The 57671-nt window shown below is 67.5% G+C and carries 49 protein-coding genes (2 of these 49 running past the window's edge); 31 read left to right on the top strand and 18 right to left on the bottom strand.

Translation table 11 applies throughout. The features are described from left to right. The 6 genes from LH400_RS08375 to LH400_RS26320 form a co-directional block, all read left to right on the top strand. On the top strand, positions 1-713 hold the 3' portion of the coding sequence (locus LH400_RS08375; RefSeq protein WP_229152247.1) for a glycosyltransferase family 2 protein. 70 nt of this gene lie to the left of the window's left edge; only the last 713 of its 783 coding nucleotides appear in the window; the start codon falls outside the window, past its left edge; its stop codon occupies positions 711-713. Next, positions 710-1060 (top strand): lipid-A-disaccharide synthase N-terminal domain-containing protein, encoded by a 351-nt coding sequence (locus tag LH400_RS08370; protein WP_229152215.1) that lies wholly within the window; start codon positions 710-712, stop codon positions 1058-1060. Before LH400_RS08375 ends, LH400_RS08370 begins: the two co-directional genes overlap by 4 nt. A gap of 157 nt (positions 1061-1217) precedes the next feature. Continuing rightward, positions 1218-1520 carry a YggT family protein gene (locus LH400_RS08365; protein ID WP_229152214.1) on the top strand — a complete coding sequence of 101 codons (303 nt, stop codon included), beginning with the start codon at positions 1218-1220 and terminating at the stop codon, positions 1518-1520. A gap of 6 nt (positions 1521-1526) precedes the next feature. Further along, complete coding sequence (locus tag LH400_RS08360; RefSeq protein WP_229152213.1) at positions 1527-1856, top strand: DUF167 domain-containing protein; 330 nt, start codon at positions 1527-1529, stop codon at positions 1854-1856. Between the two features lie 636 nt (positions 1857-2492). Next, on the top strand, positions 2493-5369 hold the full coding sequence (locus LH400_RS08355; protein ID WP_370638356.1) for a class I SAM-dependent DNA methyltransferase: 2877 nt from the start codon (positions 2493-2495) through the stop codon (positions 5367-5369). 53 nt (positions 5370-5422) lie between these two features. Continuing rightward, positions 5423-5899: a hypothetical protein gene (locus LH400_RS26320; protein ID WP_370638355.1), complete on the top strand. Its 477-nt coding sequence runs from the start codon at positions 5423-5425 to the stop codon at positions 5897-5899. Between the two features lie 965 nt (positions 5900-6864). Here LH400_RS26320 and LH400_RS08350 read toward each other — a convergent pair. Beyond that, positions 6865-7815: a TAXI family TRAP transporter solute-binding subunit gene (locus LH400_RS08350; protein ID WP_229152212.1), complete on the bottom strand. Its 951-nt coding sequence runs from the start codon at positions 7813-7815 to the stop codon at positions 6865-6867. Between the two features lie 239 nt (positions 7816-8054). Here LH400_RS08350 and LH400_RS08345 point away from each other — a divergent pair, with 239 nt between their 5' ends. The 4 genes from LH400_RS08345 to LH400_RS08330 all read left to right on the top strand — a co-directional run bounded on the left by LH400_RS08345 (position 8055) and on the right by LH400_RS08330 (position 12859). Beyond that, positions 8055-8204 carry a hypothetical protein gene (locus tag LH400_RS08345; RefSeq protein ID WP_229152211.1) on the top strand — a complete coding sequence of 50 codons (150 nt, stop codon included), beginning with the start codon at positions 8055-8057 and terminating at the stop codon, positions 8202-8204. 96 nt (positions 8205-8300) lie between these two features. Then, the gene (locus LH400_RS08340; protein WP_229152210.1) at positions 8301-10472 is read left to right on the top strand and encodes a malate synthase G; all 2172 of its coding nucleotides are present in this window, start codon (positions 8301-8303) and stop codon (positions 10470-10472) included. A gap of 350 nt (positions 10473-10822) precedes the next feature. Next, positions 10823-11296, top strand: a complete 474-nt coding sequence (locus LH400_RS08335) for a MarR family winged helix-turn-helix transcriptional regulator (RefSeq protein WP_229152209.1) — start codon at positions 10823-10825, stop codon at positions 11294-11296. Positions 11297-11596: 300 nt separating this feature from the next. Beyond that, positions 11597-12859, top strand: a complete 1263-nt coding sequence (locus LH400_RS08330; RefSeq protein ID WP_370638358.1) for a multidrug effflux MFS transporter — start codon at positions 11597-11599, stop codon at positions 12857-12859. Positions 12860-12905: 46 nt separating this feature from the next. Here LH400_RS08330 and LH400_RS08325 read toward each other — a convergent pair whose 3' ends face one another. The 3 genes from LH400_RS08325 to LH400_RS08315 form a co-directional block, all read right to left on the bottom strand. Continuing rightward, on the bottom strand, positions 12906-13493 hold the full coding sequence (locus LH400_RS08325; protein WP_229152208.1) for a protein-S-isoprenylcysteine O-methyltransferase: 588 nt from the start codon (positions 13491-13493) through the stop codon (positions 12906-12908). Further along, on the bottom strand, positions 13490-14767 hold the full coding sequence (locus LH400_RS08320; protein WP_229152207.1) for a hypothetical protein: 1278 nt from the start codon (positions 14765-14767) through the stop codon (positions 13490-13492). Before LH400_RS08320 ends, LH400_RS08325 begins: the two co-directional genes overlap by 4 nt. A 293-nt stretch (positions 14768-15060) precedes the next feature. Continuing rightward, a complete protein-coding gene (locus LH400_RS08315) occupies positions 15061-16068 on the bottom strand; it encodes an LLM class flavin-dependent oxidoreductase (RefSeq protein WP_229152206.1) in 1008 nt (335 codons plus the stop codon). 334 nt (positions 16069-16402) lie between these two features. Here LH400_RS08315 and LH400_RS08310 point away from each other — a divergent pair, with 334 nt between their 5' ends. Further along, positions 16403-16882, top strand: a complete 480-nt coding sequence (locus tag LH400_RS08310) for a hypothetical protein (RefSeq protein WP_229152205.1) — start codon at positions 16403-16405, stop codon at positions 16880-16882. Positions 16883-17031: 149 nt separating this feature from the next. After that, complete coding sequence (locus tag LH400_RS08305) at positions 17032-17931, top strand: DUF1206 domain-containing protein (protein WP_229152204.1); 900 nt, start codon at positions 17032-17034, stop codon at positions 17929-17931. Positions 17932-18022: 91 nt separating this feature from the next. Here the strand turns inward: LH400_RS08305 and LH400_RS08300 are convergent, their stop codons facing one another. The 3 genes from LH400_RS08300 to LH400_RS08290 all read right to left on the bottom strand — a co-directional run bounded on the left by LH400_RS08300 (position 18023) and on the right by LH400_RS08290 (position 21460). Next, complete coding sequence (locus LH400_RS08300; protein ID WP_229152203.1) at positions 18023-18652, bottom strand: hypothetical protein; 630 nt, start codon at positions 18650-18652, stop codon at positions 18023-18025. 272 nt (positions 18653-18924) lie between these two features. Then, a complete protein-coding gene (locus tag LH400_RS08295; RefSeq protein WP_229152202.1) occupies positions 18925-20112 on the bottom strand; it encodes an endonuclease/exonuclease/phosphatase family protein in 1188 nt (395 codons plus the stop codon). A 133-nt stretch (positions 20113-20245) separates the two neighbouring features. Beyond that, the gene (locus LH400_RS08290; RefSeq protein WP_229152201.1) at positions 20246-21460 is read right to left on the bottom strand and encodes an argininosuccinate synthase; all 1215 of its coding nucleotides are present in this window, start codon (positions 21458-21460) and stop codon (positions 20246-20248) included. A 333-nt stretch (positions 21461-21793) separates the two neighbouring features. Here LH400_RS08290 and LH400_RS08285 point away from each other — a divergent pair, with 333 nt between their 5' ends. Continuing rightward, positions 21794-23233, top strand: coding sequence for a VWA domain-containing protein (locus tag LH400_RS08285; RefSeq protein WP_229152200.1), 1440 nt, complete (start codon positions 21794-21796; stop codon positions 23231-23233). 341 nt (positions 23234-23574) lie between these two features. After that, on the top strand, positions 23575-24219 hold the full coding sequence (locus LH400_RS08280; RefSeq protein WP_229152199.1) for a LysE family translocator: 645 nt from the start codon (positions 23575-23577) through the stop codon (positions 24217-24219). Positions 24220-24332: 113 nt separating this feature from the next. On the opposite strand, the gene LH400_RS08275 is transcribed toward LH400_RS08280, so the two are convergent. After that, positions 24333-25022, bottom strand: a complete 690-nt coding sequence (locus tag LH400_RS08275) for an HAD family hydrolase (RefSeq protein WP_229152198.1) — start codon at positions 25020-25022, stop codon at positions 24333-24335. A gap of 176 nt (positions 25023-25198) precedes the next feature. On the opposite strand from LH400_RS08275, the gene LH400_RS08270 reads away from it, so the two are divergent. Next, a complete protein-coding gene (locus tag LH400_RS08270) occupies positions 25199-26344 on the top strand; it encodes a site-specific DNA-methyltransferase (RefSeq protein ID WP_304502360.1) in 1146 nt (381 codons plus the stop codon). A 14-nt stretch (positions 26345-26358) separates the two neighbouring features. Here the strand turns inward: LH400_RS08270 and LH400_RS08265 are convergent, their stop codons facing one another. Continuing rightward, positions 26359-26991, bottom strand: coding sequence for an HAD family hydrolase (locus LH400_RS08265; protein WP_229152197.1), 633 nt, complete (start codon positions 26989-26991; stop codon positions 26359-26361). A gap of 20 nt (positions 26992-27011) precedes the next feature. Further along, complete coding sequence (gene mutY / locus LH400_RS08260; protein WP_229152196.1) at positions 27012-28094, bottom strand: A/G-specific adenine glycosylase; 1083 nt, start codon at positions 28092-28094, stop codon at positions 27012-27014. On the opposite strand from mutY, the gene LH400_RS08255 reads away from it, so the two are divergent. From LH400_RS08255 to ppdK, 4 genes are all read left to right on the top strand, one after another. Further along, the gene (locus LH400_RS08255) at positions 28087-29454 is read left to right on the top strand and encodes an O-antigen ligase family protein (protein WP_229152195.1); all 1368 of its coding nucleotides are present in this window, start codon (positions 28087-28089) and stop codon (positions 29452-29454) included. The genes mutY and LH400_RS08255 overlap by 8 nt on opposite strands. Then, complete coding sequence (locus LH400_RS08250; RefSeq protein ID WP_370638354.1) at positions 29420-29980, top strand: DUF721 domain-containing protein; 561 nt, start codon at positions 29420-29422, stop codon at positions 29978-29980. The genes LH400_RS08255 and LH400_RS08250 overlap by 35 nt, the downstream gene beginning before the upstream one ends. Before the next feature lie 110 nt (positions 29981-30090). Then, positions 30091-30891 carry a DsbA family protein gene (locus LH400_RS08245; RefSeq protein WP_229152194.1) on the top strand — a complete coding sequence of 267 codons (801 nt, stop codon included), beginning with the start codon at positions 30091-30093 and terminating at the stop codon, positions 30889-30891. 186 nt (positions 30892-31077) lie between these two features. Next, entirely contained in the window at positions 31078-33756 is a 2679-nt protein-coding gene (gene ppdK / locus LH400_RS08240; protein ID WP_229152193.1) for a pyruvate, phosphate dikinase, read from the top strand. Between the two features lie 120 nt (positions 33757-33876). Here ppdK and LH400_RS08235 read toward each other — a convergent pair whose 3' ends face one another. Together LH400_RS08235 and LH400_RS08230 are read right to left on the bottom strand one after the other, a co-directional pair. Further along, the gene (locus LH400_RS08235; protein WP_229152192.1) at positions 33877-35661 is read right to left on the bottom strand and encodes an SLC13 family permease; all 1785 of its coding nucleotides are present in this window, start codon (positions 35659-35661) and stop codon (positions 33877-33879) included. Positions 35662-35793: 132 nt separating this feature from the next. Continuing rightward, positions 35794-36282: a chemotaxis protein CheW gene (locus LH400_RS08230; RefSeq protein ID WP_229152191.1), complete on the bottom strand. Its 489-nt coding sequence runs from the start codon at positions 36280-36282 to the stop codon at positions 35794-35796. 349 nt (positions 36283-36631) lie between these two features. On the opposite strand from LH400_RS08230, the gene LH400_RS08225 reads away from it, so the two are divergent. The 8 genes from LH400_RS08225 to LH400_RS08190 all read left to right on the top strand — a co-directional run bounded on the left by LH400_RS08225 (position 36632) and on the right by LH400_RS08190 (position 47702). Continuing rightward, a complete protein-coding gene (locus LH400_RS08225; protein ID WP_229152190.1) occupies positions 36632-37807 on the top strand; it encodes a GNAT family N-acetyltransferase/peptidase C39 family protein in 1176 nt (391 codons plus the stop codon). A gap of 10 nt (positions 37808-37817) precedes the next feature. Then, a complete protein-coding gene (locus tag LH400_RS08220; protein WP_229152189.1) occupies positions 37818-39272 on the top strand; it encodes a RimK family ATP-grasp domain-containing protein in 1455 nt (484 codons plus the stop codon). A 320-nt stretch (positions 39273-39592) separates the two neighbouring features. After that, positions 39593-41713 (top strand): catalase, encoded by a 2121-nt coding sequence (locus LH400_RS08215; RefSeq protein WP_229152188.1) that lies wholly within the window; start codon positions 39593-39595, stop codon positions 41711-41713. A gap of 186 nt (positions 41714-41899) precedes the next feature. Next, positions 41900-42391: a MarR family winged helix-turn-helix transcriptional regulator gene (locus tag LH400_RS08210; RefSeq protein WP_229152187.1), complete on the top strand. Its 492-nt coding sequence runs from the start codon at positions 41900-41902 to the stop codon at positions 42389-42391. Further along, positions 42388-44466, top strand: coding sequence for an FUSC family protein (locus tag LH400_RS08205; protein WP_229152186.1), 2079 nt, complete (start codon positions 42388-42390; stop codon positions 44464-44466). Before LH400_RS08210 ends, LH400_RS08205 begins: the two co-directional genes overlap by 4 nt. A gap of 9 nt (positions 44467-44475) precedes the next feature. After that, positions 44476-44685: a DUF1656 domain-containing protein gene (locus LH400_RS08200; RefSeq protein WP_229152185.1), complete on the top strand. Its 210-nt coding sequence runs from the start codon at positions 44476-44478 to the stop codon at positions 44683-44685. After that, complete coding sequence (locus LH400_RS08195) at positions 44682-45599, top strand: efflux RND transporter periplasmic adaptor subunit (RefSeq protein ID WP_229152184.1); 918 nt, start codon at positions 44682-44684, stop codon at positions 45597-45599. The genes LH400_RS08200 and LH400_RS08195 overlap by 4 nt, the downstream gene beginning before the upstream one ends. 75 nt (positions 45600-45674) lie before the next feature. Beyond that, positions 45675-47702, top strand: coding sequence for a sensor histidine kinase (locus tag LH400_RS08190; RefSeq protein ID WP_229152183.1), 2028 nt, complete (start codon positions 45675-45677; stop codon positions 47700-47702). Here LH400_RS08190 and LH400_RS08185 read toward each other — a convergent pair whose 3' ends face one another. From LH400_RS08185 to LH400_RS08170, 4 genes are all read right to left on the bottom strand, one after another. Beyond that, positions 47703-48521, bottom strand: a complete 819-nt coding sequence (locus LH400_RS08185; protein ID WP_229152182.1) for an SGNH/GDSL hydrolase family protein — start codon at positions 48519-48521, stop codon at positions 47703-47705. Beyond that, positions 48518-49714, bottom strand: coding sequence for a phosphoglycerate kinase (locus LH400_RS08180; RefSeq protein ID WP_229152181.1), 1197 nt, complete (start codon positions 49712-49714; stop codon positions 48518-48520). Before LH400_RS08180 ends, LH400_RS08185 begins: the two co-directional genes overlap by 4 nt. 176 nt (positions 49715-49890) lie before the next feature. Beyond that, complete coding sequence (locus LH400_RS08175; RefSeq protein WP_229152180.1) at positions 49891-51687, bottom strand: potassium/proton antiporter; 1797 nt, start codon at positions 51685-51687, stop codon at positions 49891-49893. A 161-nt stretch (positions 51688-51848) separates the two neighbouring features. Next, the gene (locus tag LH400_RS08170) at positions 51849-53369 is read right to left on the bottom strand and encodes an MFS transporter (protein ID WP_229152179.1); all 1521 of its coding nucleotides are present in this window, start codon (positions 53367-53369) and stop codon (positions 51849-51851) included. Between the two features lie 87 nt (positions 53370-53456). Between LH400_RS08170 and LH400_RS08165 the strand changes: the two genes are divergently transcribed. Then, positions 53457-54296, top strand: a complete 840-nt coding sequence (locus tag LH400_RS08165; RefSeq protein WP_229152178.1) for a universal stress protein — start codon at positions 53457-53459, stop codon at positions 54294-54296. Between the two features lie 143 nt (positions 54297-54439). Here LH400_RS08165 and LH400_RS08160 read toward each other — a convergent pair whose 3' ends face one another. Beyond that, complete coding sequence (locus tag LH400_RS08160; RefSeq protein ID WP_229152177.1) at positions 54440-55462, bottom strand: LysR family transcriptional regulator; 1023 nt, start codon at positions 55460-55462, stop codon at positions 54440-54442. A gap of 86 nt (positions 55463-55548) precedes the next feature. Here LH400_RS08160 and LH400_RS08155 point away from each other — a divergent pair, with 86 nt between their 5' ends. From LH400_RS08155 to LH400_RS08145, 3 genes are read left to right on the top strand one after another with little or no spacing between them, the layout of a single operon-like run. Then, entirely contained in the window at positions 55549-56187 is a 639-nt protein-coding gene (locus LH400_RS08155; RefSeq protein WP_229152176.1) for a GNAT family N-acetyltransferase, read from the top strand. Positions 56188-56190: 3 nt separating this feature from the next. Beyond that, on the top strand, positions 56191-56457 hold the full coding sequence (locus LH400_RS08150; RefSeq protein ID WP_229152175.1) for a hypothetical protein: 267 nt from the start codon (positions 56191-56193) through the stop codon (positions 56455-56457). Further along, positions 56454-56648: a hypothetical protein gene (locus LH400_RS08145; protein WP_229152174.1), complete on the top strand. Its 195-nt coding sequence runs from the start codon at positions 56454-56456 to the stop codon at positions 56646-56648. Before LH400_RS08150 ends, LH400_RS08145 begins: the two co-directional genes overlap by 4 nt. Positions 56649-56690: 42 nt before the next feature. On the opposite strand, the gene LH400_RS08140 is transcribed toward LH400_RS08145, so the two are convergent. Further along, positions 56691-57671, bottom strand: partial view of a TrkH family potassium uptake protein gene (locus tag LH400_RS08140; protein WP_229152173.1) — the 3' portion only. The gene runs 366 nt beyond the window's last position; only the last 981 of its 1347 coding nucleotides appear in the window; the start codon falls outside the window, past its right edge — the gene reads right to left on this strand; its stop codon occupies positions 56691-56693.

The following is a 57671-nucleotide window of genomic DNA, read 5'->3' as shown; positions in this document are numbered from 1 at the left end:
CGGCCCGCAACGAGGCCGAGAATTTGCGCATCCTGGTGCGCGAGATCGGCGAGGCGCTGCAGGCGCGCACGTTCGAGGTCGTCGTCGTCGACGACGGCTCGACGGACGACACCGCCGCGGTGCTGGACGAGTTGAAGGCGGACGGCCTGCCGGTCCGCCATGTCCGCCACGAGCGCTCGGCCGGCCAGAGCCGGGCGTTGCGCAGCGGGCTCTTCGCCGCCTCCGGCGACGTCGTCATCACCATCGACGGCGACGGCCAGAACGATCCGGCCTTCATCCTGGCGCTGGTCGAGGCGCTGGAAAAGGCGGGGCCGGCGGCCGGGCTCGTCGCGGGTCAGCGGGTCGGGCGGACCGACACGCGCCTGAAGCGGATGTCCTCGCGTTTCGCCAACACTCTGCGCACCGCGATCCTGAAGGACGCGACGCGCGACACCGGCTGCGGGCTGAAGGCGATGCCGGCGACGCTGTTCCGGCAGCTCCCCTTTTTCGATGGCTGGCATCGCTACCTGCCGGCACTGGTCTTGCGCGAGGGCTATGATGTCCTGCATCTGGACGTGAAGGACCGCGAGCGGCGTTACGGCCGCTCGAACTACGGCATCCTCGACCGCGGCCTGCGCGGCGTCCTCGACCTTTGCGGCGTGTGGTGGCTGATGCGGCGGGGACGGCGCTCGCCGGGCCGGGTGGACGAACGTAGCCTGGAGACCCGCAAGTGAGCGACCTTCTCACCTATCTCGAGCACGTCTTCGTCGAGCGGCTGGACCTGTGGGTCCTGCTCGGCTTCGTGGCGCAGGCGATGTTCACCGGCCGCTTCGTGGTGCAGTGGATCGCCTCCGAGCGCGCCAGGCGCTCGGTCGTTCCCCTGGCCTTCTGGACCTTCTCGCTGGCCGGCGGCGCGCTGCTCCTCATCTATGCGCTGCACCGCAGGGACCCGGTCTTCATCATCGGCCAGGCGGCGGGCCTGTTCATCTACACCCGCAACCTCTTCCTGATCGCCGGCGAGAAGAAGCGCCGGATGGCCGACACCGACCAGATGGATATGCCCGCGGCCGCCGAGCGCTGACGCGGGCGCCGGCGCTTCCATCATCCCGGCGGTCCGGGCGCCGGACATTTCCGCGTTAACCGCCCGCCGACAGGCCCCGGTCCGCAGCGGCCGGTTCGCTTGCACATGAAACGGGCGATGTCTACATCGGGGCCTGTTCGACCAGAGGACCCGATTGATGCTTGCAGTCACTTTCATCATCTACCAGGCGCTGAACCTTTATTGGTGGATCGTCATCGCCTCGGCAGTGCTGTCGTGGCTCTATGCGTTCAACATCGTCAATCCCGGCAATCCCGTGGTCGATTCGATCGGCCGCTTCCTCTGGCAGATGACCGAGCCGGTCTATCGGCGGATCCGGCGCTTCCTGCCCGATCTCGGCGGGCTCGACCTCTCCCCGCTGATCGTCCTCTTCGCCATCATGTTCCTGCAGTACCTCATCGCGGTCTATATCGACCCGGCGATCTACCGCGCCGGGATCTGATCTCGGATGGCCGGGCCGGAGGCGGACGCCGGCCGGTTCTTCAAGCCGGCGGGTGACGACCTCCTGGTCTTCGTCCGCCTGACGCCGCGCTCGGACCGCGACGCTCTCACCGGCACGGTTGCGGATGCGGCCGGCGCGGTGCGGCTCGCCGCCCGCGTGCGCGCGGTGCCGGAGGCCGGCAAGGCCAATGCCGCGCTGATCGCGCTCCTTTCCAAGACGCTGAAACTGCCGAAATCCCGCCTCGCGCTCGTCGCCGGCGAGACCCAGCGCACCAAGACGGTGCGCATCGCGGCCGCCTCGGCCGACCTCGTCGCCGCGCTCGAAAAGCTGCGATAGCGCGCATGACGACGCCCGCCCCTGCGAAGCGGCAGGGACGGCTTGCATGCCGGGCCGGTCCCGGCGGCGGGACGGCATCATCGGCCTTCCATCCTTTGCCGGCTTGAGCGGGCAGGCGGGATGCCGGAGGCAGACCCTCCGAACGCTATGACTACGGTCCGCCTTCGGCATCCCGCACGCTGTCTTTCCGGTTCCGGTGATCGCCCCGCCCCGCTGCCTCTCAAGGCGCCGCGACGCTGCCGCGCCGCGGGCGGGGAGGGACGATGGCGGCCGGCTCTTCCCGGGTGCCCCCGGTCAAGCGGACCGATCCGCAGCCTCCGCGAAGGAGACGGTCCGGCGGCGCCTCGAAACCGTCCGCGCCAGGGCCCTCCGGAAGAGCCCCGACCCGGACACGCCCGCCTGCCCGCGAACGATCCCGGTGATCATTCGTGCCCGTCGTGGGCCGGCGGTTGGGGGAGTATGGCGGCGGGGTGAGGGGGCGGGGATAAGTTGGTTGGGGGGAGGGGCGCGCGCGCAAGGAGGGGGCACCGCTTTCGCTTGCCTCCATGGCCGAGATGGGGTCCTCTGCCGACCCAACCTGGGCGCGAAGCGGGGATTCGCAAGGCGGGCGGAATGGCGGGGGACAGACGGCAGGGCATGAACGACGTCGAGACATTCATCACGCGCTGGACGGCCCGCGAGGGCGGGGCCGAGCGTGCGAACTACCAGATGTTTCTCGCTGAACTCTGCGACGTCATCGGGGTGAAGCGCCCCGATCCTGCCGGGGCCGACCGCGACTTCAACGATTACGTCTTTGAGCGCGCCGTCAGGCCCCGCGAGAGCGAGGGTGGGACGGCGCCCAAGCGCATCGACCTCTACAAGAAGGGCTGCTTCATCCTCGAAGCCAAGCAGTCGCGGCTGCCGGGACAGAAGAACGCCATCCCCGGCCAGCTCTCGATGCTGTCCGAGGAGCCGGAGACGCTCGGCCGGCGCTCTGTGGCGAAGGGCTGGGACGTCATGATGCAGAACGCGCGGCGGCAGGCGGAGACCTATGTCTTCCTGCTCGACGCCTCCCATCCCGCGCCGCCCTTTCTGATCACCTGCGACGTCGGCAACGCCTTGGAGCTCTTCGCCGACTTTTCTGGCACCGGCCGGGCCTACGGCCAGTTTCCCGACCGCAAGGGCTTTCGCATCTACTTAGAGGACCTCAGGGATCCGGAGATCCGCCAGCGCCTCGCCACCATCTGGACCGATCCGAAAAGCCTCGACCCAGCCCGGGAATCCGCCCGTGTAACCCGCGAGATCGCCAAGCGCCTTGCGGAAGTGTCGAAGGCCCTCGAGGCCGGCCATTCCGCCGAGGACGTCGCGCATTTCCTGATGCGCTGCATCTTCACCATGTTCGCCGAGGACGTCGACCTCCTGCCGAAGGGCGCCTTCACGCAGCTTTTGGCAGACTGCGTAGAGAGCCCCGAGGCCTTCGTGCCGCTGGTCGAGGAGCTGTGGGCGAAGATGGACGAACCGGAGCGGGGCAAGCGCTTCTTCTCCGCCTTCCGCACGCATCTCAGGCACTTTAACGGCAACCTCTTCAAGGACGCCCGCGCCTTTCCGCTCGGGCGCGAGGAGATCGGCGAGCTGCTGGCCGCCGCCAGAGCGCGCTGGACCGAGGTGGACCCGGCGATCTTCGGCACGCTGCTGGAACAGGCGCTGGACCGGACGGAGCGCAAGCGTCTCGGCGCGCACTACACGCCGCGCGCCTATGTGCAGCGGCTGGTCGACGTCACGGTGATGGAGCCGCTGCGTGAGGACTGGCGCCGCGCGCTGACCCGGGCCGAGGCCGCTAAGGAGGACGGCGAGGAGAAGAAAGCCGCCGAGATCGTCCGCCGCTTCCACCACCAGCTCTGCACGACGCGGGTGCTCGATCCCGCCTGCGGCACCGGCAACTTTCTCTATGTCAGCCTGGAGCTGATCAAGCGGCTGGAGGGCGAGGTGCTGGAGACGCTCGCCCGCCTCGGCGCGACCGAAAGCCTGGGGCTCGAACGCGAGACGGTGGACCCGCACCAGTTCCTCGGCCTGGAGCTGAACCCGCGCGCGGCGGCGATCGCCGAGCTGGTGGTCTGGATCGGCTATCTCCAGCAGCATTACCGCACGCGGGACGGCCACCCCGCCGAGCCGATCCTGAAGGCGTTCCGCAACATCAATTTCGGCCGGCACGAGGGCTATGACGCGGTGCTGACATGGGATGGCTATCCGCTGCCCAAGGTCGAGGAGCGGGACGGCAAGCGCGTGGAGGACTATCCGAACCTACGCCGACCGATTTGGCCGGAGGCGGAGTTTATCGTGGGGAACCCACCTTTTATCGGGAAGGGTGAGCCGATGCGTTGCGCCCTTGGCGAGGATTATCTTCGGAATCTCTGGCAGGTCCACAAGCACATCAACGAATCCGCGGACTTCGTCATGTTCTGGTGGGATCGAGCGGCGGAGATTTTGCAATCCGGGAAGTCTGTTCTTAGGCGGTTCGGCTTCGTGACGACGAATTCGATAACGCAGCTCTTCAATCGTCGTGTCATTGAAGGACGGATAAATGGAAACTCCAAGGCCTCAATTGTTTTCGCCGTAGGAGACCATCCGTGGACGAAGGCCACGCACGATGCGGCATCTGTCCGAATCGCAATGACCGTAGCCGCCGTAGCCAAGGAGGGAGTTCTTCTGGAAATTCAGCACGAGTCGGGAGTTGATACAGACTCCCCGAATATAGTCTTTAAATATTTTCATGGAAAAATAAACCAGGACTTGACATTCGGGGTTGATATTACAAAAACAACAAAGCTACGCGCGAATATTGGCCTTAGTAACAATGGAATGCTCCTCGCGGGCAGAGGGTTTGTACTGTCTCGTTCCCAAGCCGAGCAATTCTCTGGCATGGAAGAGCACTTCGTTCGTCGCTATATGAACGGTCGAGAGCTAATTTCCGGAAAATCCAGCAGGTTCGTCATCGATCTGTTTAATTTGTCTGATGCAGAGGTTAGATCTGCTGCACCTAAATTATATCAGCATCTTCTCGGTGCCGTGAAACCGATCAGGGCACAAAACAACCGAGCCGCCTATCGCGACAGATGGTGGATTTTCGCCGAACCTCGACGGGAATTCCGGCCGGCTTTGAACGGGTTGCAGAGTTATATTGCGACCACCGAAACCTCGAAGCATCGACATTTTCAGTTAGTGCCGGGCGATGTGGTGCCCGACCACATGGTAGTCGCGTTTGCATTTTCAGACGCTTATTTTCTCTCGATCTTGAGCTCTTCGTATCATGTAGGCTGGGCTCTACGCGCGGGTGGCTGGCTCGGCGTTGGCAACGACCCTCGCTATTCCAAATCCCGCTGCTTTGACCCCTTCCCATTCCCCGACCCATCAGAGTCCGTGCGCGAAAAACTCCGTCTCGTCGGCGAGGAACTCGACGCCACCCGCAAGCGCGTGCTCGCCGAGCACAGCGACCTGACCCTGACCGGGGGGTCTACAACGTCCTGGAAAAGCTGAAGGTCGGCGAAGCGCTCAGCGAGAAGGACGAGGACGTCAAGCGGCGCGGGCTGGTGCTGATCCTGAAGGAGTTGCACGAGACGATCGATGCCCTGACCGCCGAGGCCTATGGCTGGCCGGCGGACCTTTCCGACGATGAGATCCTCGAACGCCTGGTGGCGCTCAACGCCGAGCGGGCGCGAGAGGAGGCACAGGGACACGTGCGCTGGCTGCGGCCGGACTACCAGATCCCGCGCTTCGCCACGGGCAAGGCGGCGAAGTCCGGCGAACTGGCGCTGCCGGAGACGGTGGTGGCGATCGACGCGGGCAAGCCGGCCTTCCCAACCGACCGTACCGAGCAGCCGCTCTCCGTCGAGGGCATCCTCATCGCGAGCGGCCGGCCGATGGCCGCCGCCGAGATCGCGCGCGCGTTCAAGCGAGGCGGCAAGCGGATCGAGCCGCGCGTCGCCGAAGCATTGGCCATGCTCGCCCGTTACGGCCACGTCACAGCCCTCCCGGACGGCCGCTTTGCGGCTCGCCGGGCAGCGTGAGGTTGCGAAAGGTCAGGCGGCGGCATTGACCCCGTGGAGATGGCGGTGCCGGGGCGCCCCCCTCTGTCCTGCCGGACCGGGGCGAGCCACGCGTCTCGCCCGCCCTGCGGGCCCCCCGCAAGGGGGGAGATCGGCTGTGGCGGGGCCGCGGGAATCGGTTGCGGTTGGTGCGGGATCGGAGGGGGGAAGAGGGCGCGAGGTTGGCGCGGGGATGATCTCCCCCCTGGTGGGGGAGATGGGCGGCAGCCCAGAGGGGGGCGTGTGCCGCCGACGTCGGCTTGGGGACGCGCTGGCGCAGCCTCGACGGGTGGATTGGGTGGAAGGCCGCCTTGGCGGTCGTGTCGCCTCCATCACCCGCCTGCACTTGATAGCGAAGCGGCTGGTTCGGCTCCGTTGGGCGCATTGAAACGGCGGAGAGGGGCGGTGCCGGGGCGCCCCCCTCTGCCCTGCCGGGCCGGGGCGAGCCACGCGTCTCGCCCGTCCTGCGGACCCCCCGCAAGGGGGGAGATCGGCTGGGGCGAGGGCCGAGGGGATCGGTTGCGGTTGGCGCGGGATCGGACGGGGGAACAGGGCGCGAGGGCAGGCGCGGGGATGATCTCCCCCCTGGTGGGGGAGATGGGCGGCAGCCCAGAGGGGGGCGTGTGCCGCCGACATCGGCTTGGGGACGCGCTGGCGCAGTCCCGACGGGTGGATTGGGTGCGAGGCGGCCTTGGCGGTCGCGCCGCTTTTCATCATCCGCCTGTATCTGATGGCGAGGTGGCTGGTTCGGCTTCGTCGGCCGCACTGAAACGGCCGGAGAGGGCGGTGCCGAGGCGCCCCCCTCTGCCCTGCCGGGCCGGGGCGAGCCACTTGTCTCGCCCGCCCTGCGGCCCCCCCCCCACGCATGGGGGGAGATCGGCTGGGGAGGGGGCGCCGCTTGGGGCGCGTGCCGAGGGTTCGGCCTGCGGCGGTCGAAGTCCGGTGCGTCAGAGCAGGCCGGCTTCCTTGTAGTAGCGCTCGGCGCCGGGATGCAGCGGCACCGGCAGGTTCTTGGCCGCCGTCTTCGGGTCGATGCCGTTGGCGGCGTTGTGGGCGGCGACGAGGTCTGGGAGATGCTCGAAGAGCTGCTTGGTCATCTGGTAGGCGAGGTCGTCGGAAACGTCCGACGAGGTCACCAGGATGTTGGTGATGGCGAGCGTCGGCACCGCCTCCGCCTGGCCGTCATAGGTGCCGGCGGGGATTTCCACCGCCTGGAACGGGGCGCCGAGCTTTTCCGCGATTTCGGCGGGGACGGCGACGACGGTGATCGGGATCGAGGCGGCGAGGTCGCGGATCGAGGCGACGCCGAGCCCGGCCGACTGCAGCGTCGCGTCGAGCTGGCGGTTCTTGATCAGCTCGACCGATTCGGCGAAGGGCAGGTATTCGGTCTTGCCGAGATCGTCATAGCTCATGCCGGCGGCCGAAAAGATCGCGCGCGCATTGAGCTCGGTGCCCGAGGCCGGCGCGCCGACCGACAGCGCCTTGCCCTTGAGGCTGGCGAGATCGGTGATGCCGGAATCCTTCGACGCGACGATCTGGACATAGTTCGGATAGATCGCGGCGATCGCCCTCAGCTTTTCCACCTTCTGCGGAAAGCCGGCCTCTGCATTGCCTTCGGCGGCCGCCTTGACGCTGTCGCCCAGCGCAAAGCCGATCTCGCCGCGCCCCTGCGCGATCAGCTTGATGTTCTCGACCGAGGCCTTGGTCGACTGGACCTGCGTCTTCACGCCCTCGATGTTGTCGCCGTAGATCTTGGCGAGGGCGACGCCGAGCGGATAGTAGACGCCGGACGTCCCGCCGGTGAGCACGTTGATGAACTGCTGTGCGGACGCGGCCGACGGCGAGAGCGCGATCGCCGCCGCCACGGCCGGGGCGGCCAGGCGTTTGAAGAGCTGCATTGTGTTCCTCCCGAGGATCGGGCCGAAGCGGCCCAGGAGGAGAGCTTGCAACAGGGGCGGTGGCAAGCTCAACCCTTCGGCCGGTTCGCATGCCCTCCCGCGGGCGGAGAAAGCCCCGGCGGCCGGCGGTTCCCTGTCGCGCGGCGGCAATTCCTTGGCCGGGAAGGGACTTGCCGCCCTCATGGCGGGAACCGGCCGGCCCGATGGCCGTAGTTTCTGCGAAACAGGAGGCTTCATCCATGGAAACCCGCATTCTCCCCGTCGCCGGCGTCGCCGTCGCGCTCATTCTCCTCGGGATCGGCAGCTTCTATCTCGGCGCGGCCCTCAACGCCTCGGTCGAGACCGACGGGCCGGCCGGCATCGTCCAGACGCCCGCGGCCGCGTCGTAGCGCCGGGCCGGCGACCTTCGCATTGGTGCGGCGGCGGAATTGACTTCAATTGGCCCATGGCCGATTTCCGTCGGATTGCACCGTTGGAGGAAGCCGATGTCCGAAATGATCGAAGTCCATGACCTGAAAGTCGCGCCGGTTCTCAAGACATTCATCGACGAGGAGGCGCTTCCCGGCACCGGCGTGTCGGAAAAGGACTTCTGGCGGAGCTTCTCGGACATTCTGAACGGCCTCGCGCCGAAGAACCGCGGGCTCCTGGAGGTCCGCGAGAGGTTGCAGTCTTCCATCGACGACTGGCACCGCGCCCGCCGCGGCAAGCTGATCGACATGGGCGAATACCAGGCCTTCCTCAAGGAGATCGGCTACCTCGTCCCCGAGGGGCCGGACTTCTCCATCGAGACGGCGAATGTCGATCCGGAGATCGCGCTGGTGCCGGGGCCGCAGCTCGTCGTGCCCCTGATGAACGCGCGCTACACGCTGAACGCGGCGAATGCCCGCTGGGGCTCGCTCTACGACGCGCTCTACGGCACCGACGCCATGGGCGACCTGCCCGAAGGCAAGGGCTATGACCGCGCCCGCGGCGCCCGCGTCGTCTCCTGGGCCAAGAGCTTCCTCGACGGCGTCGCGCCGCTCGACCGGATCTCGCATATCGACGTCGAGGCCTATACGGTCGACGGCGGGACGCTGGTCGCCGAATATGCCGGCGGCAAGAAGGCCCGGCTGAAGAACCCGGCCGCCTTCGCCGGCTATCGCGGCGATCCGGCGGCGCCGACGGCGGTGCTGTTCAAGCACAACGGGCTGCATCTGGAAGTCGTGATCGATGCCGAGAACCGGATCGGCAAGAACGACCGCGCCCATGTCGCCGACATGCTGATGGAATCGGCGGTCACGACGATCTGCGACTGCGAGGATTCGATCGCCGCGGTCGATGCCGAGGACAAGACGGCCGTCTACCGCAACTGGCTCGGCCTGATGAAGGGCGATCTCAAGGACACGTTCGAGAAGGGCGGCGAGACCATCACCCGCCGGCTCAATCCGGACCGCGATTATCGGGCGGCCGGCGGCGCAGCCTTCTCGCTGCCGGGCCGCTCGCTGCTGCTCATCCGCAATGTCGGCCACCTGATGACCAATCCGGCGATCCGCCTGAAGGACGGGTCGGAGGCGCCCGAGGGCGTCATGGACGCCATGATCACGGCGATGATCGCGATCCACGACCTGAAGAAGACCGGCGGCGCCCGCAATTCGCGCGCCCGCTCGATCTACATCGTCAAGCCGAAGATGCACGGGCCGGACGAGGTCGCCTTCTCCGATGAGATCTTCGGGCGCGTCGAGGATGCCCTCGGTCTCGACCGCTATACGCTGAAGATGGGGATCATGGACGAGGAGCGCCGCACGACGGTGAACCTCAAGGAATGCATCCGCGCGGCGAGGCACCGCGTGTTCTTCATCAATACCGGCTTCCTCGACCGCACCGGCGACGAGATCCACACCTCGATGGAAGCCGGCCCCATGGTGCGCAAGACCTCGATGAAGGACCGCACCTGGATCAAGGCCTATGAGGACTGGAATGTCGATGTCGGCCTTGCCTGCGGCTTCCGCGGCAAGGCGCAGATCGGCAAGGGCATGTGGGCGGCACCGGCAAAGATGCACGACATGCTGGCCCAGAAGGTCGGCCATCCCCAGGCCGGCGCCAATTGCGCCTGGGTGCCGAGCCCGACTGCCGCGACCCTGCACGCCACCCATTATCACAAGGTCGACGTCCTCGCCTGGCAGGACGCCATCGCCGCGGGCGGGCGGCGGGCGATCCTCTCCGACATCCTGACCATCCCGCTCGCCAACCGCGCCAACTGGCCGGAGGAGCAGGTGAAGGCCGAACTGCGCAACAACGCGCAGGGCATTCTCGGCTATGTCGTGCGCTGGATCGACCAGGGCATCGGCTGCTCCACCGTGCCGGACATCAACGATGTCGGCCTGATGGAAGACCGTGCCACCTGCCGCATCTCCTCGCAGCACATCGCGAACTGGCTGCACCACGGCGTGGTCTCCAAGGACGAGGTCATGGAGGCGATGAAGGAAATGGCGGCGAAGGTCGACCAGCAGAATGCGGGCGACGCGAACTACCAGCCCATGGCTGGTCACTTCGAGGAGTCGATCGCCTTCAAGGCCGCCTGCGATCTGGTCTTCGAGGGCCGCGTGCAACCATCGGGATACACTGAGCCGGTCCTGCATCGGCGCCGTTTGGAAAAGAAGGCTGCCGCGGCCGGCTGATGGATTGGCGNNNNCCCCGCTACCTGCGCTCGCCCGTCGGCGAAAAGTGTGTGCGATCAAAAACAATTCGCACGGACCCGGTTAAATCACTCCAATGGACAAATTCCTTCGGCACCAACAGGTTGCTGGTCGCGTAATCATTTGTTAACTTTACCAAATCGTTAAAAAGACGGTACCGAGAGTGTCGCTAGGTCGCCGGTATAGAGTCGATCACAGCGTCCGTTCCAGATGTCACAATCATGTCAGTGACTTCCCAAGCGTGTGACAGATTGCTAGCGGTCGATGTGACAGAAACCTGACAGTCTTCGTACCGAAGAAACAGACGTATAAGTGACAGAGGAAACATGCCCGTGTCCCAGCTTCTTCACAGCAACCCACTTGGATTCTTGATCGTCGATGTCGCCCGATTATTCCGACAGGAATTCGAGCGCATCGTCGTCGAGGCGGGGATCGAGCTGACGCCCGGCGAGCTTCGGGCACTCGCGCATGTCGCACGTCTCGAGGGCTCCCGTCAGGCGGTCCTGGCGGATCGGATGGGGGTCGAGCCGATGACCCTGTCGGCCTACCTCGATCGTCTGGAGGCCCGCGGGCTCGTCACCCGGGCGACCGATCCGCACGACCGCCGCGCCAAGGTTGTCCGCACCACCGAGGCGGCAAGCCGGATCTTCGAGGAAACCCGGCCACTGGCGGTTGCCGTCTACGATCGAATCACGTCGGGCTTCAACGATACCGAGCGCGAACAGGCCCTGGATCTCCTCGGCCGCATGCGCGCCAATTTGACCAGCGACCCGAGCATTCTCGGCCAGACCAGCGAAGCCGCCTGAGACGCGGCGCCCAATCTCGCGTCGAGGCGGCCGGAGCGGCGGCCTCGCATCGCGAAGATCGATCCCGATCCGGGGGTCTGACGATGTGGCGGGTCCGGGACGCGTCGTGAAACGCTGATCGCTCGGCGGGCGGCTGTGTGGGACATTGCGCCGCCGCCCCTCCCGCGAAAGCTGCGGCGCCGGCCATCCGGAAAAAACGAGATGAATGCGCCCGTCGGCTGGCGCAGCCGGCCATCGATGTCGTAAGCCGGACTGATGAAGCCTCTCGATCTCTCCCGCAGCGCGCCCGGCGGATCGTCCATGCCGGACGCTCCCTCTTCCGAGCGACGCATGTCGGAGCGGCGCACCGGTCTCGTCGGTGGCTGCCTCGTTGCGATCGGCTCGGTGTCCATGTCGCTCTACACGCCGGCGATGCCGGCTCTGGTCGAAGAGTTCGGGACCAGCGAGGCGCTGATCAAGCTGACGCTGTCGGTCTATTTCGCCGGCTTCGCCTTTACCCAGCTGGTCTGCGGCCCGGTCTCCGATGCGCTCGGACGCCGTGCGACGACTCTCGGCTTCATGACGCTCTATCTGGCGGGATCGCTGCTCGCGCTTATCGCGCCAACGGTGGAGGTGCTGATCGCGGCCCGGCTTTTGCAGGGGGTGGGCGCGTCGGTCGGCGTGGCGACCTCGCGGGCGATCGTGCGCGACCAGTTTTCCGGCGAGGCTTCGTCGCGGATCATGAACACGATCGGGCTGATCCTGGCGATCGGCCCGGCTGTGTCGCCGACCATCGGCGGTATCACCCTCGATCTTGCCGGCGCGCAGGCGATCTTCGCCGTGATGCTGTTCTTCGGCTTCGTCGTCGTGGGGATGACGCTCTTCGTCATGCGCGAGACCACAACGCCCGACATCTCGCGCATCCGTCCGCGCGCGATTCTCGACGCCTATCGCACGCTTGCCGGCAATCGCCATTTCCTCGCCACCGGGCTCACCATCGGCGGCTCGGTCGGCGCACTCTACACCATGGCGACTATCCTGCCCTTCGTGCTTATCGGCGAAGCCGGGATGACGCCGACCGAGTTCGGCATCGGTATGCTCGCCCAGACCGGCAGCTATTTCGTCGGCTCGCTCTTGGTGCGGGCGCTGATGCCGCGCACCGGCGCCTATCCGCTGGTCCCGGCCGGGCTCGGCTTCGTCGGCGCGGGGAGCGTCGGCCTCCTGGTCTCAATCGCGCTCCTGCCGGTCTCCTACCTGTCGATCATGATCCCGGTCGGCTCGTTCGCCTTCGGCATCGCCTTCGTCATGCCGGCGATGACCACCGCCGCGCTCGCCCCCTTTCCGAAGATGGCGGGCGCCGCCGCGGCGATGATGGGCTTTATCCAGATGGGCTCCGGGCTTGCCGGCAGCGCGGCCTGCGCGGCGATTGGCGATCCGGTGATGGCGACCCAGATCGTCGTGCCGGCGCTCGGGCTGATCGCGATTTCCGCCTATCTCGTCTACCGCACCCATCCGCATCTCGCCGAACCGGAGCCGGCACCCGAGATTCCCGCGCCGCAGCTCATCGACGACGGCCGCGGATGACGCCGGCGGAGCGGGCCGGGTTCGGCCGGAGCGAAGCCGGGAGAGTTCAGTAGATCCCGGGAAGGACCCGGGCCGTGCGTTCGCAATAGGCGCGATAGGCCGCTCCGAAGGTCTCCTCCATCATCCGCTCTTCCGGCCCGATGCGCGAGAAGAACAGGATGCCGAAACCGACGAGGCCGGCGAGGCCGGCGACGAGGTTCGGTATCAGCAGCGTCTGGGCGAGCGCCATCATCCAGAAGGCCGAATACATCGGATGGCGCAGCCGCCGGTAGATGCCGGTGGTGACGAGCTCGTGACGCTCGCGGATGTCGAGCGAGACCGACCACATCTTTCCCAGCGCCTTGTGGGTCAGCCGGAAGAGGGCGAGCGCGCCGATCATGACGAGAAGGCCGAGGCCGATCTGCAGCCAGGAGGGGGAATAGTCCGCGCCCCGCGGAAAGCCGGTCGCGACGTAGAGGCCCGGCAGGATACCGAGACCGCTCAGCGAGATCAGCATCCGGATCGTCTCGGGCACGCCGCGCCGGGTTCGTGCCACGCGGTTCCGCCGGGCGCGCCGCTCGAACGGATAGCGGATGACATACCAGCCGACGACGGTCAGCACCCACAGGATCTTGCCGGCAAGGATGGGGGTCATTGCGCACGAACCGGCGCGGCGGCCGAAGGCGAAGACGCGATCTTCTGGGGCTGCGACAGCGGCAGGGGCATGGTGGAGCGCACTTCGGCTCCGTCTGCCGCCGTCACCGCGGATTCGCCGGGCGTGGGGATGTCGACGCTTCTGGTCGCGGCGAAGTCGGCGACCGAGCGCGGCCCGAGCAGCAGCATGTGAAAGGAATAGGCGCAGCGGCGCTCGACCGGAAGCACGAACTGCCGGTGCACCCGGAAGAAGTCGCGCTTGATCCGGCGATAGGTTTCGGGCTTCAGCATCTGCTTGAAATGGATGCGCACGACATCGGGCGTGCGGCCGTCCCTCAGGCCGAGCGAGGTGGCCGGGTTCGACTTGTAGAAGTTGATCGGGTCGGAGAGGCTCTGGCAGTCGGTCCAGGGGATTCGATGATCGACCACGAGCGCCGCGACGGCCCGGCGCTGCGGGGCCGCTGCCGGGTGGAGAGCCGTCTTCATCAGGCTCGAGCCGACGGTGAGGATGCGGACGCGGCCTGCGCGGGCGGCGTTGCCGGAAAGGGCCGAGCGGAGCGCGGCCACGGCCATGGACGCGCCGAGGCTGTGTGCGGCGACGACGATCTCCTGCGCGGGGCGGCTCGCCATCAGCGCCGCCATGACCGCACCCTGCCGCTCCATCCGCTCGATGATGGCGGGGTTGCGGCCACGGCAAAGGTCAAGCGCCATGGCCCAATCGTCCATCGCCGTCAGGAGATGCAGTCGCCGGTCCGCCAGGACGAGGGCGGCCAGCGCCAGGGCGAAGCCGATGACGATGCCGAGAAGCACCCCGGCCGTCCCGCCGAGCGCCGCGGCGACGGCAAAACCGCAGAGCGAGCCGAGGGCGATCGCCCCCGCGACGATCGCCAGGGGGAACAGGTAGAAGAGGCCGTAGCGCCAGCTGACCCGGAAATAGCGGAACACCGTGCCCGTCACCAGAAAGTCGGCGAGCGCGAGGAGCCCGGAGGCAAAGCGCCGGATGGCGGGCCGGGCGCGGTAGGCCAGGATGAGATCGCCCCAGTCGCAGAAGACGATCTCGGCGCGCGTCTGCGACCCTTCGGATTCGAGCTTCGAGAGAAGGGTCGGAAAGAGATCGCCGTCGCCCTCCGTCGCTGCGGGTCCTGGCGCGATCCATATCGGCCGGTCCCATAGCGCGGCGGCGCTCTCCGCCCCACGCAGGAAACGGCGGATATGCGCGTCCGCCCGCATCGGCTCGAAGCCGGCGAAGAGGAAGACGAGCCTCTCCTCGATCATGCATCCTCCCGATCGGCCAAGCCGTCATGTGCGGATCGGTCTGCCGGCTGCCTCCGGAGGGGCGGTTCTACCGGCGATAATCCCGGACCGGTAGAACGAACAGCGCCAGATGAGAAGCAGATACTGCCGGAACGAGGGCGCAAGCTTGGAACTGTTGCAGAAAGATGCCCGACCTGTTGCGCCGAGACAATGCCGCTCCCGAAGGAAGGGCGAAGGACCGGGCGCCGGCCGAACCAGCGCTAGGCCGCGCCGGCTCGGTCGGCGTCCCACTCGGGACGCTGCGCGGTAAAGGATCAGGCGGCGTCGCGCGCCGTGCCGATCGCCTTCATCGCCTCGGCCGCGATCGCGAAGGAGCGCTTGCGGGCGGCGTGATCGTGGATCTGGCCGGTGAGGATGATTTCGTCCGGGGAATAGCGGCGAACGAGGTCGGCGAGCGCCCGCTCGACCGTCTGCGGCGAGCCGGTCGCCGAGACCGACAGGGCCTGATCGACCATGGCCCGCGCCGCGGGATCGGTTCGCTTGACGAAGTCGTCGATCGGGCGCGGCAGCTTGCCCGGGTTGCCGGTGCGCAGATTGACGAAGGCCTGCTGCATCGAACTCTTAAGATAGACCGCCTCCTCGTCGGTTTCGGCGGCGAAGACGTTGGCGGCAAGGATGAAATAGGGCTCACGCCAGCGCTCCGACGGCCGATAGGTCTCGCGGTAGATCTCGAGCGCCTGATCGAGCGCGCCGGGAGCGAAATGCGATGCGAAGGCGTAGGGCAGGCCCAGATGGGCCGCGAGCTGGGCGCCGAAGAGGCTGGAACCGAGGATGAAGAGCGGCACACGCGTTCCCTCGCCGGGGATCGCCCTGAGGCGCTGGCCGTCACCGGCCGGCTCGAAATAGGCCATCAGCTCGACCACGTCCTGCGGGAAGCTGTCGGAGGCCTCGAGGTTGCGCCGCAGCGCGCGCGCGGTCCCCATGTCCGTGCCGGGCGCCCGGCCGAGGCCGAGATCGATTCGGTCGGGATAGAGCGTCGCCAGCGTGCCGAACTGTTCGGCGATCACCAGCGGGGCGTGGTTGGGCAGCATCACGCCGCCCGCGCCGATCCGGATCCTCTCGGTCTGGCTGGCGACGAAGCCGAGCGCGACGGATGTCGCGGCGCTGGCGATGCCGGGCATGTTGTGATGCTCGGCCATCCAGAAGCGGTGATAGCCGAGCGCCTCGCAATGGCGGGCAAGATCGGCCGAGTTGAGAAGCGCGGTGCGCGCGTCGGTGCCTTCGGGGACCGGCGAGAGATCGAGAACGGAATAGGGAAGCATCGGCACCTCTTGCATGAACGCCGGTAAGAGATGGGGTCGCCGAACCGGCTTCGCAGCCGGCTGACCGCAGTGTCTTCGCCAGGCTGAACGATGACGCTGGGGCATCGACCCGCCACGAAGGCCTTCTCGGACGAAGCGCTCACTGTCGCTTTACACGGTGATTTCGCGTGTAACGAAGCATTGCCCAACCGGGCGAAACATTTCGACATGGTTCCGCGGCCCGGTGAGGAAGCCGCCGTTAACCCTCGGCTTCCTAGCGTCGGCCTGCCGGGCAAAACCATCCTCGAATACACCGGCGGATCTCTCCCTTCCTTTTAGTTCTTGAGGCCAGGCCATGCATCTCACCGTTTCCTCCAGCTATTCGAGCGCCACGAGCCTCGTCACCAGTAGCAGCGACAGTTCCGGTTCCTCCTCGGACGGTATCGCGGCGCTGCAGCAGAAACTTTCCGCCGCCGAAGCCGCGCTCGCCGAGGCCGAGCAGACGCAGGATGCCGAGGAGGCGGCGACACAGCAGGCGCTGGTGGACCAGTACACCACAGAGATCGCCGCGGCCGAGAAGGCCGAGGCGAGTTCCGCCGCGTCCGGTCCCGCCGCCGCGGCCCTGGCGAGGGATTCGACCGCCGCTACCGGCAGTGCGTCCGTCACCGTTCGCGCCGACCTGATGCTGCTTCAGGGTGCGAGTGCCGGCGGTGCGTCCGACGCAGCCGGTGCGGGCGGGGCCGACGACACCCGCTCCGCCAGTGCCGACGGCGAACCGCGCAGCAATGCCATCCTCGAAGCCTATCGCGAGAACGGATCGTCGGCCGCCGGGTAATGCGGGTCGGTCTCCGGTGCCGGAGCGGCGGCGCGACGACCCGCCTTGCGCCTTGCGCCCTCGACCTCGGGCTCGGCTTGCGCGGGTGCCGGCCGGGAACCATGACCGGTGCGAGCGGTTGTGCCCTCTCTGGAAAGTGAGGGAAGCCGATGGCAAATGCCGACGAAACGCCGGGGTGGGTCGATCCCGTCATGCGAGCCGGATATTCGGCGCGGGGAGCGGTACATCTCCTCGTCGGGATCTTCGCCTTCGCGGCCGCGTGGTATGGCTCGGGGAATGGGGAGGGCACCAAGGGTGCGCTGAAATCGCTGCTCGGAGGCTGGCTGGGCGTGACCATGCTGGCGCTGATCGCCCTCGGGCTCGCGGCCTATGCGGCTTGGCGGGCCATCGACGGATGGATGGATCTCGAGGATCACGGCCACGGCTTCAAGGGCATCGTCGCGCGCGGCGCCCTGTTCGTCACCGCCCTGATCAATCTCGGCCTCGGCATCTATGCCGCTTCGCTCATCTTCACCGCCGGCTTTTCGCTGTCGGGCAGCTCCAGCGGCGGATCTGGCGGGTCGAGCGGACCAAAGGGCTTCACCGCCTGGGTGATGTCCTATCCCTTCGGCCAATGGATCGTCGTGGCCGCGGGTGTCGCCATCCTCGGCGCCGGCGGCTATTTTTTCGTCAAGGCCTATACCGGCAAGTACAAGTCGCATCTGCGCAGCACCAAGACCAGCGAACGCCTCGACCCGCTGGCCAAGCTCGGTCTCGTCGCCGAGGGGATCGTCATCGCGATCATCGGCTGCTTCTTCATCTATGCCGGCTGGACGCATGACGCGAGCCAGGCCGGCGGGATCGGAGCCGCGCTCCAGACCGTGCGCGAACAGGCCTATGGACGCATCCTTCTCGGCGCGGTCGGCATCGGGCTCGTGTTCTACTGCGTCTACTGCCTGATCGAGGCCGTCTACCGGGTGATCCCGCGGCTTGCCGGGGACGATACCATCACCATCGCCGACCGCCTGCAGAACCAGGCCCAGAACGAGGTTCGCCAGGCGGTGAACTGAGACGCGAGCGTCTCCGCCGCATCGTCATGGCGGAAGAGGGGAGCGGCGCGCCCGAGCGGCGCCGCCCCCCGATGCGCTGGAAGCGCCCCCGTCAGCGCTTGGTGTAGATTCCCATGAACGAGACGTTCATGCCGCCGCAATTGTCGCTTTCGTCGATGACGAGATAGGGTCCGCGCAGCCGCCCGGAGATCGTGCAGGTGCCGTCGGTGGCGGTCAGCTTGCCGCCCTTCAGCTTTGCCGGCGCTTTGAGCTCGCCGGAATTGTCGCCGTACTGGGCCGCGCCGGACACCTCGAGGCCGCCGCCGCTCTTCCTGAAGGTCAGCGTGTTGTCGTCCATCGCCCAGGTGCCGGAAATCTCGGCCGCCTTGGGCTTGGCGGGCTGGATGACGTCCTCGGTCATGTAGCCGGCCTTCAGCGCGCGGCCCTTGGCGCCGTAATAGACGCAGAAGGCGCCGCGGAAGGGCTCGCTGGCGAGCACGGTGTCGCCGGGGACGAGATAGGCCTTCAGCTCCTTCGGGCAGTCTTCGCCATCCTTGCAGGAGATGTCGACGAAATGGGCGCGTTTGACGCCGGGCCTGACCGTCATCAGGGCGCCGTCGGCGAAGGCCTGATCGTAGGTCACGCAACCATCGGCGGGAAAGGGAGGCGCGGCCTCGACCGTCGCCGCAAAGAGCATCATCACCGCCGCCGTCATGCCGGCGATGCCTGTCGAAACGCGCATCCGAAACTCTCCAAGAAAGCGTCGCGGACGCGGACCGGGCGCCACGACGACGGTCGCGACGCCCGCCCGAAGCTCCGATGGAGCTTTTCCCGGCCGACCGTTGCGACATGCCACCCCGCAAAGCGAGTATTCCGCGTCGCGGTCTCGCTGACAATCGGATTTCGTGTTTGTCCGCGAGTATTTAGGCCTGTTCAGGCTGCTCGCTGCGGGACCTTCCGCCAAGGACAGAATTGCTGATGCGCCTCGCCGGCTTCCGCCGGAAAAAAACGGCATCAGCTGGTTCCCGGCGCCTGCTTGCCGGCGGCCGGTTCGGGCGACGGCGCGGCCGCGTTCTGTCCCGCTTCGACGGCGGCGCGTGCCGCTGCGATGTCGCCGTCCTCCGGCTTCGGCACGCTCTGCTCCAGCTGCGGCGCGAAGCAGAGCGTTGCCAGAACCGGTTGGTGGTCCGAGCCGAAAGGCGGCAGGATGCGGAAATCCATCAACGCGAAGTGGCGGCTGAACAGCATCTCGTCGAGCGGCCAGCGCAGGAGCGTCGCGTTCGCCTTCCAGGTCGGGTACCAGGATCGGCCGAGGCGCGGATCGAGAAGGCCGCCGATGCGCGCAGCCCGCCGCACGATCGGCGACCAGGGCGTGGCGTTCATGTCGCCGACGAGGATCGCCGGCGCCTGGTCGTCGGCGATGGCGAGCGCGGCGGCGGAGATGACCGCGTCCCGTTCGGCCGAGGACTGGCCGAAGGTCGGCGGCCGCGGGTGGATGCCGTAGAAGCGGATGTCGTCGCCGGAGGGCAGCGTCACGCCGGAGAAGATCGCCGGATCGCGGGAATCGGCGAGAAAGCGGATTTCGGGCAAGATCAGGGGAAATCTCGACAGCAGCGTGATGCCGTAATAGTTCTGCGTCACGTAATGCTTGGAGTAGGGATAGCGGTCGTGCAGCTGCCGAAACTGCGCGTCCCACCACGCATCGACCTCCTCGAACAGCAGCACGTCCGGATCGGCGGCCTCGATCTCCTTGAACAGCCGGTCGTCATGCTCGTTGGTCATCTGGAGATTGGCTTCGAGGACGCGGATGCGGTGCTCGTCCGGACAGGCCCCTACGGACGCGGCCGCCACCGGGGCGACGGCCGCATAGGGCACGACCGTCCAGCTCTGCACGGCGAGCGCTGCCGCCGCGACGGCGCTCGTCAGGACGCCGTACCAGCGAAGCCGGCCGGGCAGGGCGATCGAGATCAGAAGCAGCGCGGCGAGGGCGCAGAGGAACTGCACCCGCGGAAAGGACAGGAAGCGCACCCACCATACGTTGGTGTGGAGGAAGGGCAGGAGGCTGGCGATGGCGAGGATGGCCACGAGGAGTGCCACGATCGCCCGTATCCATCCCCAGGGTTTGCCGATCCGTCCCCTTCGTTCCGCCATCTGCGCCTCGTTTCCGATGCCGGCGACGATCACGCCGGCCTGATGGCGCAATGCATCGGGCGCCCCCGAGTTCGCGGGAAATTCGTTGCGCCGGAAACGTTTCCGCCACCGCGCCTCAGTGGCGGCGGTGGCGGATCGCTTCGGTCTCGCGGTCGGTCAGGACGGGCGGCGCGCGCCCTTCGGCTCAGCGCCCGTCGCGCTTGGCGAGGGTGCGCAGCCGGAGCGCGTTCAGCTTGATGAAGCCGGCGGCATCCTTCTGGTCATAGGCGCCGTGATCGTCCTCGAAGGTGACGAGGGCGTCGGAATAGAGCGACTTCGGGGAGGAGCGGCCCTCGACGATGACATTGCCCTTGTAGAGCTTCAGCCGCACCTCGCCCTCGACATGCTCCTGGCTCTTGTCGATCGCGGCCTGCAGCATCTCGCGCTCGGGCGAGAACCAGAAGCCGTTGTAGATCAGCTCGGCATATTGCGGCATGAGCTGATCCTTCAGATGCATGGCGCCGCGATCGAGGGTGATCGATTCGATCGCCCGGTGGGCGGCGAGAAGGATCGTGCCGCCCGGCGTCTCGTAGATGCCGCGCGACTTCATGCCGACGAAGCGGTTCTCGACGAGGTCGAGCCGGCCGATGCCGTTGTCGCGTCCGAGATCGTTGAGGGCGGCGAGCAGCTCGTGCGGCTTCATCGCCTTGCCGTCGATCGAGACCGGATCGCCGTTCTTGAAGCCGATGGTGATGACCGTCGGCTTGTCCGGCGCCTCTTCGGGGCTGAGCGTGCGCATGAAGACGTAGGGCGGCGGCGTCTCGGCCGGATCCTCCAGCACCTTGCCCTCGGAGGAGGAGTGCAGGAGGTTGGCGTCGACCGAGAAGGGCGCCTCGCCGCGCTTGTCCTTGGTGACGAGGATCTGGTTCTTCTCGGCGAAGTCGAGAAGCTCGGTGCGCGACTTGAACGCCCAGTCCCGCCAGGGGGCGATGACCTTGATGTCCGGGTTCAGCGCATAGGCCGACAGCTCGAAGCGGACCTGGTCGTTGCCCTTGCCGGTCGCGCCGTGGGCGATGGCGTCGGCGCCGGTCTCGCGGGCAATGTCCACGAGATGCTTTGAGATCAGCGGCCGGGCGATCGAGGTGCCGAGAAGATAGGTGCCTTCATAGACGGCATTCGCCCGAAACATCGGGAAGACGAAATCGCGGCAGAACTCCTCGCGCACGTCGACGATGCGGATGTCCTTGACGCCGGCCCGCTCGGCCTTTTCGCGCGCGGGCTGAAGCTCCTCGCCCTGGCCGAGATCGGCGGTGAAGGTCACGACCTCCGCGCCGAATTCGGTCTGCAGCCATTTCAGGATGATGGAGGTGTCGAGCCCGCCCGAATAGGCGAGGACGACCTTCTTGACGTCGCGCTTCATGAACCGGTCTTTCCTGTCTGTGTTTGACCCGGGCTCTACACCAGGAAAAGCGGTCGAGGGAAGCGCCCGGTGCCGGCGTGCTGTGATGACGCCGAGATCTGCCCGGACATCCCGCCCGCATCGGCTGGCGCGGCATCCGTGCTCCTCATCATTATCCTGCACCCCAGGCGATCTTCGCGAGAGCGGCACGCCGACCGCCTCCCGAGATCAATCGGATCGAGAATGGATCGATGCTGATGAAGAGAAAACTGTTGCCTTACACTGAAAATCGCACCTAGAGTAGCGTGACAGAAAAGGCAGATAAACTTCGACGAGATCGGGTGAGGGTGAGCAATGGCTATTATCAAGTCGCCGTTTGGCGGGGTAGACCAAGATCTTTCGATCGTGATCGACTCCTCGGGAAGCATGGGCGAGGAGATCAATACCGTGGTGGACAGCGCTGTCGAGATCGTCAACACATTGTTGTCGGGAACCGGCTCGCGTGTCTCTGTTATCACCTATACCTTCGACCAGGATATCGTCCAAAGCTTCACGGGGGACGGCACGATCGCGATCTCGTCGCTGCAGGGGCTCGGCTATACGGGCGGCAGCACGGAAAACGTCATGGACGCGCTGATCGCCGGCTTCAGCGGCGATGCCGGACCCTGGCGTGACAGCGCGCAGGCACACCGCGTCATCCTCTTCGGCGACGAGCCCGGCGACGATCTCACGCGCTTCAACGAGATGGTTCAGCTCTCCGAGAATGCCGTCGCACTGAACGGGACCGTCGATGTCGACGTCTTCCCCGTGCTGCTCGGCGGGACGTCGGGCAGCTTCGACGCGGAAACCCGTGTCTCCTTCCAGAAGATCGCCGACGGAACCGGCGGAGCGTTGATCGAGGCGGGCGACCTCGACGAGATCGTCGACAGCATTCTGTCGATCATCCTCACCGGCACGCAGACGACTGTCGGGACGGCGTCCAGCGACCAGGTGATCGGCAGCAAGGGCTTCGACACGATCTTTGCCGGGGCGGGCGACGACACCATCACCGGCGACGACGGCAGCGACCAGATCTTCGGCGGGGCCGGCAATGATCAGGCCTTCGGCGGCAGCGGCAACGATTCCATGTATGGCGGCGACGGCGACGATCTGATCGTTTCCGGGACCGGCTCCGACCAGATTTTCGGCGGCGTGGGCGGCGACGCCATCGGCGGCGGCGACGGCGACGACATGCTGGGCGGCGGCGAGGGGGGCGATGCCGCCTATGGCGCGGCCGGAGCCGACACGATCTATGGCGGCGGCGACGGCGGGGCCGACATCGCCTATGGCGGAAGCGAGGTGGATCTCGTCTTTTCCGGCGGTGGCGCCGATACGGTCGCGGGCGGAAGCGGCGACGACGAGATCGGGGCCGGTGCCGGCAACGACCAGATCGCTTCCGGCAAGGACGACGACCTTTGCTATGGCGGCTCGGGCGACGACACGATCTTCGCGGGCGAGGGCAGCGATACGCTCTATGGCGGGACGGGCAACGACCAGATCTTCGTCGGCGCGTCGGATTACGGGCGCGACATCGTCGTCGCCGATGCCAACAACGGCAACGACACGGTCTACGGCTTCGACGATTATTACGACCGGATCGACCTCACGGACACCGGCCTGACGACCTATTCCCAGATCGAGGCGCGGCTGACCGATACGGCGGGCGGCAACACGCTCCTGACGCTCGACGGCGGCTCGATCCTGATCGTCGGCGTCGAGACGTCGGACCTGTCCTCCTACAATTTCACCTACTGACGCCAAGAGCGTTCGGGCTCAGCGTCCCGGGCGCGCCTTGCGGCGGAAGCTGCTTCGCCGGGGTGTGGACCGGCGGGCAGCGGGGTGACCGGTCGAAGACCAACGAACGACCGCAAGCCGCCGCGGGCGCTTGATCAGCCCGCCTTGGAGCGGGCCTCAGCTGCTCACCGGAACGGATCTGGTCGAATCCGGTCTCCATGCGCGTGTAACCCTGAAGGGTACCGGTAAGGCTTTACGTGGCGCCGCGCTCACTCTGTCAAAATCCGTGCGGCGGGCTGCCCTTGGCGCTCCCGGCGTTGTAAGGGTGCGGGCCTGCCACCCGCCGCGACGGAGCGCTCCTCATGACGTTTCTCCCCGATCTCTCGACGCTTATCGCCTTCTCGATCGCCTGCTTCGTCCTGACGATCACGCCAGGGCCGGACATGACGCTGTTTCTCGGCCGCACGCTCGCCGAGGGCCGGGCCGCCGGCATCGCCGCCTTTGCCGGCGCATCGACGGGATCGCTGGTCCATACGACGCTTGCGGCGGTCGGGCTTTCGGCGCTGATCGCGGCCTCGCCGGAGGCCTTCCTGGTGCTGAAGGTGGTGGGCGCGGCCTATCTGATCTTCCTGGCGGTCCAGGCGATCCGCTCCGGCTCGACCTTCAAGATGGATGGCAGGAACGCCCGCAAGGCGCGGTCGCTCAAGGCGAGCTGGGCGACCGGGCTCGGCATCAATCTCACCAATCCGAAGATCATCCTGTTCTTCGTGACCTTCCTGCCGCAATTCGTCCATGCCGGCGACCCGGGCGCGGCGGGCAAGCTGTTCTTCCTCGGCGTCTACTTCGTGATCTTCGCGACGCCGTTCTGCGTGGCGATGATCCTCGCCGCCGACAGGCTCGCCGACGCCTTGAGGCGCCGGCCGAAGATCACCCGCATCATCGACTATCTGTTCGCTGGCGTGTTCTCGGCCTTTGCGATCAAGATCCTGACGACGCAGGGCCGTTAGGTCCCGGCGCCATATGAAATCCGTTTGATCGCTTCGCGATAACGGACTTCACAGACGCTCAAACGCCGCGCGGGCTGTGATACGGTCTCCTGCTGGATCAGCCGGAGACCGTATCAGGCCTCCTGCCAGGCGGCGAAGGCCTCGATCACCGCGGGAAAGTCGAGGAGGCGGCTGATCACCGTCTCGGCGCCGGCTTCCGTGAGGGCGTCGGCATGGCCGGGATAGGTGTGGCGGCCGCCGGTGAAGCCGACGACGCGGCAGCCGGCCGCGGCTGCCGCCGCCACCCCGTGAACGGAATCCTCGATGACCACGGCGCGCTTCGGCTCGACGCCGAGCTCCTTGCAGGCGTGGAGGAAGACATCGGGGGCGGGTTTGCCCTTCTTGGTGCCGACCTCCGGCGCGCTGTAGATGTACGGCGTGAAGACGTGCCACAGGCCGACATGGTCGAGCTCCAGCTCCAGCCGGTGCATGGACGAGTTCGAGCAGATGCAGCGCGGCAGCATCAGCCGGTCGAGTACCTCGTGGGCGCCGGGGATTTCCTCGACGTCCTCGCCGAGCCTTCGGTCGATCTCGGCATCGACCTTGTCGGCGAAGCCGGCAGGCAGGCGCACGCCGGTCTCCTCGACCAGGCGTTCCAGGATCACATGCCAGGTGAGGCCCGCGAAGCGCGCGGCAAAATCCCCCGGCTCGACGTCGATGCCCTCTTCCTTCAGGAGGCCTGCCTCGACCTCGGCGGCAATGATCTCCGAATCGACGAGGACGCCGTCGCAATCGAAGATCACGAGCAGAGGCTCATGCGGCATGGCTTGGTCTCCAGTTCATGGCGGTGACGCGGCAAGGCGTGGCGATCCGCGCGCCGCCGGTTCGCGGCTGCGGTAGCACGCGGGCCGTCCGACCTCAAATTTCGGATTTCACCGATTGTTTACGTCGTTCGGTAACCATGACGGTGGTTTTGGTTCCAGCGTACCGGTGTCGTGAAATGGCTTCTGTCTCTCCCGCAATCCTCGATTCGTCTCGAACCGCTGTGCAGCCGCGTAAGCACCTCTGGCTCGACAAGATCCTCAAGGGCCATTGCGTCTCGCAGATGGAGGCGCTGCCGGAGAAGTCGGTCGACGCGATCTTCGCCGATCCGCCCTACAATCTTCAGCTGGCGGGCGATCTCACCCGGCCGGACCAGTCGCGCGTCGACGCGGTCGACGATGCCTGGGACCAGTTCGAGAGCTTTGCCGCCTACGACGCCTTCACGCGGGCCTGGCTCCTCGCCGCGCGGCGGGTCCTGAAGCCGAACGGCACGATCTGGGTGATCGGCTCCTACCACAACATCTTCCGCGTCGGCGCGGCGATGCAGGATCTCGGCTTCTGGATCCTCAACGACGTCGTCTGGCGCAAGACCAATCCGATGCCGAACTTTCGCGGCCGCAGGTTCCAGAACGCCCACGAGACGATGATCTGGGCCTCGCGCGACGCCAATGCCAAGGGCTACACCTTCAACTACGAGGCGATGAAGGCGGCAAACGAGGACGTCCAGATGCGATCCGACTGGCTGTTTCCGATCTGCTCGGGCGGCGAGCGGCTGAAGGACGAGGCCGGCCGGAAGGCGCACCCGACGCAGAAGCCGGAGGCGCTGCTGGCCCGGGTGCTTCTCTCCTCCACCAAGCCCGGCGACGTCGTGCTCGATCCCTTCTTCGGCACGGGGACGACGGGGGCCGTCGCCAAGCGGCTGGGCCGCCACTTCGTCGGCATCGAGCGCGAGGACGATTATATCGCCCATGCCCAGGCCCGCATCGACGCGGTCGAGCCGTTCGGCACTGAGGCGCTCGCCCATTTCGCCGGCAAGCGCGCCGAACCCCGCATTCCCTTCGCGAGCCTGGTCGAAGCGGGGCTGGTCGCGCCGGGAACCGAGTTGACCGACGTCAAGCAGCGCTGGACCGCCATGGTGCGGGCGGACGGGACGATCGCATCGGGCGGCGAGGCCGCCTCGATCCACCGGATCGGCGCCAAGGTGCAGGGCCTGCCGGCCTGCAACGGCTGGACCTTCTGGCATGTCCAGTCGGGACGCGGACTGACGCCGATCGACACGCTGCGGTCCGAGATCCGGCAGCGCATGCGCGTCGTCGGGGCGTAGGCCGCCCGCCGGGATCAGGCGCGTTCCATCGCGCCGTCTTCCAGCGGCACGCCCAGCGAACGAAGGTCCGCGCGCAGCGTCTCGGGCGAGGTGAAATGGACCGCCTGCCAGCCCGCGGTCCGCGCGCCCTCCACATTGGGAAGCGAATCGTCGATGAACACGGTCTCGGCCGGCCGGAGACCGAATGCCCGGGCATGGTGGTCGAAGATCGCCCGGTCCGGCTTGATCAGGGCGATCTCGCCGGAGACGGTGACCCCGCGGCTCTCGGTCAGGAACGGGAACTTCACCTGCGCCTCGCGGAACGTGTCGGCGGCGAAGTTCGTCAGCATGGTCACGTCGACGCCGGCGCCGATCAGTTCGCGCAGGATCTCGACGCTGCCGTCATAGGCGTGCGGCACCATCTTCGCCCAATTGGCGCGAAAGGCCCGGATCTGGTCCGCCCGGTCGGGGTGGCGGGAGATCGCCTCGGCCTCCGCTTCCTGCCAGTCCCGGCCGCGATCCTGTTCGAGGTTCCAGGCATGCGAGCACACTTCGGCCAGGAAGAAGGTCCGCTCGTCCGGATCGGGGATGATGTCGTGGAAGGCGAGATGCGGATCGTAATGGATCAGGACCTTGCCGATATCGAAGACGATGTGGGCGACGGGCATGAGGACGTGTCCTTCAGCGTTCAGGAGAGACTGTCGGCGGAATCTGCCAAGGCGCTCTTCAGCACCTTGCGCATCAGGGTGGGCAGCGCCTCGCCGGCCTGATCGGCCGAACGGGACCACCACCCGTCGATCGGGGGATCGGCGTCGACATCGGCGCGCCAGACCTCGAGGTCGAGCTTGAAGTGGGTGAAGCCGTGGGCGACGGGCCCACAGAGCCGCCACGCGGCAGCGAACGGTGCCGCACCGGCGCCGGTCGCGCCGTCGGCCCGGGCGTTCCAGGCGCTGGACGGCGGCTCGCTCATGCCGGAGAGCATGCCCTTCTCGGTCCGCCGCCTCAGCCACACGGCGCCGTCGCGCCGGCGCACCGCGACGAAGGCGGCGCCCTTGCGGGTGGGCACGGCGGCCTTCGGAGGCTTCACCGGAAACTGCTCCTGCGTCCCGGCGGCAGCCGCGCGGCAGTGCGCGCGCACCGGGCAGAGGACGCAGGCCGGCCGCGTCGGCGTGCAGACCGTCGCGCCGAGATCCATCATCGCCTGCGCGAAGTCGCCGGGCCGCAGATGCGGCGTCAGCCGCTCGACCTCCGTGCGGATCGCCTTCTTGGCCGAGGGTAGCGGAGTGGCGAGCGCGAGGAGCCGTGTGACGACCCGCTCCACATTGCCGTCCACGACGGCCGCCGGTTCGTCGAAGGCGATCGCGGCGATCGCGGCGGAGGTGTAGTCGCCGATCCCCGGCAGCGTCTTCAGCTCGGCCGCGGTCTGCGGAAATTCGCCGCCGAAGCGCTCGCTCACGGTCCGAGCGCAGGCATGGAGATTGCGGGCCCTCGCATAATAGCCAAGACCCGCCCATTCCCCCATGACCGCCGCTTCCGGCGCGGCCGCGAGGTGGCCGACCTCAGGCCAGCGATTGACGAAGCGCTCGAAGTAGGATTTCACCGCCGCGACCGTGGTCTGCTGGAGCATGATCTCCGACAGCCAGACGCGGTAGGCGTTCGGCCGGACGCCGGCCGCGCGCTCGGCGGGCGGCACTCGCCAGGGCAGGGCGCGCGCGTGACGATCGTACCACTGAAGCAGCTCTCGGCTGAACGGACTCTGATTGATGGACATTAGTGAGGCAGAGATCGTCGACGGTGGCGAGGGATCCGGCGTCGCGCCGTCCGAATCGTCTCCCGGCCGGCTCGCCGCTCTCCTCTATCCCTCGCAGGATGCGATTGCGAGACGCAATCGCATCGCCTGGGTGCTGCTCTTCGCCATGGTCCCGCTCGCCGGCTCCGTCCTGTCGGTGAGCGTCGCGCTCCTGGCAATCTGGGCACTTCTGTCGGTCATGCTCGGACGCTTCCGCTTCCGGCTCGAGGCCCCCGACCGGCCGGTCGCGTTCTCCGGCCTCTTCCTGGTCGCCGTTCTCGCCGTGACCGACTTCCTGCACCAGCCGCCGCTCGGAGCGGCGCTCAACGCGCTGGGCCTCCTCTTCTTCGTCGCTCCCGCCGTGCTCGTCAGCCGCATGCGCGCAGGCGAGGGCGGACCCGTCCTGCCGGCGGTCTATCGCGGCGCGGCGATCGGCGGATGTGTGCTTCTGCCGATCGTCCTGACACAGTATTTCGTCTTCGACATGCAGCGGGTCTCCGGCTTCGAGGGCAATCCGGGGCCGCTGTCCGTCGTGGCGCTCCTGACCTGCGGATTGGCGCTGCTCGATCTTTCCTCGAAGCATCCAGCCGGCCGCAACGCGCTGGCGCTGATGGGCGCGCTCGGCGCGATCGTCGCGCTGTTCCTCACCGGCATGCGCGGCTCCCTTCCGGCGCTTCCGCTGGTCATCCTGATCGCGGTGGCCGCGCGTCGGCGCATGCTCTTCGGCGTCTGGCGACGGGGCAGCGGACGGCGGCGTTCGCTGATCGCCGCCTCCTGCGCTCTGGCCGTCGCCGCGGTCGGCCTTGTGGTCGTCCCGCCGCTTCTCCTCCGCCTCGCCGAGACCGAGGCCAATCTCGACCTCCTCTCGACCCATCCCAACGCCGTCACCTCGATCGCGCTCAGGGTCGACCTATACGCCGCCGCCTGGCAGGCCTTCCTGGAGCGGCCCGTCTTCGGCTGGGGCGCGAGCGGGTTGTGGCAGGCGGTCCAGCCGCATCTCGATCCGACGCTCTACAACGGTTTTTCCTTCAATCACCTCCACAACATCTTCCTGACGGTGGGTGTCGAGGCCGGTCTCCTGGGGATCGCGGCGCTGATCCTGACGATCGCCGCGCCGCTCTGGACGGCCTGGCGGTGGCGCAGCCTTCCCGCAGGCCATGACCGGCTGGCCTTCGCTGCGATCCTGATCTCTGCCTATCTCATCCCCGGCCTTACCAACATCATGTTCTTCCACGACATTCTCGACAGCGTCTGGGCGCTGTCGGTGGCGACGCTGTGCGCCTCGGTTCCCGTGGCGGACGAGGCAAGTGCAGGATCTGCTGCGCGAGATCGGCAATGGTGACGGGATGAGCGAGACGGAACGGGAAGCGGGTCCGAAGCGGCGGCGCGGCGTCCGGCCGCTCGCCGATGTCGTCTCCGAACTGATGGACCCGATCCTCAGGCGCAAGGCCGGCATGACGACCGGCCTCGTCGCCGCCTGGGCCGATATCGCCGGGCCGAGGCTCTCGGATGCGACGCGTCCGGAAAAGCTGGTCTGGCCGCCGCAGCGCGGCGAGGCGGTCGATCACTTCGAGCCGGCGACGCTGGTGCTGGCCTGCGAGGCGGCGGCGGCCCTGCGCGTCCAGCATCAGTCGAGCGAACTCATCGCGCGGGTCAACGCCTTCTTCGGCTATCCCGCCGTCGCGCGGATCAAGCTTGTTCAAAAGCCCGTCACCACGCACCGGCCGGACAAGCGCCCGCCGCTGCGCGAGCTGACCGCGGACGACCATCGGCGGGTCGAGGCCATGGTGGCGCGGATCGAGGATCCCGGGCTGCGGGCGGCACTCACGGCCTTCGCCGAGGCCTCGCTGCAGCGCAGCCGGAACTGAGCGGCGCGCGGTTTCCGACAGATTGGTAAGGTTTGCGGCAGTTGGAAAAGCGGACGATCTCGCCTAAACCCCTGGGGAACCACCCTCGACCTTTCGAAGGACCGATCGCCATGCCGCATTCCGTTCGCCGAACCCTCAGCCGCAATCTCGCGCTCTTCCTTGCCGGCGCCGGCGCGCTCGCCCTCGCCGCCTGCAATGACGCGGCGAAGGAGACCTCTGCCGACGCCGTCGTCCAGCCGGGCGGTCCGGTGCAGATGGCGCAGGCGGAGACCTCCTCCGGCGATGCGGCCAAGCCGGCGGCTCCGGCCTCCGAGGCGACCGCGCCAGCCGTCTCGGCGGCCAATGCCCCCGAGCCCTCTGGCTCCGTCGACGTCGACAAGCTGATGGCCGAGGAGGCGCTGCCGGACGTCGTCGTCGGCCAGAAGGACGCGCCGGTGACGATCGTCGAATACGCCTCGATGACCTGTCCCCATTGCGCGCACTTCCACTCCACCGCCTATCCGGTGATCAAGAAGAACTACATCGACACCGGCAAGGCCAAGCTGATCCTGCGCGAGTTCCCCTTCGATCCGAGGGCGCTTGCGGCCTTCATGCTGGCGCGCTGCGCCGGCGACGACGCCCGCCGCACGGCCATGGTCGACGTCCTCTTCGACCAGCAGGACGAGTGGTCCCATTCGCAGAACGCCTCGGCGGCGCTTCTGAAGATCGCCCGGCTGGCCGGCATGAGCGAGGAGGGCTTCAAGGCCTGCCTCAACGACAAGGATCTGCAGCAGAAGATCGTCGAGGTGCAGCAGCGCGGCGAGAACACCTTCGGCGTCGATGCCACGCCGACCTTCTTCGTCAATGGCGACAAATACAGCGGCGCCCTCACGCCGGAAGAAATGTCGGCGGTGATCGAAGGCCATCTCTGATCAAGGAAGCGCCGGCGAGACTGTTCTCCGCAGTCTCGCCGCATGATCGATCCGGCGGCGCGGCCTTGTCGCCGCGCCGCCGTTTTGCATCGCAGCAATTGGCCTTGCCGCATTTTTGCTCTAGACCGGTATGGTCGCCGTGCGATCGGCGCGGCCACGACCAGGAGCGACCGTCGGCAGCCTTCCATGCCCAAGAGAATCTTCACCTTCAGCCGCGGCTCGGCCGAGCGGCCGGCGGATGCCGCCGAGGCTCTGGGTCTGAAGGGTGCCAATCTCGCGCTCCTCGCCTCCCTCGACCTGCCCGTTCCGCCCGGCTTCACCGTCGCGACCTCCGCCTGGCGTGAGGCCAAGAGCGAGAGCAATGCGCTCCCGCAGGCCCTGCGGGCCGATTTGCGGGCCGGAATCGAATGGCTCGAAAGTGTCACCGGGCGCCGCTTCGACGGCGATGTGCGGCCGCTGCTCCTCGCCGCGCGAACCAGTGCCAGGGTGCAGATGCCTGGGATCGCCGAGAGCGTCCTCGACATCGGCCTCAACGACCGGACGGTGGATGTCCTCGCCAGGGAGCTGAACGACGCCGCCTTTGCCTATCGCAGCTATCGCCGGTTCATCGAGAGCTATGCCTCGCTGGTCCTCGATGCCGACCCGGCCGAGTTCGAGGAGATCTCGGATGCGGAGGGCGAGCGAGCGGGCTGGACCGAGGAGCCGCAGACGGTCGCGGACTGGCGGGCGCTGATCGCCTGCTATCACGCCCATATCGACCGCGAACTCGGCGCGGTCGTCCCGCAGACGCCGCTGGAGCAGTTGACCAACGTGCTCGCGGCGAGCTTTGCCAGCTGGCGCCATCCGGTCGCCACCTCGCACCGGCTGCTGCACGGCGTTCCGGAAAACGCCGGCCTCGCCGTCACCGTCCATGCGATGATCTTCAACGAGCGGAACCAGAAATCCGGTCGCGGCCGCGCCGTGTCGCGCGACCTGACGACGGGCGAATCCCGGCTCTCCGGAGAGTTCACGCTGGGCGCGCGGGGCTCAGGGGAGATCGGCGATAGCGCGCCCGTCTTCGATCTTGCCGCGCTGGCGAGCGAGGATCCCGCCGGCTTTCCCGCCGATCTCAGCGAACTCACCCAGCATGTGCGCCGGCTCGAGGCGCATGTCTGCGACGCCGTCGAGGTGGATTTCATGATCGGCGACGGCGCGCTCTTCCTGATGCAGTCGCGCGTCGCTCGGCGCACCGCCGCCGAAGCGATCCGCGTCGCCGTGGAACTGACCAAGGAGGAGATCATCGAGGAGAACGAGGCGATCCTGCGGATCGACCCCGCCTCGCTCGACCTCCTCCTGCATCCCACGATCGAGCGTTCGGACGATTATGTCGTTCTCGGCCGGGGCATGCCGGCCTCGCCGGGCGCGGCGACCGGCGAGATCGCCTTCTCGACCGAGCGCGTGCAGGCCCGCGCCAAGGAGGATCGGACGGTCATCCTGGTGCGCAACGAGACGTATCCGGAAGACATCCACGGCATGCATCTGGCCGATGGCGTCCTGACCATTCGCGGCGGCACGACGAGCCACGCCGCCGTGGTCGCGCGCGGCATCGGCAAGCCCTGCGTCACCGGCGCCGGCTCGCTGCGGATCAACGCCGAGACGGGAACGCTCTTTGCCGGCGACCGGGTTTTGAAGGAGGGCGACGAGATCACCATCGACGGCTCGTCCGGCGAAGTGATCGTCGGAGCGGTGGCGCTCCTGCGCCCTTCACTCACCGGCGATTTCGCGACGCTGATGGAGTTCGCCGACCGCGCCCGGCGCATGGGCGTCAGGACCAATGCCGAAACGCCGATCGAGGCCCGCTCCGCCCGGGCCTTCGGCGCCGAGGGGATCGGCCTTTGCCGGACCGAGCACATGTTCTTCGAGGGCGACCGCATCCAGGCGATGCGCGAGATGATCCTCGCCTCCGACGCAGAGGGCCGGCGGGCGGCGCTCGACAAGCTGCTGCCGATCCAGCGCTCGGACTTCGTCGAGCTGTTCGAGATCATGGCGGGCCTGCCGGTGACGATCCGCCTGCTCGATCCGCCGCTGCACGAGTTCCTGCCGAAGAGCGACGGCGAGATCGCCGAGACGGCGGCGATGCTGTCGGTCGACGAGGCGGTTGTGCGCCAGCGCATTGCCGGTCTCGAGGAGTTCAACCCGATGCTCGGCCATCGCGGCTGCCGGCTGGCGATCTCCTATCCGGAGATCGTCGAGATGCAGGCCCGCGCGATCTTCGAGGCGGCCATCGAGGCGGGCGAGAAGACCGGCGACGCGGTGGTGCCGGAGATCATGGTGCCGCTGGTCAGCCTTCGCCGCGAACTCGACTTCGTCAAGGAGCGGGTCGACCGGGTGGCGGCGCTGGTGACCGCGGAGCGCGGCCGCGGCATCGACTACCATGTCGGCACGATGATCGAGCTGCCGCGGGCGATCGTCAGGGCCGACACCATCGCCGAGGTCGCCGACTTCTTTTCCTTCGGCACCAACGACCTGACCCAGACCGTCTACGGCATCTCGCGCGACGATGCTGCGAATTTTCTGTCGACCTATATCCGGCAGGGCATTCTGGAGCGGGATCCGTTCCAGACGGTGGATGTCGAGGGCGTCGGCGAACTCATCGCCATGGCCGTCGAAAAGGCGCGGCGCACCCGCCCGGACATCACCCTCGGGGTCTGCGGCGAACAGGGCGGCGATCCCGCCTCGATCGCCTTCTTCGAAGAGACCGGCCTCGACTACGTCTCCTGCTCGCCATTTCGCGTGCCGATCGCGCGGCTGGCGGCGGCGCAGTCGGCGATCCGCTTCAGCCGCGCGTCCGGGCGCGGGGGCCGGAACAGGCGCCAGGACGGCTGATCCGGTGGCGGATCGAAGTCAGCGAAGCCCTATCGTGTCCCGCGCCTCGCCTGAACGCATCGGGGTCCGGCGTCTCGAAGGATTATTCCGGACTGCGGACAAGCCGTCTTGCCGGAACGGTCACGCCACGTAGAGGAAGTGGATGGCGGCCGTCGTCGTCAGCCCGACCAGGATGTTCATCGGCGCGCCGATCTTCACGAAGTCGAGGAAGCGGTAGTTGCCGGCTGCGTAGACCAGCGTGTTGGTCTGGTAGCCGATCGGTGTCGCGAAGGAGGCCGAGGCCCCGAACATGACGGTCACGACGGCGGCGCGCGGATCGATGCCGAGCGCCGTGGCGAGACTGATCGCGACCGGCGTTATTACGACGGCAACCGCGTTGTTGGTGACGATCTCGGTCAGGACCGAGGAGATCGCGTAGAGGACGATCAGGACGACGAAGGGCGGCGCGTTCGCCAAAAGCGGCTGGACGAAGCCGACGATGAGCTCGATCGTCCCGGCCTTCTGCATGGCCATGCCGATCGCCAGCATGGCGAAGATCAGGATCAGGAGATCGCCGCGGATCGAGCGCCAGGCCTCGTCGGCGTCGATGACCCGGACGAGGAGCAGCGCCGCGATGGCGACGAAGGCGCAGTTCTGGATGCTGGCGAAACCCGAGGCCGAGACCGCGATGACGGCGATGAGCGCGCCGATCGCCAAGGGGGCCTTGCGACGGCGGAACGGCCGGGCGCTGGTGATGTCGATACCGACGAGGTCGTTCATGTCGGCGATCCGGGCGATCACTTCAGGCCGGCCTTCGAGGAGGAGCTGGTCGGCGGGCCTCAGCTTGGTGTCGTGAAGCGTCGGCCCCGGAACGTGGAGATGCCGGCGCACGCCGAGGACGGCGATGCCGGAGCCCGATATGCCGATGAGTTCGGAGACCTTGCGGCCGATGCCGCGGCGGTGCGGGGCGACGGTCGCCTCCACCACCACGCGCTCCTCGTCGTCCTTGGCCGCGTTGGAGACGCGGGCGACGCGGAAGCTTTCGCCGGCATGCAGCGTCAGGAGCTCCTCCGGGCTCGCGAAGAGGACGATCCGGTCGGCCCGCTGGATCTCGATATCGCCGATCTCGCGCCGAAAGGTCTCGGTGCCGCGCTGGATCGCCATCGGCTTGATGCCGCGCGAGGAAAGCGCGGTGACGTCCTTCAGCGGCTTGCCGATGGCGCTCGAGCCCTCCCGGACGACGATCTCGCTGAAATAGAACTGGTTGCCGCCGCTGCCGAGCGATTCCTTGGCGCCGGAGCGATCGGGGAGCAGGTAACGGCCGACGACGGCGAGGTAGAGGATGCCGGTTGTCGCGGTGACGAGCCCGACCGGCGTGATCTCGAAGATCGAGAAGGCTTCGAGCCCCTGGCCCCTGGCGACGCCATCGACGAGGAGGTTGGTCGACGTGCCGATCAGCGAACAGGTGCCGCCGAGGATGGTGACGAAGGACAGGGGGATCAGGAGCCGGGTCTCGGCGACCTTCAGCGTCTTCGCGATCTCCATGACGATCGGGATCATCACGATGACCACCGGCGTGTTGTTCATGAAGGCGGAGGCGGCGAGCATGCCGGCGGTGAGGGCCGCGAGCGTGGCGATCGGCCGGGTCTCGGCCCGCGACACCAGCCAGTCCGCGGCGGCATCCAGCGTGCCGGTGCGCACCAGGGCGCCGGACAGGACGAACATCGCCGCGATGGTGATCGGCGCCGGATTGGAGAAGACCGAGGAGAACTCCTCGCCGCTGAGGAAGCCGAGGACCAGGAACGCGACGGCGCCGCCGACGGCGACCACCTCGGGCGGGTAGCGCTCGAGCGCGAAGCCGATGAAGACGAGAAAGACGATCGCAAGGCCGAGATAAGCGGAGTAGTCCGTGATGAAGTCGGCCATGGCTGTCCGTATGTTGTTGACCGGACAGCGAAACTGCGCGTGGCCGCGAAGTTTGCAAGGGGTGGAAAATAAAATGACTGCGGCGCGGGTCGCCCCGCGCCGCAAGCCGCAACCCCCAGGAGTTGAGGATGCCTAGAAGAACTCTTCGCCGCCGAAGCCGGTGAACATGCGTTCGAGGTCGAGGAAGCAGATCATGCCGTTCTCGACCGCGATGATCCCGTCGAGAAAGCTGCGCGAATAGCTGCCGTTCATCTCGGGCGCCGGCTGGATGGTCTTGCCGTCGATGGTGAGGATGTCGGCCACGCGGTCGACGAGCAGGCCGACCACGCTGCCGTGCACCTCGGCCACCACCACCGCGCTGCGCGGCGTCGGGCGGGAGGGCGCCATGCCGAGCTTGGCGGCCATGTTGACGATCGGGATGATCGTGCCGCGCAGGTTCATCATGCCCATCATTTCGGGCGAGGACTGCGGCAGCGGCGTCGACTGGGTCCAGCCGCGGATCTCGCGCACGGCGGTCGTGCGCACGCAGAACTCCTGGTCGCCGATCTCGAAGGCGATGATTTCGATCGCCGATCCGGACGTGTCCGCCGGATTATGTGCTAGTGCTGCCTGTGCGAGCATCAATATTCCCTTTCGGTCGTCCCGTCTGACGGCGATATGCCTCTGGGTGAGCCTTACCCTGCAAACACCCTCCTGAAGCTTGCGGGCGTCGCCCGCACGACCAGGAAGCGCCCGCCGATCCCGCCCGCTGCGGCGGTGCGGGTTCTGCCCGGATCAGCCATGCAGGGTAGTCTCCGGCGATTAAGAAACCGTCGACGGAGTGCCGCGGAATCCGTGGCTTATGGCGGAATCGTCGGTCCGTATCGAGAAAGCGCAACCGCTTGTCACTTCTCCGTCGCATTGTGGCCCGGCGCCATGCATAAAGGCGATGCGGCCGGTGTGCGCCCGGCGCGGTTCAGGCATCACCTCCATGCGACATGCGACGGCCTTCCTTCCCGCTTCCCGGCCCCAGGCAAGCCCGCCCGACCCGGATCTCCGCATCCGGCCGGCCGCGCCCGCCGATCTCGACCGGCTGGTGGCGCTGGAAACGGCGGTCTTCGAGACTGACCGGATCTCCCGGCGCTCGTTCCGGAACCTGATCGGCTCCGCCAGCGCCGCGGTTCTGGTGGCGAACGGTCAGGATGATGGACCGGGCGGGCCGCTTCTTGGCTACGCCGCGCTGCTGGTTCGCCGCGGCACGGCGCTCGCGCGGCTCTATTCGCTCGCCGTCTCCGGGGATGCCGGCGGCCGCGGCGTCGGCCGCGCGCTCGTGAAGGCCGCCGAAGCCGAGGCCTTCGCGCGCGATCGGATCGCGATCCGGCTGGAGGTGCGCGAGGACAATGAGCGGGCGATCCGGCTCTACCGGTCCGAGGGCTTCCGGCCGATCGGGCGCTATCTCGACTATTATGCCGACCACATGCCGGCGCTTCGCTTCGAGAAGACGCTGCGCGGCGACACCCCGATCGAGACGGGCGTTCCCTATTACGAGCAGACCACCGACTTCACCTGCGGTGCCTGCTGCCTGATGATGGCCATGGCGCGCGACGTGCCCGGCTTCGTGCTCGACCCGGTCATGGAGATCCGGCTGTGGCGCGAGGCGACGACGATCTTCATGATGTCCGGCCCCGGCGGCTGCGATCCCTATGGCCTCGCCGTCACGGCGCACGAGTTCGGCCTGGACGCGGAGATCCATGTCTCCGAGTCCGGCGATCTCTTCCTGGAAGGGGTGCGCAGCGCCGAGAAGCAGAAAGTGATGGCGCTGGCGCAGGAGGATTTCCGGCGCCGCGCGTCGCAATACGAGATCCCCGTGGTGATCCGCCCGTTCACGATCGCGGACGTGCGCGAGGCGGTCGCCGCCGGAAAGACGGTAGTGGTGCTGATTTCCGGCTACCATATGTTCGCCAAGAAAGTGCCGCACTGGGTGCTCGCCCATGGCGACGATGGTCGGCACATCATCATCCACGATCCATGGGTGGCCGACGAGCGGGGGGAATCGATCGCCGACGCCGCCAGCCTGCCGGTTCCCTACGACACCTTCGACCGCATCGCCCGCTTCGGCAAGGTCGGGCTGCGGGCGGCCGTCTTCCTGTCCCAACGCAAGAACTGAAGCGCTCTCTATGTCACAATGGGTCGTGCTCGTCGGACGCTCCTCCGATCTCGACAATGGCGCAACGCCGCACAAGATCATGACGAGCCGCGACTATCTCGCGCGGCCGAACCTGTTCCGGGGGCAGCGGCCGAAGATCATCAACCTGTCGCGATCCTACGCCTATCAAAGCCGCGGCTATTACGCCTCGCTGCTCGCCGAGGCGCGCGGCCACCGCATCATCCCGTCGGTCGAAACTATGATCGACCTGTCGGAGAAGAAGCTCTACGAGAACGCGCTGCCTGAACTGGACTCAGTCCTGCGAAAGGCCTTGGAAAAGGGCGAGCGGCCGGTCTCGCCAATCCGCATCTATTTCGGCTATTCCGACGACAGCCGGCTGGAGCGCTTCGCCAAACTGGTGTTCGACTGGTTCCGCGCGCCCGCACTCGAGGTCCATCTCGACCTGCATGGCGAGGCGCCGGCGATCCGGCGCATCGCCTTTGCCTCGCTCGGCAAGCTCGGCGCGGCGGAGACGTTCCGCCTCCTGTCCGCCATGGAGCGCTACACCGTCCGCGAATGGCGGGCGGCGAAGAGCAAGACGCCGGCCAAATATTCCTTCGCGACGCTGTTCGACCCGAAGGAGGAGATGCCGCCGTCTTCGGTGGACACGCTGAAATACTGGGCGCGGGTGGCGGCTCGGCTCGGCGTCGACGTCGAGCCGATCACGCGGAAGGATCTGCCGCGGCTCGCCAATTTCGATGCGCTGTTCATCCGCGAGACGACCTCGATCTCCAACCACACCTATCGCTTCGCGCGCCGGGCGATGCAGGAGGGCATGCCGGTCATCGACGATCCGATCTCGATGATCCGCTGCACCAACAAAGTCTATCTCAACGAGCTGATGGCCGGAAACGGCGTGCCGACCCCACCCTCGGTGATGATCGCCGGCAAGGAGGATTTCCAGCGCGCCGCCGACGAACTCGGCTTTCCGATGGTCCTGAAGATCCCGGACGGTTCGTTCTCGCGGGGAGTCAAGAAGGTCGAGAGCTACCAGCAACTGACCGCGCTCGCCAATGCCTGGATGGAAGACACCGACCTTCTGATCGCGCAGAAGTTCATGCCGACCAATTTCGACTGGCGGATCGGCGTCCTCGGCGGCGAGCCACTCTTCGCGGTCCAGTATCTGATGGCCAAGAGCCACTGGCAGATCATCAATCACGAGACGGGCGGCCGGCCGATGGAGGGCGGCTTCAAGGGCTTCTCGCTCGGCGACGCCCCGCCCCAGGTGCTCGACGCCGGCCTCAGGGCCGCCCGCTGCATCGGCGACGGGCTCTACGGCGTCGACCTGAAGGAGACCGACGACGGCGTCTTCGTCATCGAAGTCAACGACAATCCCAATCTGGAACACGGGGTCGAGGATTCGATCGAGAAGGACGAGGTCTGGACCCGGCTGACCCGCTGGTTCATCGACCGGATCGAGCGCTGAAAGACGTCGCAGCGCGAGACCCTTTAAAGCAAGGATCCGCGCGGGTCTGGCTTCCTGTCGAAACGCTGTCGCCTCGCGCATTCGCCGGCGCCCGGCATCATGCGGTGTTCTGGAGCCTCGGAGCGACCTGGCCGCGGCATCCGGCGGAGAATCCGCGGGCAAGATCCGTAGCCGGGCAATAGGCCGCAGGAATTTCTGTAGCCGGGAACAGGGTTACTCCGGAACGCGCTGAGCAAGGCCGAGTTGCAGAAGGGACGCGCAGCTCCGCCTCTTCGCGAGCCCGGAGCGCATGCGACAATCCTTCGACGAGAGAGGCCGAGATGGCGAACAACCATGATCATGGACCGAAGACGCGGTTCGGCGATGTCGAGTTTCAGCGCGGAACCGGTGGAGAGGTGCATCAGGTCGCCGGTGGCGACGTGCCGGTGCTGACGACGCAGCAGGGCGTGCCGGTCGCCGACGACCAGAATTCGCTGAAGGCCGGCCATCGCGGTCCGGTGCTGATGGAAGACCAGATCTTCCGCGAGAAGATATTCAAGTTCGACCACGAGCGCATCCCCGAGCGCGTGGTCCATGCCCGCGGCTATGGCGCCCACGGCTATTTCGAGCCCTATGAATCGCTGTCGGACCTCACCTCGGCCGACCTCTTCCAGCGGGCCGGCGAGAAGACGCCGGTCTTCGTGCGCTTCTCGACTGTCGCCGGCAACAAGGGCTCGCCGGATCTCGCGCGGGACGTGCGCGGCTTCGCCGTGAAGTTCTATACCAAGGAAGGCAATTGGGACATCGTCGGGAACAACATCCCGATCTTCTTCATCCAGGACGCCATCAAGTTCCCGGATCTCATCCATGCGGCCAAGCAGGAGCCGGACCGCGGCTTCCCGCAGGCGCAGACCGCGCACGACAATTTCTGGGACTACATGTCGCTGACGCCGGAGGCGATGGCGATGGTGATGTGGATCATGTCCGACCGCGCCATTCCGCGCTCCTTCCGCTTCATGGAAGGCTTCGGCATTCACACCTTCCGCTTCGTCAATGCCGAGGGCAAGTCGACCTATGTCAAGTTCCACTGGAAGCCGAAGCAGGGCATGCAGTCGGTAGTCTGGAACGAGGCGCTGAAGATCAACGGCGCCGATCCCGACTTCCACCGCCGCGATCTCTGGGACGCGATTCAGGCGGGCGACTATCCGGAATGGGAGCTCGGCTTCCAGCTCTTCGACGACGACTTCGCCGATAAGTTCGACTTCGACATCCTCGATGCGACGAAGATCATCCCGGAGGAGATCCTGCCGGTGCGCCGCGTCGGCAAGATGGTGCTCGACCGCTGCGTCGACAATTTCTTCGCCGAGACCGAGCAGGTGGCCTTCCACACGGCGAACATCGTCCCCGGCATCGACCACACCAATGATCCGCTCCTGCAGGGCCGGAACTTCTCCTATCTCGACACCCAGCTGAAGCGGCTGGGATCACCGAACTTCACCCATATCCCGGTGAACGCGCCGCGCAACGCTTCCGTCTGCAACTTTCAGCAGGACGGCCACATGGCGATGCAGAACCCCAAGGGCCGGGCGAATTACGAGCCGAACTCCTGGGGCGGCGAGATGGGCGGTCCGCGCGAGAACCCGGCGCGCGGCTTCAGAAGCTTCCCGGCCGAAGAGGCCGGGCTGAAACGCCGGATCCGCTCGGAGAGCTTCGCCGACCACTACAGCCAGGCGCGGCAGTTCTACATCTCGCAGACCGAGGTCGAGCAGGGCCATATCGCGCTGGCGCTGACCTTCGAACTGTCAAAGGTCGAGACCCCGGCAATCCGGGCGCGCGTCGTCTCGCATCTCCTCAACATCGACGAAACGCTGGCGAAGAAGGTCGCGACCGGCCTGCGCCTCAAGGAGATGCCGAAGCCTGCGCCGGCCGCGATGCCGACGCGGCAGGACCTTCAGAAGTCGCCGGCCCTGTCGATCCTGCTCAACGGGCCTGAGAGCTTCAAGGGCCGCAAGATCGGCGTTCTCGTCTCCGATGGTCTCGACGACGAACTCTTGAAGGGTCTTCAGGCGGCGGCCAAGGCCGAAGGCGCGATGGTGAAGATCGTCGCCCCGATGGTCGGCGGCGTCACCACCTCGGGCGGCACGCTGATCGAGGGCGACGAGAAGGTCGACGGCGGCCCCTCCGTGGTCTTCGATGCGGTCGCGGTGCTGCTCTCGGCCGAGGGCGCGGCAATGCTCGCCAAGGAGCCGACGGCGAAGGACTTCGTCACCGACGCCTTCGCGCATTGCAAGTTCATCGCCTACTCGCCGGAAGCCATGACGCTGTTCGAAAAGGCCGGTATCGCCTCCGACCTCGACGAGGGCTGCGTGAAGCTCGGCTCCGGCAGCGAGGCCGCCGGCTTCGTCGAGATGTGCCGAAAGGTCCGCCACTGGCCGCGCGAACCGATGGTGAAGGCGGTCTGAGGACGCCTTCGGCGACAGGAATGCCGGCCATCTGAGGCCGGCGCGTATTGCGGGCGGCGGGTCGAAGGATCCGCCGTCCTTCTTGCGTCTTGGGGCTGCCAAGCCTGCGTGTCGCGAAGGCCAGCCTTGCTGCCACCGCATGGCGGACAGATTGCGTCCTATTAGATAGGATCCTATCTTTATGCCATGCAAACGGACGCGCAACTTCACTTTGCCCTGACTACCACGCTGCACAGGCTCGGCCGGCACTGGCGCAAGCTCGTGCGCGAGACCGTCGAGGCGCAGGGCATATCGGAGGCCTGCGCCCACCCGCTGGTCACCATCGGCCGACTCGGCGACGGCGTGCGCCAGGGCGTGATCGCCGAGGAGGTCGGGATGGAGGGGCCGTCCCTCGTCCGCCTGCTCGATCAACTGGCCGCCTGCGGGCTCGTCGAGCGACGGGACGACCCGACCGACCGGCGGGCGAAGACGCTCTGGCTCACCGAGCGCGGGCATCAGGTGATGAAGCGCATCGAGGCGGATCTCGTCGCGCTGCGCACCCGGATCTTTGCGGACGTGCCGCGCGAGGATCTGGAGGCGACATTGCGCGTGTTCCAGGCCTTCGAGGCCTTCGCGCCGAAATCCCCAGGCGACGGCGCGGGCCTGGGCCGCCGTGAACCGGGGCAGGCCGGAAAATGACATTGCCTGGCAATCTGCCGACCGGCCGCGAATGGCTGTTCGGCGTGAAGACCTTCGCCGCCTCGATGCTGGCGCTCTACATCGCGCTGGCCGCCGGCCTGCCGCGTCCCTATTGGGCGATGGCAACGGTCTTCATCGTCGCCAACCCGCTCTCCGGCGCGACCCGGTCCAAGGCCGTGTACCGCGCCGCCGGCACCTGTCTCGGCGCGGCGGTCTCGATCCTCGTGACGCCGCTGTTCGTCGACCGGCCGCTTCTCATGAGCGCGGTCGTCGGCATCTGGACGGGCGGCCTGCTCTTCGTCTCCTTCCTCGACCGGACCCCGCGCTCCTACATGTTCATGCTGGCTGGCTACACGCTGCCGCTGATCGCGCTGCCGACGGTGGGCGATCCCTCGACGATCTTCGACGTCGCGACCGCGCGGGCGCAGGAGATCACTCTCGGCATTACCTGCGCCAGCCTCGTCAACGCCCTCGTCTTTCCGCAGAGCCTCGGCCCGGTGGTCGGCGCGCGCGTCTCCGCCTGGCTGGCCGATGCCGGCGGCTGGATCCGGCATGTGCTCGCTGGCGAGGATCCCGCGCGGCTGAAGGAGACGCAGCGCCTCGCGCCCGACGTGAAGGCCGTCGACCAGCTGGTCGCGCAGCTGCGCTATGATCCGGAGATGGGCGGCGTCGTGCGCGCCGCGCGCCAGCTGCGCGGCCGCCTCGTCATGCTGCCGCCGCTGCTTTCCTCGCTCGCCGACCGGCTCGGCGCGGTGGAGGCTGAGGGCGGCCTGCCCGAAGAGGTCGCGGCCCTCGCCGGCGACGTGCGCGCCTTCGTCGAGGATCAGGGCGGTGATCGGCTGAAGACGGCCGGCCAGATGGCCGCGCGCGTCTCGGGATTGCATGTGCGCTATGGCGATGCGCATGACTGGCACACGCTCCTCGTCGCGAGCGCGCTCGCCCGCCTCGCCGATCTCGTCGACCTCTGGCACGACTGCCTGGTGCTCGAAGCCGAGATCGTCGCGGGACGCGACGCCCAGCGGCCGCCGGCACTCCGGCTCGCCAGCGCCGCCGCCAACGTGCCGCACTATGATTTCGGCATGATGGCCTTCTCCGCCGGCTCCGCCATGCTGGCGATCTTCTTGGCCTGCCTCGTCTGGATCGTCTCCGGCTGGGATCAGGGAGCCGGCTTCGTGATGATCGCGGGCGTCGCCTGCTCGTTTTTCGCGGCCTCCGACAATCCGATCCCGATGATCCGGATGCTGACGATCCTGACGGCCGCCGGATGCCTTGTCGCGGGGATCTATCTCTTCGGCATCCTGCCGCATGTCGAGACCTTTGCCGGGCTCGTCGCCGTGTTCTCGCCGTTCATCCTCGTAGGGCCGCTGATCGCGCGGCCGAAATACTCCTTCATCGGCCTCCTCCTGGCGGTCAATGCGGCGACGCTCGTCTCGCTGCAGGAGGTCTATGCCGCCGACTTCGAGCGCTTCGCCAACGGCGCGATCGCCACGGTCGCGGGCGGGCTCTTCGCGCTCGTCTGGATGATCCTGACCCGGCCCTTCGGGGCGGCCCTCGCCGCCCGCCGTCTGGCGCGGCAGGGCTGGGCCGAGATCGCGGCGATCGCGGGCGGCCGGCGCGGCGTCGACCCCGCGGTCTTTGCCGGCCGCGTCTTCGATCGCCTCGGCCAGATCGCGCCGCGTCTGGCGCAGGGCGTCGGGGGCGAAGCCGCCCGCGCGGACGCGCTGTTGGAGATGCGCATCGGCCTCTCCGTCCTCGACCTTCGCCGCAGCGTGCGGGCGATGCCGCGGCCGGTCCGGCCGCCGCTGGAGGCGGTTCTGTCCGCGGTCGCCGGCCGCTTCGAGGATCTTGCCGTGGGTCGCCGCCGCACGCGCCCCCCCGGCGATCTCGTCCGGCGGATCGACGATGCGCTCGCCGCCTGCCTCGACGCACCGGCCCAGCCGGCGCGCAGCCGGGCGCTGCAGAGCCTCGTGGGCCTGCGCCGCGCGCTCTGCCCGGACGCGCCCCCGCCCGAATCCGCCCTCCTGGCGCCGGCGCAGCAGCCGCTCGCCGCGGGCTATGCCCTTGCCGCAGAATAGGATCCGATCATGCTCGGTGATTTCGCATTCTTCGGCGTCTACCTGCCGAAGCTCCTGGTGCTGGCGCTTCTCGCCTATGGGTGCCTCGTCCCGATGAAGGCGGTCCTCGGTCGGCTCGGTCTCTACCGCGCCGTCTGGCATCCGCCCCTGTTCGACCTCGCACTCTACGTTCTCGTTCTCGCCGGCCTTGCCGACGTATCAAGCTGGTATCTGTCATGACCGCCTTCCTGTCCCGAATCTTCAAGATCGCCTTCACCCTCACCTTCGTCGCGATCGCCGGCGCGGTCGGCTGGAATTTCTGGACCGCCTACATGGAGACGCCCTGGACCCGCGACGGCCATGTGCGGGCCGACGTCGTCGAGATCGCGCCTGATGTCTCCGGCCCGGTCGCCGAGGTCATGGTGGCGGACAATCAGTCGGTGAAGAAGGGCGACGTGCTGCTGCAGCTCGATCCGCAGCGCTTCCAGCTGGCGCTCGACCTTGCCAAGGCGTCGGTCGCCGACAAGGAGGCCGCGCTGAAGCAGGCGCAGCGCGACGCCGCGCGCTACGACAGGCTGCGCGGGTCCGCCGCGGTGTCCGAACAGACCATCGAGCAGGCCGATCTGACGGCTGCCAGAGCCGCGGCAGCCTATCAGGAGGCGCTCTCGAACCAGGACGTCGCCGCGCTGAACCTCAAGCGCGCCACGGTGCGTGCCCCGGCGAACGGGATCATCAGCAATCTCGCCCTCAACCCCGGCGACTACGTCTCGGCGGGCAAGGGCGTCATGGCCCTCGTCGACACCGACACGCTGCGCATCGAAGGCTATTTCGAGGAGAACCAGCTGCCGCATATCGCCGTCGGCGATCCCGCGGACATCGAGCTGATGGGGCGTCCCCAGCCGCTGAAGGGCCATGTCCAGTCGATCGCGGCCGGCATCGAGGACCGCGAGCGCTCCGACGGCTCAAACCTCCTCGCCAATGTCACGCCGACCTTCTCCTGGGTGCGGCTTGCCCAGCGCGTGCCCGTGCGCATCGCCCTCGATAAGGTGCCGCAGGGAACGCCCCTCGTCGCCGGCCTGACCGCGACCGTCACCGTGCATCCGCGCGAGCAAGGCGCGGGGGCGGGAGAGGCACGGGCAGAAGCGCTGGAATAGGCCGCTTCCCTTGTGCTCGCCGGCCGCCTCGGTCAAACTTCCCTTGGAGTGGGGCGATTGGACGAGGCACGGTCGATGTGGTCCTTTCGGACGGTTCTGACGTCGACGCTGGTGGGTCTTCAAGTCGTGGCGCTGCTCGCGATTCTGGCGCTGACCTATTTCGCCTCGCAGAACGCCCTCCTGTCCTATGCGGCGCAGCTCACCGAGCGGGTGGCGCAGGATACGACCAGCTACACCGAGAACTTCCTCAATCCGGCGGACGATGCCGCGGCCCTGTCGCAGCGCCTTGCCGAGAACGCCGTCCTCACCACCGCTGACCGGGCGACGCTCGAGCGCTATTTCTTCGAGATCCTGAGGGGGCGGGCCGATTTCGCCGGCGTCTATTATGGCGCGGCGGACGGCTCCTTCGTCTATGTCAGCCGCAATTCGGACGTTCCGGGCGCCAGCTACCGGAGCAAGCGCATCGAGACGAGCCCGGTGCGGCACGTCACGCTCGACTGGTACGACGAGACCTTTCACCGCCTGTCCGAGCGGGTCGACGACGCCGACAGCTACGATCCGAGGACACGGCCCTGGTACGAGGGCGCGAAGGCGAGCCGCGACGTCGTCTGGACCGACCCCTACATCTTCTTCACCTCGCAGCGCCCGGGCATCACCGTGGCGACCCCGGTGCGGGCCGATCCGCGCCTGCCGATCCGCGGCGCCGTCGGCATCGACATCGAGATCGACGCGCTGTCGCGCTTTCTGACCCGGCTAGACGTCAGTGCGAACGGCTCGGCGGCGATCGTCTCGCAGAATGGCGACGTGATCGCCCATCGCAACGCCGCCTTCGTCCTGACGCCCGACGATAAGGGCGGCCAGCGCTTCGCCAAGGTCGGCGAAGTGCCCGATCCCGCGCTGGCGGAGGCCGTGGCGAGCCTGCCCGGCGGTCTCTCAAGCCTCGAGCCCGGCGAGACGCGGCTGACGCGGTTCACCGCGGACGGCGAGAGCTGGCGCGGCGCGGTGCGCCGGCTGTCGGCCTCGCGCACGCCATGGGTGGTGGTCACCTATCTGCCGGAGAGCGACATCCTCGCGCCGATCTACCGCATCCGCCATATCGGCCTCATCGTCGTCGGCATCGTCGCGGCGCTGACGGCGGGGCTCGCGGTTCTACTCGGCCGGGCGATGACGCGGCCGCTGGTCGCGCTGTCGGCGCAGGCGGACCGCATTTCGGAGGGCGATTTCGAGGATGTCCCGCAGACCGGGACGCGCATGAAGGAATTCGCCGCCACGCAGCGGGCGATGCGCCGGGCGACCAGCTGGCTGCGCGAGCGCCATCGCGAGAACCAGGAGCTGACGGAGCAGCTGCGCGAGGCTGGCCGGGTGCTGGAGCGGCGGGTGGACGAGCGCACCGCCGAACTCGCGGTCGTCAACCGGGATCTCGCCGACGCGCACCGCAATGCCAGCATGCTCGCCGGCGAACTCGACCACCGGGTGAAGAACGTCTTCGCCATTGTCGCCGGTCTCGTCTCGCTCGCGGCGAGGCACGCCGCGAGCCCGCAGGAGGTCGCCGAGGAGGCGAGAAAGCGGATCAACGCGCTGGCGCGCGCCCATTCCGGCACCCAGAACGATGCCGGGGCGGCGGGGCTCGACACGATCGTGCACCGCGTCCTCGAACCGTTCGAGGACGCGGAGGAACTGGACCTTGCGATCGGCGGCGAGCCGATCACCGTCGCGCGGGAGAATGTCACGCCGCTTGGCCTGATCCTCTATGAGCTGGCGACCAATGCCGCGAAATACGGCTCGCTCCGCCGGGCGGGCGGGCGCATATCCGTCACCTGGTCGACGACCGCGCAGGACGAAATCCGCCTGATCTGGTCGGAACGCCCGAACGAGGCGCCGGCCGAGGCGAAGGATCCGGACATCCAGTCGAACGGGTTCGGGTCGGTTATGCTGGACGCCATGGCCAAGCGCCTCGGCGCGACCATCGAGCGGGAGATCGGGGCCGAGGGCCTGACGGTGCGCCTGACCATGCCGCGGATCGATGCGGATACCGCCGCTAGCGATGCATCGGGCGCGCAGGCGATGCCGGATCGTCGGGCAACCGCCGCCGGCTACAGCTGATCAGGAGCGCGGCGAAGCTGGGAGCGAACCACCCCCCAGCACATACCCCACGAGGTGGTTGGCGTAATAGGCATAGCCTTCCACCGAGGCGTGGAAGCCGTCGCGGGAGAAGCCGGCGGGCTCGACGCGGGGGAGGGTGGTGGAGACGATCGCGCCGCGCTCGGCACACAGGCGCGCGCCCATCTTGCGGATGATGCGGGCCCTGAGTTCGAGCACATGGGCGAGGGCGCGCGGCAGGGCGGGGACGCGTTTCAGGTCCACCGGCGGCGACCAGACGATCCGCGCCTCCGGCCAGCGCGCCTTCAGCGCGTAGAGGAGGCCGCCGAACCCCTTCTTGAAGCGGCGCGCACTGTGGAAGTTCTTGGCGTCGTTGGAGCCGATCATCAGGACGATATGGGTGAAGGCCTCGCGGGCGACATTCGGCACGACATGGTCGCGAACCTCGGCCGAGACGGCGGAATTCGCGCCGGCCGCCCGCCAGAACACCGACAGGCCGGTGAGCGCATAGATGCGCTCGGCGAGCTTCGGCCCGAGCGAGTCGGCGATGTCGTCGACGCCGACGCCCGCCGCCGAGCTGTCGCCGATGACGAGGAGCTTCACCGCCGCGTCGCGGACGCTCTCGGCGCCGAGACAGCCCGAGACCCGGCCCTGCGGCGGGGCCATTCGCGGGATGCGGCGCCGGGCGGCGAGCCCCTGCCAGACATAGACGGGAAAGAGCAGCCAGGAGATGAGGCCGGTCTTGAACGAAGCGGCAAGCCCGCCGGGGTCGATGCCCCAGCCGGGCGCCGTCGCCGAGAACTCGGTCTCCGATCGGCTCATGCCTTCAGCACCTCCACGCCCGGCAGCGCCTTGCCTTCCATCCACTCCAGGAAGGCGCCGCCCGCCGTCGAGACATAGGTGAAGGCGTCCGCCACGCCAGCCGTGTTCAGCGCCGCCACCGTGTCGCCGCCGCCGGCGACGGAGACGAGCTTGCCCGCCCTGGTCAGTTCGGCCGCATGATGGGCCGCCGCCATGGTCGCCATGTCGAAGGGCTTGATCTCGAAGGCGCCGAGCGGGCCGTTCCAGACCAGCGTCTTCGCCTTGTCGAGCCAGGCGTTGACGGCCTCGACGGTCCGGGGGCCGGCATCGAGGATCATGGCGTCGTCCGGCACCTCGCCGACGGGCACCGTCTCGCTCGCCGCGCCCGCCTTGAACTCGCGCGCGACGACGGCGTCGCTCGGCAGGACGATCTCGCAGCCGGCTTCCTCGGCGGCGGCGGTGATCGCCTTCGCAGTTTCGGCGAGGTCGTGCTCGCAGAGCGACTTGCCGACCTTCACGCCCTCCGCCGCCAGGAAGGTGTTGGCCATGCCGCCGCCGATCACCAGCGCGTCGACCCTTGCGACGAGGTTCTTCAAGAGGTCGATCTTGGTCGAGACCTTGGCGCCGCCGACGATGGCGACGACCGGCCGCTCGGGATCGCCGAGGCCCTTCTCCAGGGCCTCCAGCTCGGCCTGCATGGTGCGGCCGGCATAGGAGGGCAGGTGCCGGGCGAGCCCCTCGGTCGAGGCATGGGCGCGGTGCGCGGCGGAAAAGGCGTCGTTGACATAGACGTCGCCGAGCGAGGCGAGCTGCGAGACGAACTCCTCCTCGTTCGCCTCCTCTCCGGCATGGAAGCGCGTGTTCTCGAGGAGCACGACATTGCCGTCCTTCAACGCGGCGACGATGCCGGCCGCGACCGGGCCGACGCAATCGTCGGAAAAGCCGACCGGCTGGCCGAGCAGGTCGGAGAGGACCGGCGCCAGCGGTTCGAGCGACATCTGCGGATTGGGCTTGCCCTTCGGCCGCCCGAAATGGGCGAGCAGGATCACCCGGCCGCCCTTCTCAGTGATCTCGCGGATCGTCGGCAGCACGCGCTCGATGCGCGTCTTGTCGGTGACCTTGCCGTCCTGCATGGGGACGTTGAGATCGACCCGGACGAGAACCCGCTTTCCCGTGACGTCGGCATCGTCGAGCGTCTTGAACTGTGTGGTCATCGGTTCTGTCCTCTCGCTATGGGCCGTCGCCGCTCTGGCTTTGCGGCAGACGCTCGTTTTCCTCCTCTTCTTAGGTCGGTCCCGCCTTTCCGGGCAAGAAGGCTCTCCCCGCTTCGAAGCTCAGTTCTTCTAACTGCCGGCGAAAGCCGGGCCGTTCGGCGGGGTGCGGGACGGCGTCAGCCGCGGCCGAGAAGCCGGGCGAAGAAGCCGGCGATGTCGCGGCCGCTGTAGAAGAGCGGGATCTGGCCGCCGCGTCCGCTGCCCGGCTCCAGCGACAGGCCCGCCGCGACGACAGCGCCGTCGATTCCCGTCTGGCGGACGATCAGTTCCACCGGGGAGGCGGCAACGCGGTCGCCATAGTCGGCCTCGCCGCCGAGTCGCCGGATCATCATCTCGGAGATCGACATCGTCTCCTCGTCCGGATGCAGCCGGAAGCCGTAGGCGGCGGCAAGGTCCTTCGCCCGTGCCGCAGGGTCGAGCGCGAAATCGCCGAAGAACTCCGCATCGTCCGCCGTCACCGGGGCGGGGCTCGCGAACAGCCGGTCGAGGAGCGGGGGATAGCGCGGCGAGATGAAGAGGTAGACGTAGTCGCCGGACTGCAGCCGCCCGGCATATTGGTAGCGCATGGAGCGGCCATCGCGAATGACGAGCGAAGGCCGCGCCCAGCGCGGAACACGCTCGCCCCGCGCCACCGGGCTGTCCGGCACGACGCGGTAGGACAGGAGCTCGTGGTCCGGACTGCCCGGCAGTTCCAGCTCGAACTTCTCGATCGGGCCGATCCGCGGCGGCACGACGAGGCCGAGCCGTCTGGCCACGACGCCGATCGTCCAGCCCTGGACGAGGAGCGAGGCGAGCACGATGATGAAGGCGCTGTTGAAGAACAGGCGCGCGTCGTCGAGGCCGCCGATCAGCGGGACGATGGCGAGGAGGATGGAGACCGCGCCCCTGAGCCCGACCCAGGAGACGAAGGCCGTCTCGCGCCGCTGGAATCCGAACGGCAGGAGGCAGAGCCAGACCGCCAGCGGCCGAGCGACGAAGATGAGGAAGGCCGCGAGGCCGAGGGCGGGCCAGAAGATCAGCGAAAACTGGGACGGCGTGGCGAGCAGGCCGAGGATCAGGAACATGACGATCTGGGCGAGCCATGTCAGCCCGTCCTGGAAGCGCTTGACGTGGCTTGCGGCCTTCAGCCCGCTATTGCCGGCGTAGAGTCCCGCGACATAGACGGCGAGGAAGCCGGAGCCGCCGACCGCGCCGGTGAGGGCGAAGACGAGGAGCGCGAGGCCGAGCGTCATGATCGGCATCAGGCCCCGGTCGATCTGAAGGCGCGTCAGGATTTCCGCGATCATGAAGCCGCCGCCGAGACCGAAGACGAGGCCAAGCCCCATCTGCTTCACGAAGCCCAGAATGACGCTGAGGCCGATGGCGTCGAGGCCATCGCCCCGGCCGAGCAGCTCGACCAGGGCGATGGTCAGGAAGATCGCCATCGGGTCGTTGGTGCCGGATTCGATCTCGAGCAGCGAGCGCACCCGGTCGCGGATGGTGACGCCGCCGACGCGCAGGAGGAAGAACACGGCCGCCGCGTCCGTCGAGCCGACGATCGCGCCGAGGAGGATGCCCTCCACGATCGACAGATGGAGGAGCGAGGAGGCGGCGAGGCCGAACATCACCGAGGTGATGAGGACGCCGGCGGTCGCGAGCGTGATCGCCGGATAGGCCGCCTGGCGGAAGGTCGACAGATGCGTGCCGAAGCCGGAATCGAAGAGGATGATCGCGAGCGCGATCGTCCCGACGAAATAGGCAAGGCCCGCATTGTCGAAGTCGAGCCCGAGCCCGTCGACCCCCGCCAGGAGGCCGATCGACAGGAACAGAAGCAGCAGCGGCGCGCCGAAGCGGAAGGCGAGCAGGCTCGAAAACGCCGCCACCAGGACGAGGATCGTGCCGATCAGAATCGAGACATAGAGAAGTTCGAGCATGACCTCTTCACGGCGTCGGGAAAAATGTGGCGCGACGATTCGCAGGAACCGGCCGCTTGACCGACCCTAGCTAACGCCCGAATGCGGCGCGGCGACCGCTAGGCGCAGCTCTTTCAGCGGCCGGCGCTGCCCGCCTTTCGGACGGGCTGCAAGGAGCCTCGTCACACGCGCCGGATCGGCTGCGTCCAGAACAACAGCATCGCCGCCGCCGCGAAGGCCGCCGTGCAGAAGAAGGCGTTGCGGAAGGCCTGGCCGAGGCCGGCCTCGATCGATTGCCGCTGGATCGCCGAGAGCCCGTGGAGCGCCGCCGGACCTTCTTCGAGGATTCGCCCGACGGCGTCTCCGATCCCGGGGCTCGCGAGGGTCAGGGTCGCGAAGAGGACCGAGCCGACGATCGCCGTGCCGACGGCTGCACCGAGCGATCGCGAGAACTGGACGCTCGCCGCGCCCGCGCCGAGCTGGCGGCTGCCGGCGGCAAGCTGCACGGTCAGCTGCACGACGCCCATCACCGTCCCCATGAAGATCGCCAGCACGCCGAAGATCAGCGAGAGGGTGACCGCGCCGAGATAGGGGGAGGCCAGGGCGACGAAGGCGAGGCCCGGGACGACGATCGCGAGGCCGACGGAAGGAAAGACCGCCGTCGCGCCGGTGCGCCCGACGATGCGCCCGGTGATCAGCGAGCCGACGCCGATGCCGATGGTCATCGGGATGATCAGGAAGCCGGTGACGGCCGCCGACGTGCCGTGCACCATCCGGAAATAGAGCGGGAGGAAGGTGATCAGCGAGACCAGCGTCGCGCCATGGAAGGCGGCGGCCGCATCGCAGCGCCAGATCGCCGGATGTTTCAGGAGCGGGATCGGCAGGAGCGGCGAGGGCGTGCGCCGCTCGCGCCGGATGAGGAGGATCACCGCGGCCAGGGCCACGGTGGCCAGGACAAGCGGCATCAGGACATCGCCGGAGAGGGCGGCGCGCGAGCCTTCCAGCATGATCAGCGTGGAGGCGATGAAGGTGGCGAAGAGCAGGAGCCCGGGCGTGTCGAAGCGGAAGGCCTCGCCCGTGCCCGCCCGCTGCGGCAGCCGCAATGCGAGGAGCGCGGCGAGCGCACCCACCGGGACATTGACAAGGAAGACCGATTGCCAGCCGAAACTCTCGGTCAGGAAGCCCCCGACCACCGGGCCGAACGTGCTGGACGTGACGGCGACGGCGGCGAGATAGCCCTGATAGCGCGCCCGCTCGCGCGGCGGGATCGCCTCGCCGATCAGCGCCTGCGACAAGGTCATCAAACCGCCGCCGCCGGCCCCTTGCAGAATGCGCGCGACGGTCAGCATGAGCATGCTCTGCGACAGCGCGCACAGGACGGACGCGCCGATGAAGACCGCCAGCGCCACGAACATCAGACGTCTTCGGCCGAGCACGTCGCCGAGCCGGCCATAGACCGGGGCCGCGATCGTGGTCGCGACGAGATAGGAGACGACGATCCAGGACAGCCGGTCGACATCGCCGAGCGAAGCCGCGATCGCCGGCAGCGCCGTTGCGACGATGGTCTGATCGACCACCGCCAGGAACATCGGCAACATGATCGAGGGAAAGACGGTGAGGAACTGCCGTCTGGCGCTGGCGGCCGATGGGGCGGCGGTCGCGGCCGCGCTGTCAGGATCGGAATCGGAATCGAGAGGGGGCATGAAGGCGGGACTACGATCGGCTAGAATGGGTCTATCGGCGACGAGGGGATCGCCGATCACGTGTCATAGATATCCCAAAGGGGCCAAATGAAAACGATTCTCGTGCCCGTCGAACACCATGAGGACGCTCGTCTGACGCTCGATCTCGCGGCCGCGACCGCCGAGCGCTTCCAAAGCGTGATCGAGGGGTTCGCCCTTCAGGTTCCGCCGCTTGCGGGCATCGGCTGGGATCCGGCCAGCGTCGCGATGATCCACAGCGCGGAGTGGGACCACCGCCAGGCCATGGCGGAGGCGCGAAGCCTGTTTGCCCGCGTCATGGGCGAGCACGGCCTCGCGATGGGCGAAGCGGGCACGGGCGAGAGCGACGGCCCGCGTGCGATCTGGAACGAGGCGACGATGGCCGGGGACGGCTTTCTCGGCAGCTACGGCCGGGTATTCGACCTGACGGTCGTCGGCCAGCCGCGCGCCAACGGCAGTTCGATCACCACGCTCGAGTCAGCCCTTTTCGACAGTGGCGGACCGATCCTCCTGGCGCCTCCGAAACCGGTCGCAAGCCTTGCCGAAACCGTCGTGATCGCCTGGAACGGCTCCAGCGAGACGGCGCGCACCATCGGCTTTGCCAAGCCTTTCATCCGCGATGCCAAGCGGGTCGTCGTCCTTGCCGACGACGGCGCTCTCGGCGACCGCCCGTCCGGCGAACTCGTCCAGCGGCGCCTGCGCCGCAACGGGATCGCCGCCGAGTTGAAGCTTCTTTCCGACAAGCGGATACGGTCCGGCGAGGCGATCCTCGAGGAGGCCTCCGTGCTCGGCTGCGACCTGCTCGTCAAGGGCGCCTACACCCAGAGCCGGCTGCGCCAGATGATCTTCGGCGGCGCCACCAACCATATCCTCGACCATGCCGGGATGCCGGTGATCCTGGCGCACTGAGACTGTGATCAGGCCGCGGGGCGCAGAGCGCGCGACGCGGCATTGTGCATCGGACCGGAAGGCGGAACCGCTCGGCGGAAGAATCCGATGCGGCAAGATGGAGATGGGTCGGCGGAGCGCTTTCGGTCTGCCGACCCGATGCTCTATGCCGAGGAGCCGGCGATCAGCCGGGGCGTGAAACCCTGGAAGTAGGTTTTCATCTCCCCGGAGGCTCCGATCAGGCCGTTGATCTCGGTCGGCGTCAGGAAAGCCTCACCGAACCAGGGAAAGCGTTCGGTGGAGAAGCAGTCGACGAGCCAGTCGACGATCGCCCGGTGCCGCGATGTCTTGATCACCTGCGGATGGATGGCGAGCCAGATCGGCACACGGAACTTCAGGTCGAGCGGCACGGGAACGAGGTCGCCGCCGATCGCCATGGCGTAGTTGGGCAGGAAGCCGAGCCCGGCCCCCTTGGCGATCGACCAGTAGTGGGCGCTGGCAAAATTGGTGCGCAGGGGCACCATTTTCTTGGCGATCTCCGGCGTGAAGATCTTGTCGAGCCCGTAGCCGGCGAACTGATCCATCTCCTGCTCGATCACCCGGTGGTCCGCGAGTTCGGCGAGCGAATTGGGCAGGCCGTGACGTTCGCTGTAGGAGCGGCCGGCGAAGGGCGAGAGATGGACATAGCCGATCCGCTTCTTGATCAGGTCCGGAGAGGTGGGCTCGATCAGCTGGACCGAGATGTCCGCCTCCATGCGCAGGACGTCGACCGACCGCAGCGCGCATCTGAGGTTGACCTGCATGTCGCGTCCGGTATCGGCGAGGAAGTCGACCAGCTGCGGCACCAGCCAGAAGGTGCCGATCCCTTCGGTCACGGCGAGCTGGACTTCGCCCGACATCGTATCGGAAGACGTCTTGGCGACGCGGCACAGATCGGAGACGGACTGCTCCACCTGGCGGGCCGATGCGAGCAGGCGGCGGCCCTCCGGCGTCAGGCGCGCGCCGTTGACCTCCCGGTAGAACAGCCGGAAGCCGAGCTGGTCCTCCAGCCGCTCGATGGTCGAGCGAACGGTGTTCACGCTCCGCCCGAGATCGGCTGCAGCCTGCCGGAAGCTCTCGTGCTCGACGATCGCCAGCAGGGTCTTCACCCCGTCCCAGTCAAGCGCGTCGCGCAGGCGTTCACTCACACGAACACCCCGATGTCATGTTTGCTGCATTCGGCCGTTTGACCAGCTCCTATCGTCGCTTCGGTGATAATTATGGAGAAGGCGGCATGACTTCAGCAAGTGATATGTCCTCCGATTTCGGCGGAATCGACGCGGTGGCCAAGCCTTCGCAGCCCCGCCGCTTTGCCTCGAACGAGGCACGCGAGGGCGGGACGGGCATCGCGGTCGTCCACGGCATGGACGATTTCCTCAAGGTCGCCGCCATCCGCTCCGCCGTCTTCATGGGCGAGCAGACCTTCGCCTTCGACCAGCAGTTCGACGGCAATGACTTCGCAGCGACGCATCTCCTCTACAGCGTCAAGGGCGAACCGGCCGGCTGCATGCGCATCCGCTTCTTCGGCGACTTCGCGAAGATGGAGCGGCTTGCGGTCCGCAAGGAGTTCCGCAAGTCCCGGATCGCCTTCGAACTCGTGCGGGCCAGCGTCGACCTTTGCCGGGCCAAGGGCTTCCGCAAGCTCTACGGCCACGCCAAGGAAGAGCTCCTGCCGTTCTGGCAGCACTTCGGCTTCCAGATCCGCGACAATGGCGCCCCCTTCGATCTCGGCGGCTATGCGGTGGTCGAAATGGTGGACGAGATCGAGCCGTTCGAAGACGCGGTGAAGATGGGCGATCCCTATCAGACCGTGCGGGCCGAGGGGATGTGGCACGTCCCCGGGGTCTTCGAACGGCCCTCAGCCGGGTTCTGATCCATGCGTGTCGAAGATGAAGCCGAGCTGGCGCGGCTGGTCTCGTCGATCGCCGCGAACCGCGATGCGGCCAGGGAGCTCTCGATGCCGTTCGCGGCACGGATTCTCGACATGTGTCTCCTCGAGGTGGCGATGGTCTGGGAGGGGCGGGACCATCGCGCCGACCTCGCCGACCGGTCGCCGCTGGCGACATTGCTCGAGATCAAGCTCAAGACGGCGCTCGCCGAAAATCAAGCAGCAGAGTTGAGCGTACAAGGGATGAATCGATGATCGGATGGATGCGTCAGAGGCAGGAGTTCCGCGGAAGCCCGGAGGCTTCGCTGGAAAAGGACATCGCGACCTTGACCAATCTGTGCCAGTACCTGTCGCAGGAAGCCTCCCGGATCGGCTGCGGCAGCGCCGCGCGCCTGGTCGAGGAGGCGATGGCGGAACTCCATACCCTGCGCAAGGAAGTCGCCTGATCGACAGGCGGCTTCCGGACCCGGTGACAGGGTCCTCTCAAGTCAGCCGAGATAGACGCGGCTTGCCGGGTAGCCGATGCGCGGCCGCGTCCTCTGGCCGAGGAAGAAGCCGAGGGACAAAGGTCCGACGCGCCCGACGAACATGACGGCGATGACGACGATCTGGCCGGTGGGGCCGAAGGCGCCCGTCGCGCCGCGCGAGAGGCCGACCGTGCCGAGCGCCGAGGCCGTCTCGAAGAACAGGTCGAGGAAGCCGGCCGCACCGGTCAGGAGCAGCGTGAACAGCGCGGCGATCAGCACCGCCACGAACAGCATGGCAAGGGCGAGCGCCTTCAGCACCTCTTCCGGTCCCAGGCTGCGCCCGAAGACCGCGATCCGTTCGCGCCGCTTCAGGAAGGCCACGGTCGCAAGGGTCAGGACCATGAAGGTCGATACCTTGATGCCGCCGCCCGTCGAGGTGGAGCCGGCGCCGATGATCATCTGGGCGATCATGGCGAGCGCCGTCGGATCGAGCACCTTCGCGATGTCGACGGTGTTGAAGCCGGCCGTGCGCGTCGTCACCCCCTGAAACAGGGACGCCCAGAGCCGGTCCGCCACTTCGAGCCGGCCCAGCGTCCCGGGATTGTTCCATTCGAGCGCTGCGAACACCACGACCGAGGCGACGATCAGCCCGGCGGTGCCCGCAAGCATCAGCTTCGAATGCAGGGTCAGCGACTTCCAGCGCCGTTGCTGCCAGAGATCGGCGAGAACCGAGAAGCCGATGCCGCCGACGATCAGGAGCGCGGCGATGGTGATATTGACGACCGGGTTGCCGACGAAGCGGGTGAGGCTGTCCGGATAGAGCGCGAAACCGGCATTGTTGAAGGCCGAGACGGAGTGGAAGAGGCTGCTCCACAGACCCTGCGCCCATCCCTCTCGCGGCACGAAGACGAAAGCGAGACAGGCCGCGCCCAGGATCTCGAAGATCGCGACGACGCGGAAGATCAGCCAGACCAGGGCGAAGAGGCCGCCGAGATCGGTGCG

It is taken from the genome of Jiella soli (assembly GCF_020615385.1).
In the GTDB taxonomy this organism is placed as follows: Bacteria; Pseudomonadota; Alphaproteobacteria; order Rhizobiales; family Rhizobiaceae; genus VKMB-3413.
The sequence above is the reverse complement of the archived record's forward strand: the minus strand, read 5'-3'. Positions and strand labels throughout refer to the sequence as shown.

Excerpts from the sequence above, each read along its gene's own strand:
- LH400_RS08365 (WP_229152214.1), top strand. The coding sequence starts at position 1,218 with ATGCTTGCAGTCACTTTCATCATCTACCAGGCGCTGAACCTTTATTGG.
- LH400_RS08360 (WP_229152213.1), top strand. The coding sequence starts at position 1,527 with ATGGCCGGGCCGGAGGCGGACGCCGGCCGGTTCTTCAAGCCGGCGGGT.
- LH400_RS08355 (WP_370638356.1), top strand. The coding sequence starts at position 2,493 with ATGAACGACGTCGAGACATTCATCACGCGCTGGACGGCCCGCGAGGGC.
- LH400_RS08350 (WP_229152212.1), bottom strand. The coding sequence starts at position 7,815 with ATGCAGCTCTTCAAACGCCTGGCCGCCCCGGCCGTGGCGGCGGCGATC.
- LH400_RS08345 (WP_229152211.1), top strand. The coding sequence starts at position 8,055 with ATGGAAACCCGCATTCTCCCCGTCGCCGGCGTCGCCGTCGCGCTCATT.
- LH400_RS08340 (WP_229152210.1), top strand. The coding sequence starts at position 8,301 with ATGTCCGAAATGATCGAAGTCCATGACCTGAAAGTCGCGCCGGTTCTC.
- LH400_RS08330 (WP_370638358.1), top strand. The coding sequence starts at position 11,597 with ATGCCGGACGCTCCCTCTTCCGAGCGACGCATGTCGGAGCGGCGCACC.
- LH400_RS08325 (WP_229152208.1), bottom strand. The coding sequence starts at position 13,493 with ATGACCCCCATCCTTGCCGGCAAGATCCTGTGGGTGCTGACCGTCGTC.
- LH400_RS08320 (WP_229152207.1), bottom strand. The coding sequence starts at position 14,767 with ATGATCGAGGAGAGGCTCGTCTTCCTCTTCGCCGGCTTCGAGCCGATG.
- LH400_RS08315 (WP_229152206.1), bottom strand. The coding sequence starts at position 16,068 with ATGCTTCCCTATTCCGTTCTCGATCTCTCGCCGGTCCCCGAAGGCACC.
- LH400_RS08310 (WP_229152205.1), top strand. The coding sequence starts at position 16,403 with ATGCATCTCACCGTTTCCTCCAGCTATTCGAGCGCCACGAGCCTCGTC.
- LH400_RS08305 (WP_229152204.1), top strand. The coding sequence starts at position 17,032 with ATGGCAAATGCCGACGAAACGCCGGGGTGGGTCGATCCCGTCATGCGA.
- LH400_RS08300 (WP_229152203.1), bottom strand. The coding sequence starts at position 18,652 with ATGCGCGTTTCGACAGGCATCGCCGGCATGACGGCGGCGGTGATGATG.
- LH400_RS08290 (WP_229152201.1), bottom strand. The coding sequence starts at position 21,460 with ATGAAGCGCGACGTCAAGAAGGTCGTCCTCGCCTATTCGGGCGGGCTC.
- LH400_RS08285 (WP_229152200.1), top strand. The coding sequence starts at position 21,794 with ATGGCTATTATCAAGTCGCCGTTTGGCGGGGTAGACCAAGATCTTTCG.
- LH400_RS08280 (WP_229152199.1), top strand. The coding sequence starts at position 23,575 with ATGACGTTTCTCCCCGATCTCTCGACGCTTATCGCCTTCTCGATCGCC.
- LH400_RS08275 (WP_229152198.1), bottom strand. The coding sequence starts at position 25,022 with ATGCCGCATGAGCCTCTGCTCGTGATCTTCGATTGCGACGGCGTCCTC.
- LH400_RS08270 (WP_304502360.1), top strand. The coding sequence starts at position 25,199 with ATGGCTTCTGTCTCTCCCGCAATCCTCGATTCGTCTCGAACCGCTGTG.
- LH400_RS08265 (WP_229152197.1), bottom strand. The coding sequence starts at position 26,991 with ATGCCCGTCGCCCACATCGTCTTCGATATCGGCAAGGTCCTGATCCAT.
- LH400_RS08255 (WP_229152195.1), top strand. The coding sequence starts at position 28,087 with ATGGACATTAGTGAGGCAGAGATCGTCGACGGTGGCGAGGGATCCGGC.
- mutY (WP_229152196.1), bottom strand. The coding sequence starts at position 28,094 with ATGTCCATCAATCAGAGTCCGTTCAGCCGAGAGCTGCTTCAGTGGTAC.
- LH400_RS08245 (WP_229152194.1), top strand. The coding sequence starts at position 30,091 with ATGCCGCATTCCGTTCGCCGAACCCTCAGCCGCAATCTCGCGCTCTTC.
- ppdK (WP_229152193.1), top strand. The coding sequence starts at position 31,078 with ATGCCCAAGAGAATCTTCACCTTCAGCCGCGGCTCGGCCGAGCGGCCG.
- LH400_RS08235 (WP_229152192.1), bottom strand. The coding sequence starts at position 35,661 with ATGGCCGACTTCATCACGGACTACTCCGCTTATCTCGGCCTTGCGATC.
- LH400_RS08230 (WP_229152191.1), bottom strand. The coding sequence starts at position 36,282 with ATGCTCGCACAGGCAGCACTAGCACATAATCCGGCGGACACGTCCGGA.
- LH400_RS08225 (WP_229152190.1), top strand. The coding sequence starts at position 36,632 with ATGCGACATGCGACGGCCTTCCTTCCCGCTTCCCGGCCCCAGGCAAGC.
- LH400_RS08220 (WP_229152189.1), top strand. The coding sequence starts at position 37,818 with ATGTCACAATGGGTCGTGCTCGTCGGACGCTCCTCCGATCTCGACAAT.
- LH400_RS08215 (WP_229152188.1), top strand. The coding sequence starts at position 39,593 with ATGGCGAACAACCATGATCATGGACCGAAGACGCGGTTCGGCGATGTC.
- LH400_RS08210 (WP_229152187.1), top strand. The coding sequence starts at position 41,900 with ATGCAAACGGACGCGCAACTTCACTTTGCCCTGACTACCACGCTGCAC.
- LH400_RS08205 (WP_229152186.1), top strand. The coding sequence starts at position 42,388 with ATGACATTGCCTGGCAATCTGCCGACCGGCCGCGAATGGCTGTTCGGC.
- LH400_RS08200 (WP_229152185.1), top strand. The coding sequence starts at position 44,476 with ATGCTCGGTGATTTCGCATTCTTCGGCGTCTACCTGCCGAAGCTCCTG.
- LH400_RS08195 (WP_229152184.1), top strand. The coding sequence starts at position 44,682 with ATGACCGCCTTCCTGTCCCGAATCTTCAAGATCGCCTTCACCCTCACC.
- LH400_RS08190 (WP_229152183.1), top strand. The coding sequence starts at position 45,675 with ATGTGGTCCTTTCGGACGGTTCTGACGTCGACGCTGGTGGGTCTTCAA.
- LH400_RS08185 (WP_229152182.1), bottom strand. The coding sequence starts at position 48,521 with ATGAGCCGATCGGAGACCGAGTTCTCGGCGACGGCGCCCGGCTGGGGC.
- LH400_RS08180 (WP_229152181.1), bottom strand. The coding sequence starts at position 49,714 with ATGACCACACAGTTCAAGACGCTCGACGATGCCGACGTCACGGGAAAG.
- LH400_RS08175 (WP_229152180.1), bottom strand. The coding sequence starts at position 51,687 with ATGCTCGAACTTCTCTATGTCTCGATTCTGATCGGCACGATCCTCGTC.
- LH400_RS08170 (WP_229152179.1), bottom strand. The coding sequence starts at position 53,369 with ATGCCCCCTCTCGATTCCGATTCCGATCCTGACAGCGCGGCCGCGACC.
- LH400_RS08165 (WP_229152178.1), top strand. The coding sequence starts at position 53,457 with ATGAAAACGATTCTCGTGCCCGTCGAACACCATGAGGACGCTCGTCTG.
- LH400_RS08155 (WP_229152176.1), top strand. The coding sequence starts at position 55,549 with ATGACTTCAGCAAGTGATATGTCCTCCGATTTCGGCGGAATCGACGCG.
- LH400_RS08150 (WP_229152175.1), top strand. The coding sequence starts at position 56,191 with ATGCGTGTCGAAGATGAAGCCGAGCTGGCGCGGCTGGTCTCGTCGATC.
- LH400_RS08145 (WP_229152174.1), top strand. The coding sequence starts at position 56,454 with ATGATCGGATGGATGCGTCAGAGGCAGGAGTTCCGCGGAAGCCCGGAG.